55 protein-coding genes and 4 pseudogenes are annotated in these 45,704 nt (G+C 56.0%); 27 read left to right on the top strand and 32 right to left on the bottom strand.

The features are described 5' to 3' along the window. Nucleotides 1-168: 168 nt before the first annotated feature. The 6 genes and pseudogenes from ACVWSC_RS29390 to ACVWSC_RS29365 all read right to left on the bottom strand — a co-directional run bounded on the left by ACVWSC_RS29390 (nucleotide 169) and on the right by ACVWSC_RS29365 (nucleotide 2,285). Nucleotides 169-387, bottom strand: coding sequence for a ribbon-helix-helix domain-containing protein (locus ACVWSC_RS29390; RefSeq protein WP_182275393.1), 219 nt, complete (start codon nucleotides 385-387; stop codon nucleotides 169-171). A 135-nt stretch (nucleotides 388-522) separates the two neighbouring features. Beyond that, nucleotides 523-894 carry a hypothetical protein gene (locus ACVWSC_RS29385; RefSeq protein ID WP_023294894.1) on the bottom strand — a complete coding sequence of 124 codons (372 nt, stop codon included), beginning with the start codon at nucleotides 892-894 and terminating at the stop codon, nucleotides 523-525. Continuing rightward, the gene (locus ACVWSC_RS29380) at nucleotides 891-1,217 is read right to left on the bottom strand and encodes a hypothetical protein (RefSeq protein ID WP_000091614.1); all 327 of its coding nucleotides are present in this window, start codon (nucleotides 1,215-1,217) and stop codon (nucleotides 891-893) included. The genes ACVWSC_RS29385 and ACVWSC_RS29380 overlap by 4 nt, the downstream gene beginning before the upstream one ends. A 23-nt stretch (nucleotides 1,218-1,240) precedes the next feature. Further along, nucleotides 1,241-1,576, bottom strand: coding sequence for a transposase (locus ACVWSC_RS29375; RefSeq protein ID WP_104729580.1), 336 nt, complete (start codon nucleotides 1,574-1,576; stop codon nucleotides 1,241-1,243). Between the two features lie 14 nt (nucleotides 1,577-1,590). Beyond that, nucleotides 1,591-1,926 (bottom strand): helix-turn-helix domain-containing protein, encoded by a 336-nt coding sequence (locus ACVWSC_RS29370; protein WP_001172026.1) that lies wholly within the window; start codon nucleotides 1,924-1,926, stop codon nucleotides 1,591-1,593. Beyond that, a pseudogene (locus ACVWSC_RS29365) lies at nucleotides 1,907-2,285 on the bottom strand (type II toxin-antitoxin system RelE/ParE family toxin). The gene ACVWSC_RS29370 and the pseudogene ACVWSC_RS29365 overlap by 20 nt, the downstream one beginning before the upstream one ends. Before the next feature lie 104 nt (nucleotides 2,286-2,389). On the opposite strand from ACVWSC_RS29365, the pseudogene ACVWSC_RS29360 reads away from it, so the two are divergent. The 3 genes and pseudogenes from ACVWSC_RS29360 to ACVWSC_RS29350 form a co-directional block, all read left to right on the top strand. Continuing rightward, a pseudogene (locus ACVWSC_RS29360) lies at nucleotides 2,390-2,455 on the top strand (hypothetical protein); the annotation flags it as partial. A 74-nt stretch (nucleotides 2,456-2,529) separates the two neighbouring features. Continuing rightward, nucleotides 2,530-4,209, top strand: a complete 1,680-nt coding sequence (locus tag ACVWSC_RS29355; protein ID WP_000179844.1) for a Mu transposase C-terminal domain-containing protein — start codon at nucleotides 2,530-2,532, stop codon at nucleotides 4,207-4,209. A 2-nt stretch (nucleotides 4,210-4,211) separates the two neighbouring features. Next, nucleotides 4,212-5,204, top strand: coding sequence for a TniB family NTP-binding protein (locus ACVWSC_RS29350; RefSeq protein WP_001381192.1), 993 nt, complete (start codon nucleotides 4,212-4,214; stop codon nucleotides 5,202-5,204). On the opposite strand, the gene ACVWSC_RS29345 is transcribed toward ACVWSC_RS29350, so the two are convergent. From ACVWSC_RS29345 to mle, 9 genes are all read right to left on the bottom strand, one after another. Further along, complete coding sequence (locus ACVWSC_RS29345) at nucleotides 5,173-5,673, bottom strand: GNAT family N-acetyltransferase (protein WP_000376623.1); 501 nt, start codon at nucleotides 5,671-5,673, stop codon at nucleotides 5,173-5,175. The two genes, ACVWSC_RS29350 and ACVWSC_RS29345, sit on opposite strands and share 32 nt — an antisense overlap. Nucleotides 5,674-5,800: 127 nt before the next feature. After that, the gene (gene sul1, locus ACVWSC_RS29340; RefSeq protein ID WP_000259031.1) at nucleotides 5,801-6,640 is read right to left on the bottom strand and encodes a sulfonamide-resistant dihydropteroate synthase Sul1; all 840 of its coding nucleotides are present in this window, start codon (nucleotides 6,638-6,640) and stop codon (nucleotides 5,801-5,803) included. Next, nucleotides 6,634-6,981 carry a quaternary ammonium compound efflux SMR transporter QacE delta 1 gene (locus ACVWSC_RS29335; protein ID WP_000679427.1) on the bottom strand — a complete coding sequence of 116 codons (348 nt, stop codon included), beginning with the start codon at nucleotides 6,979-6,981 and terminating at the stop codon, nucleotides 6,634-6,636. The genes sul1 and ACVWSC_RS29335 overlap by 7 nt, the downstream gene beginning before the upstream one ends. Nucleotides 6,982-7,116: 135 nt before the next feature. Then, nucleotides 7,117-7,944: an oxacillin-hydrolyzing class D beta-lactamase OXA-2 gene (locus tag ACVWSC_RS29330; RefSeq protein ID WP_001007673.1), complete on the bottom strand. Its 828-nt coding sequence runs from the start codon at nucleotides 7,942-7,944 to the stop codon at nucleotides 7,117-7,119. Nucleotides 7,945-8,013: 69 nt separating this feature from the next. Further along, entirely contained in the window at nucleotides 8,014-8,547 is a 534-nt protein-coding gene (aadB, locus tag ACVWSC_RS29325; RefSeq protein ID WP_000381802.1) for an aminoglycoside nucleotidyltransferase ANT(2'')-Ia, read from the bottom strand. A 121-nt stretch (nucleotides 8,548-8,668) separates the two neighbouring features. Continuing rightward, the gene (locus tag ACVWSC_RS29320) at nucleotides 8,669-8,800 is read right to left on the bottom strand and encodes a hypothetical protein (protein ID WP_442114401.1); all 132 of its coding nucleotides are present in this window, start codon (nucleotides 8,798-8,800) and stop codon (nucleotides 8,669-8,671) included. Between the two features lie 4 nt (nucleotides 8,801-8,804). Beyond that, nucleotides 8,805-9,362: an aminoglycoside 6'-N-acetyltransferase AAC(6')-Ia gene (locus ACVWSC_RS29315; RefSeq protein WP_013136949.1), complete on the bottom strand. Its 558-nt coding sequence runs from the start codon at nucleotides 9,360-9,362 to the stop codon at nucleotides 8,805-8,807. 173 nt (nucleotides 9,363-9,535) lie between these two features. Next, nucleotides 9,536-10,276 (bottom strand): subclass B1 metallo-beta-lactamase IMP-13, encoded by a 741-nt coding sequence (locus ACVWSC_RS29310; RefSeq protein WP_042862936.1) that lies wholly within the window; start codon nucleotides 10,274-10,276, stop codon nucleotides 9,536-9,538. A 90-nt stretch (nucleotides 10,277-10,366) separates the two neighbouring features. After that, nucleotides 10,367-11,422 (bottom strand): alpha/beta fold macrolide esterase, encoded by a 1,056-nt coding sequence (gene mle, locus ACVWSC_RS29305; protein ID WP_442114400.1) that lies wholly within the window; start codon nucleotides 11,420-11,422, stop codon nucleotides 10,367-10,369. Between mle and intI1 the strand changes: the two genes are divergently transcribed. The 6 genes and pseudogenes from intI1 to ACVWSC_RS29275 all read left to right on the top strand — a co-directional run. Continuing rightward, complete coding sequence (intI1, locus tag ACVWSC_RS29300) at nucleotides 11,379-12,392, top strand: class 1 integron integrase IntI1 (RefSeq protein ID WP_000845048.1); 1,014 nt, start codon at nucleotides 11,379-11,381, stop codon at nucleotides 12,390-12,392. The two genes, mle and intI1, sit on opposite strands and share 44 nt — an antisense overlap. A gap of 176 nt (nucleotides 12,393-12,568) precedes the next feature. Next, entirely contained in the window at nucleotides 12,569-13,999 is a 1,431-nt protein-coding gene (locus ACVWSC_RS29295; RefSeq protein ID WP_023098450.1) for an IS1182-like element ISPa7 family transposase, read from the top strand. A 361-nt stretch (nucleotides 14,000-14,360) separates the two neighbouring features. Next, a complete protein-coding gene (locus ACVWSC_RS29290; protein WP_010465829.1) occupies nucleotides 14,361-14,963 on the top strand; it encodes a recombinase family protein in 603 nt (200 codons plus the stop codon). Further along, nucleotides 14,947-15,684 (top strand): annotated as a pseudogene (locus tag ACVWSC_RS29285) (DUF4158 domain-containing protein); the annotation flags it as partial. The gene ACVWSC_RS29290 and the pseudogene ACVWSC_RS29285, both read left to right, overlap by 17 nt. A 47-nt stretch (nucleotides 15,685-15,731) precedes the next feature. Then, nucleotides 15,732-16,781, top strand: coding sequence for an IS3 family transposase (locus ACVWSC_RS29280; RefSeq protein ID WP_033979079.1), 1,050 nt, complete (start codon nucleotides 15,732-15,734; stop codon nucleotides 16,779-16,781). Nucleotides 16,782-16,897: 116 nt separating this feature from the next. Continuing rightward, nucleotides 16,898-17,074 (top strand): annotated as a pseudogene (locus ACVWSC_RS29275) (recombinase family protein); the annotation flags it as partial. Nucleotides 17,075-17,300: 226 nt separating this feature from the next. Here ACVWSC_RS29275 and ACVWSC_RS29270 read toward each other — a convergent pair. After that, nucleotides 17,301-17,873 (bottom strand): LPD29 domain-containing protein, encoded by a 573-nt coding sequence (locus ACVWSC_RS29270; RefSeq protein ID WP_212628920.1) that lies wholly within the window; start codon nucleotides 17,871-17,873, stop codon nucleotides 17,301-17,303. Nucleotides 17,874-18,101: 228 nt separating this feature from the next. Here ACVWSC_RS29270 and ACVWSC_RS29265 point away from each other — a divergent pair, with 228 nt between their 5' ends. The 16 genes from ACVWSC_RS29265 to ACVWSC_RS29190 all read left to right on the top strand — a co-directional run bounded on the left by ACVWSC_RS29265 (nucleotide 18,102) and on the right by ACVWSC_RS29190 (nucleotide 34,094). Then, nucleotides 18,102-19,031, top strand: a complete 930-nt coding sequence (locus ACVWSC_RS29265; protein WP_212628919.1) for a DUF3991 and TOPRIM domain-containing protein — start codon at nucleotides 18,102-18,104, stop codon at nucleotides 19,029-19,031. Nucleotides 19,032-19,148: 117 nt separating this feature from the next. Then, complete coding sequence (locus ACVWSC_RS29260; RefSeq protein ID WP_182275396.1) at nucleotides 19,149-19,679, top strand: hypothetical protein; 531 nt, start codon at nucleotides 19,149-19,151, stop codon at nucleotides 19,677-19,679. A 118-nt stretch (nucleotides 19,680-19,797) separates the two neighbouring features. Further along, nucleotides 19,798-20,067, top strand: coding sequence for a hypothetical protein (locus tag ACVWSC_RS29255; protein ID WP_162465317.1), 270 nt, complete (start codon nucleotides 19,798-19,800; stop codon nucleotides 20,065-20,067). Next, the gene (locus tag ACVWSC_RS29250) at nucleotides 20,045-20,368 is read left to right on the top strand and encodes a TrbC/VirB2 family protein (RefSeq protein ID WP_220460315.1); all 324 of its coding nucleotides are present in this window, start codon (nucleotides 20,045-20,047) and stop codon (nucleotides 20,366-20,368) included. Before ACVWSC_RS29255 ends, ACVWSC_RS29250 begins: the two co-directional genes overlap by 23 nt. Nucleotides 20,369-20,395: 27 nt before the next feature. After that, complete coding sequence (locus tag ACVWSC_RS29245) at nucleotides 20,396-20,764, top strand: VirB3 family type IV secretion system protein (RefSeq protein ID WP_182275397.1); 369 nt, start codon at nucleotides 20,396-20,398, stop codon at nucleotides 20,762-20,764. Next, the gene (locus ACVWSC_RS29240) at nucleotides 20,761-23,196 is read left to right on the top strand and encodes a VirB4 family type IV secretion/conjugal transfer ATPase (RefSeq protein ID WP_182275398.1); all 2,436 of its coding nucleotides are present in this window, start codon (nucleotides 20,761-20,763) and stop codon (nucleotides 23,194-23,196) included. The genes ACVWSC_RS29245 and ACVWSC_RS29240 overlap by 4 nt, the downstream gene beginning before the upstream one ends. Beyond that, entirely contained in the window at nucleotides 23,193-23,924 is a 732-nt protein-coding gene (locus tag ACVWSC_RS29235) for a TrbJ/VirB5 family protein (protein ID WP_212628917.1), read from the top strand. The genes ACVWSC_RS29240 and ACVWSC_RS29235 overlap by 4 nt, the downstream gene beginning before the upstream one ends. Nucleotides 23,925-24,134: 210 nt before the next feature. Further along, nucleotides 24,135-25,085 carry a TrbL/VirB6 family protein gene (locus ACVWSC_RS29230; RefSeq protein ID WP_182275400.1) on the top strand — a complete coding sequence of 317 codons (951 nt, stop codon included), beginning with the start codon at nucleotides 24,135-24,137 and terminating at the stop codon, nucleotides 25,083-25,085. 133 nt (nucleotides 25,086-25,218) lie between these two features. Next, nucleotides 25,219-25,404 carry a hypothetical protein gene (locus ACVWSC_RS29225; protein WP_182408785.1) on the top strand — a complete coding sequence of 62 codons (186 nt, stop codon included), beginning with the start codon at nucleotides 25,219-25,221 and terminating at the stop codon, nucleotides 25,402-25,404. Then, a complete protein-coding gene (locus ACVWSC_RS29220) occupies nucleotides 25,404-26,297 on the top strand; it encodes a VirB8 family type IV secretion system protein (RefSeq protein ID WP_212628916.1) in 894 nt (297 codons plus the stop codon). The genes ACVWSC_RS29225 and ACVWSC_RS29220 overlap by 1 nt, the downstream gene beginning before the upstream one ends. Nucleotides 26,298-26,299: 2 nt before the next feature. Beyond that, nucleotides 26,300-27,109, top strand: a complete 810-nt coding sequence (locus ACVWSC_RS29215; RefSeq protein WP_182275402.1) for a TrbG/VirB9 family P-type conjugative transfer protein — start codon at nucleotides 26,300-26,302, stop codon at nucleotides 27,107-27,109. Then, on the top strand, nucleotides 27,106-28,317 hold the full coding sequence (locus ACVWSC_RS29210) for a TrbI/VirB10 family protein (protein WP_212628915.1): 1,212 nt from the start codon (nucleotides 27,106-27,108) through the stop codon (nucleotides 28,315-28,317). The genes ACVWSC_RS29215 and ACVWSC_RS29210 overlap by 4 nt, the downstream gene beginning before the upstream one ends. After that, nucleotides 28,314-29,360, top strand: a complete 1,047-nt coding sequence (virB11, locus tag ACVWSC_RS29205) for a P-type DNA transfer ATPase VirB11 (protein WP_212628914.1) — start codon at nucleotides 28,314-28,316, stop codon at nucleotides 29,358-29,360. Before ACVWSC_RS29210 ends, virB11 begins: the two co-directional genes overlap by 4 nt. Before the next feature lie 9 nt (nucleotides 29,361-29,369). Next, the gene (locus ACVWSC_RS29200; RefSeq protein WP_250036193.1) at nucleotides 29,370-31,280 is read left to right on the top strand and encodes a type IV secretory system conjugative DNA transfer family protein; all 1,911 of its coding nucleotides are present in this window, start codon (nucleotides 29,370-29,372) and stop codon (nucleotides 31,278-31,280) included. A gap of 19 nt (nucleotides 31,281-31,299) precedes the next feature. Next, nucleotides 31,300-33,465: an LPD7 domain-containing protein gene (locus ACVWSC_RS29195; protein WP_212628912.1), complete on the top strand. Its 2,166-nt coding sequence runs from the start codon at nucleotides 31,300-31,302 to the stop codon at nucleotides 33,463-33,465. Further along, nucleotides 33,462-34,094: a transglycosylase SLT domain-containing protein gene (locus tag ACVWSC_RS29190; protein WP_212628911.1), complete on the top strand. Its 633-nt coding sequence runs from the start codon at nucleotides 33,462-33,464 to the stop codon at nucleotides 34,092-34,094. The genes ACVWSC_RS29195 and ACVWSC_RS29190 overlap by 4 nt, the downstream gene beginning before the upstream one ends. A 45-nt stretch (nucleotides 34,095-34,139) precedes the next feature. Here the strand turns inward: ACVWSC_RS29190 and ACVWSC_RS29185 are convergent, their stop codons facing one another. The 10 genes from ACVWSC_RS29185 to ACVWSC_RS29140 form a co-directional block, all read right to left on the bottom strand. Continuing rightward, nucleotides 34,140-34,688, bottom strand: coding sequence for a hypothetical protein (locus tag ACVWSC_RS29185; protein ID WP_212628910.1), 549 nt, complete (start codon nucleotides 34,686-34,688; stop codon nucleotides 34,140-34,142). A gap of 125 nt (nucleotides 34,689-34,813) precedes the next feature. Further along, nucleotides 34,814-35,035: a DUF3717 domain-containing protein gene (locus tag ACVWSC_RS29180; RefSeq protein ID WP_212628909.1), complete on the bottom strand. Its 222-nt coding sequence runs from the start codon at nucleotides 35,033-35,035 to the stop codon at nucleotides 34,814-34,816. 29 nt (nucleotides 35,036-35,064) lie between these two features. Then, on the bottom strand, nucleotides 35,065-35,244 hold the full coding sequence (locus tag ACVWSC_RS29175; RefSeq protein WP_212628908.1) for a hypothetical protein: 180 nt from the start codon (nucleotides 35,242-35,244) through the stop codon (nucleotides 35,065-35,067). Then, nucleotides 35,234-35,416 carry a hypothetical protein gene (locus ACVWSC_RS29170; RefSeq protein ID WP_212628907.1) on the bottom strand — a complete coding sequence of 61 codons (183 nt, stop codon included), beginning with the start codon at nucleotides 35,414-35,416 and terminating at the stop codon, nucleotides 35,234-35,236. The genes ACVWSC_RS29175 and ACVWSC_RS29170 overlap by 11 nt, the downstream gene beginning before the upstream one ends. An 80-nt stretch (nucleotides 35,417-35,496) precedes the next feature. Continuing rightward, complete coding sequence (locus ACVWSC_RS29165; RefSeq protein WP_212628906.1) at nucleotides 35,497-36,132, bottom strand: recombinase family protein; 636 nt, start codon at nucleotides 36,130-36,132, stop codon at nucleotides 35,497-35,499. Between the two features lie 404 nt (nucleotides 36,133-36,536). Further along, a complete protein-coding gene (locus ACVWSC_RS29160; RefSeq protein WP_212628905.1) occupies nucleotides 36,537-37,067 on the bottom strand; it encodes a PBECR2 nuclease fold domain-containing protein in 531 nt (176 codons plus the stop codon). A gap of 90 nt (nucleotides 37,068-37,157) precedes the next feature. Then, nucleotides 37,158-37,496 carry a hypothetical protein gene (locus ACVWSC_RS29155; protein ID WP_212628904.1) on the bottom strand — a complete coding sequence of 113 codons (339 nt, stop codon included), beginning with the start codon at nucleotides 37,494-37,496 and terminating at the stop codon, nucleotides 37,158-37,160. Next, complete coding sequence (locus ACVWSC_RS29150; protein WP_212628903.1) at nucleotides 37,483-37,734, bottom strand: hypothetical protein; 252 nt, start codon at nucleotides 37,732-37,734, stop codon at nucleotides 37,483-37,485. The genes ACVWSC_RS29155 and ACVWSC_RS29150 overlap by 14 nt, the downstream gene beginning before the upstream one ends. 78 nt (nucleotides 37,735-37,812) lie before the next feature. Beyond that, nucleotides 37,813-38,844: a relaxase/mobilization nuclease domain-containing protein gene (locus ACVWSC_RS29145; RefSeq protein ID WP_212628902.1), complete on the bottom strand. Its 1,032-nt coding sequence runs from the start codon at nucleotides 38,842-38,844 to the stop codon at nucleotides 37,813-37,815. Further along, nucleotides 38,831-39,388 carry a plasmid mobilization relaxosome protein MobC gene (locus tag ACVWSC_RS29140; RefSeq protein WP_212628901.1) on the bottom strand — a complete coding sequence of 186 codons (558 nt, stop codon included), beginning with the start codon at nucleotides 39,386-39,388 and terminating at the stop codon, nucleotides 38,831-38,833. Before ACVWSC_RS29140 ends, ACVWSC_RS29145 begins: the two co-directional genes overlap by 14 nt. A 593-nt stretch (nucleotides 39,389-39,981) precedes the next feature. Between ACVWSC_RS29140 and ACVWSC_RS29135 the strand changes: the two genes are divergently transcribed. Together ACVWSC_RS29135 and ACVWSC_RS29130 are read left to right on the top strand one after the other, a co-directional pair. Then, nucleotides 39,982-40,695, top strand: a complete 714-nt coding sequence (locus tag ACVWSC_RS29135) for a SprT-like domain-containing protein (protein WP_212628900.1) — start codon at nucleotides 39,982-39,984, stop codon at nucleotides 40,693-40,695. Nucleotides 40,696-40,782: 87 nt separating this feature from the next. Continuing rightward, entirely contained in the window at nucleotides 40,783-41,268 is a 486-nt protein-coding gene (locus ACVWSC_RS29130) for a hypothetical protein (RefSeq protein ID WP_212628899.1), read from the top strand. A 14-nt stretch (nucleotides 41,269-41,282) separates the two neighbouring features. Here ACVWSC_RS29130 and ACVWSC_RS29125 read toward each other — a convergent pair whose 3' ends face one another. The 6 genes from ACVWSC_RS29125 to ACVWSC_RS29100 form a co-directional block, all read right to left on the bottom strand. Beyond that, the gene (locus ACVWSC_RS29125; protein WP_212628898.1) at nucleotides 41,283-41,561 is read right to left on the bottom strand and encodes a hypothetical protein; all 279 of its coding nucleotides are present in this window, start codon (nucleotides 41,559-41,561) and stop codon (nucleotides 41,283-41,285) included. A gap of 183 nt (nucleotides 41,562-41,744) precedes the next feature. Then, a complete protein-coding gene (locus ACVWSC_RS29120; protein ID WP_182275388.1) occupies nucleotides 41,745-42,008 on the bottom strand; it encodes a hypothetical protein in 264 nt (87 codons plus the stop codon). Then, nucleotides 41,995-43,059, bottom strand: coding sequence for a ParB/RepB/Spo0J family partition protein (locus ACVWSC_RS29115; RefSeq protein WP_212628897.1), 1,065 nt, complete (start codon nucleotides 43,057-43,059; stop codon nucleotides 41,995-41,997). The genes ACVWSC_RS29120 and ACVWSC_RS29115 overlap by 14 nt, the downstream gene beginning before the upstream one ends. After that, the gene (locus tag ACVWSC_RS29110) at nucleotides 43,052-43,858 is read right to left on the bottom strand and encodes a ParA family protein (protein WP_212628896.1); all 807 of its coding nucleotides are present in this window, start codon (nucleotides 43,856-43,858) and stop codon (nucleotides 43,052-43,054) included. The genes ACVWSC_RS29115 and ACVWSC_RS29110 overlap by 8 nt, the downstream gene beginning before the upstream one ends. Continuing rightward, on the bottom strand, nucleotides 43,855-44,178 hold the full coding sequence (locus ACVWSC_RS29105; protein WP_182275391.1) for a TrfB-related DNA-binding protein: 324 nt from the start codon (nucleotides 44,176-44,178) through the stop codon (nucleotides 43,855-43,857). The genes ACVWSC_RS29110 and ACVWSC_RS29105 overlap by 4 nt, the downstream gene beginning before the upstream one ends. Before the next feature lie 278 nt (nucleotides 44,179-44,456). Continuing rightward, complete coding sequence (locus ACVWSC_RS29100) at nucleotides 44,457-45,704, bottom strand: replication initiation protein (protein WP_212628895.1); 1,248 nt, start codon at nucleotides 45,702-45,704, stop codon at nucleotides 44,457-44,459.

Below are 45,704 nucleotides of genomic sequence, written 5' to 3'. Positions count from 1 at the left end.
AACCCACCGCCAGAACGGCGGTGAGGAGATAGACGGACGTGAAATAAATCACGGCCCATCTTGCACATAGCTGCGCAGGAATCCATACTCTCTTCACCTATACGGTGAGCACCACGACGAATCCGCCAAGATATCTAGTCGTTGGTGCTCTTTTTTTTTGCCCCGCCGTCAGTGGCTAGGGGTCTTCTCTTCGGCCTCGGGGCCGTCCAACTCCAGCTTGAACTGTGGATGCTCTATACCGGCGTCCAACTCGCTCAGATACTGCATAACCGCCTTGCGTAACACCGCTGAGGTGTTAGTGCCGCGTGCGCGCATGGCCGCGTCGAAACGGCGCTTTATGCGGTCGTCAACCTTGGTAGCCATGATGGTTTGCGCGTGAGCGGTCATAGTCGTTTTCGTTTCCGGGGTTATACCGTTTAACTCAACGGCTAAATCTAGTGGTTAAACCGTTTAACGTCAAGACGCCCGCCACCTTCACAGCTGGGGTTGTAAGCCGGAAACCCAGAAATTTCCGTCAGCCGATCAACATGGCTTGTCTCGCGCTTGGTCGATGAGTTCCTGCATCGCCCGCATGACTTCTTCGTGGGTGTACGACTTGGCGTTGGGGTCGTCGGCCTCTCGGAGAGCTTCCTCGACCTCGCGGGTCATCCGCGCATATTCTTCCGGCCACAGCGCTTGCTCCATGCGCAGCGACGCCTGCCCAAGCAGGTGCAGCAGGCCGAACAGCCGCATGTCATTGGTGGCGACGACGTGCTCTCGAATCCGCTCCTGGATCACCTCGCAGGCCCGATGCGCCTCTGGCGTCGCCGTGCCCTCGTAGCCGGCTGGGAGTTCTGCTTCTTCAGCGATTCGCGCCCAAGCGATAGCCAGCGCCTCGATGGTGGACAGGTTCATTTGCTCATCCACTTGCGCAGCAGACGCTTTTTCAGGGAGGCGCGCTCTTGCGGATTGCGTCCCTTGTGGTTGGCAATGCGATCCGCCGTGGCGGCCTGGCGCTTGATGGGCCAGTAGGAGCGGCCATCCTTACCCATCGACCAGACGTTGCTGACCTGGTTTTCCAGTAGAGGCAGATGGGCGCATAGAGCTTCCGGCGACGCGCTGGCCAGCGCGGTGCGCTCGTGAGTTCGCCAGCGCTGATGCCAGAGTTTCTTGTCCTCGCGCTCGCTACGGCAGGTCGTGTGCCCAACGATGGGCGTTTTGCGGCGGCTGCGGCTCATGATGTGGTTGTCTCCAAGAACATTCAGGACAGGCTTTCTGGGTAGAGCGCCGTCAACCGGGACAGGGTTTCTTGCACTTGTTCCAGCGAGGTCATCAGATGATCAACCTGATCCTGAAGATCCACGGCGAGATCAAATAGCTCAGCCACTCGGCTGCGTAATCCCTCGTTGAACGCGGCCATTGCCAGTTGATGCAGCTTCAACAGGTCGGTGCGCAGTTGTGGAGGTGCGCCGTCTGCGCTGTCATTCAAATCGCCGCGCAGCACGTCCACGGCATCGACTGCACGCAGCAGTGCCGTGGTATCGAAATTCTCGGGAGTCAGTTCGTCCCATTCGTCGTCGGTGATGCGGGCTGCCATCAGGAGGGCTCCGATTAAGCGGTTGCGAGCGTTAGATGCCCGATCGGCTCGGCTGCTGGCCGTACCTTGATTTCGATGTCGTAGCCGAGGCGATTCAGACAATCCATCAGCTTGCGTTCGGATAGATTGGTGAAGTCGCCGCGCATCATGCCCGACACCTTCGGTTGCGGGATGCCCATGCGTTTGGCCGCCGCTTGTTGAGTCAGCCCAAGGGCGCGCATGGCCCTCCTGATCTCGACCACCAGGCCGGTCTTGATCTTGAGCTTTTCAGCGTCAGGCAGTCCAAGGTCGGCAAAGACGTTGCCCGAGCTGCGCTGAACCTCGACGCCTTCAATGATTCGTTTTTGCATTTCGTAGCTCCTGTGCCAATACCTCGGCCACCTTCAGCCGAGCGCGGATGATGTCCATGTCGGCCTTTGGCGTGGCGATCCCGCTCTTGCTCTTCTTCTGGAAGCAGTGCAGGACGAACACCGCTTCCGCAAACTTGACCGTGTATACCGCTCGATAGGTGCCGCCGGCATCGTCTTCGACGACCTCCAGCACGCCGGCACCACCGAACCCCTTGAGCACCTTTGCTGCGTCATCCTGATCGCCTATCTGCGCCAACGAGAGCGCGTAACCGAAACGGCGACGCACGTCGGACGTGCAACGCCATCAAATCCTTGTGGCTGCTCGCGATCCATTCGAGCGGTTTTTCTTTGTTTGTCATGACGGAATTTTATACCTGTTCAGGTAATGATGTAAACGCGGCAACCTCAAGGAGGTGTCGTAAAACATTTGTTTTGCGACAGGCTGTCAGCCGCCGCTGTGCTTGTCATTTTCAGAAGACGACTGCACCAGTTGATTGGGCGTAATGGCTGTTGTGCAGCCAGCTCCTGACAGTTCAATATCAGAAGTGATCTGCACCAATCTCGACTATGCTCAATACTCGTGTGCACCAAAGCGAGGTGAGCATGGCGACGGACACCCCACGGATTCCAGAACAAGGCGTGGCCACTCTGCCTGATGAGGCTTGGGAGCGTGCGCGCCGTCGTGCGGAGATCATCAGTCCGTTGGCGCAGTCGGAGACGGTCGGGCACGAAGCGGCCGATATGGCGGCTCAGGCGCTGGGCTTGTCTCGGCGCCAGGTATACGTTCTGATCCGGCGTGCCCGGCAAGGCAGCGGCCTCGTGACGGATCTGGTGCCCGGCCAGTCCGGTGGAGGTAAAGGTAAGGGGCGCTTGCCGGAACCGGTCGAGCGCGTCATCCACGAGCTACTGCAAAAGCGGTTCCTGACCAAGCAGAAGCGCAGCCTAGCGGCCTTTCACCGCGAAGTCACTCAGGTGTGCAAGGCTCAAAAACTGCGAGTGCCGGCGCGCAATACCGTGGCCTTACGGATCGCTAGCCTTGACCCGCGCAAGGTCATCCGCCGGCGGGAAGGCCAGGATGCCGCTCGTGACCTACAAGGTGTGGGCGGCGAGCCTCCTGCCGTGACCGCGCCGCTGGAGCAGGTGCAGATAGACCATACGGTCATCGACCTGATCGTGGTCGATGACCGCGACCGGCAACCTATTGGCCGCCCGTACCTGACCCTCGCCATCGACGTGTTCACCCGCTGCGTGCTCGGCATGGTCGTCACGCTGGAAGCGCCGTCTGCCGTTTCGGTTGGCCTGTGCCTCGTGCATGTCGCCTGCGACAAGCGCCCTTGGCTGGAAGGACTGAACGTGGAAATGGATTGGCAGATGAGCGGCAAGCCCTTGCTGCTCTACCTAGACAACGCGGCCGAGTTCAAGAGCGAGGCCCTGCGCCGGGGTTGCGAGCAGCATGGCATCCGGCTGGACTATCGCCCGCTGGGACAGCCGCACTATGGCGGCATCGTGGAACGGATCATCGGCACGGCGATGCAGATGATTCACGACGAACTGCCGGGAACGACCTTCTCCAACCCTGACCAGCGCGGCGACTACGATTCCGAAAACAAGGCCGCCCTGACGCTGCGCGAGCTAGAGCGCTGGCTCACATTGGCGGTCGGCACCTACCACGGTTCGGTGCACAACGGCCTGCTCCAACCGCCGGCCGCGCGCTGGGCCGAGGCCGTGGCGCGTGTCGGCGTACCGGCCGTCGTCACACGCGCTACTTCGTTCCTGGTCGATTTTCTGCCGATCCTCCGGCGCACGCTGACCCGCACCGGCTTTGTCATCGACCACATCCACTACTACGCCGATGCGCTCAAGCCGTGGATTGCGCGGCGTGAACGCTGGCCGTCCTTTCTGATCCGGCGCGATCCGCGCGACATCAGCCGTATCTGGGTCCTGGAACCGGAGGGACAGCATTACCTGGAAATTCCCTACCGTACCTTGTCGCATCCGGCTGTCACCCTCTGGGAACAACGGCAGGCGCTGGCGAAACTGCGGCAGCAAGGGCGCGAACAGGTGGATGAGTCGGCGCTGTTCCGCATGATCGGCCAGATGCGTGAGATTGTGACCAGCGCGCAGAAGGCCACACGCAAGGCGCGGCGTGACGCGGATCGCCGCCAGCACCTCAAGACATCAGCTCGGCCGGACAAGCCCGTTCCGCCGGATACGGATATTGCCGACCCGCAGGCAGACAACTTGCCACCCGCCAAACCGTTCGACCAGATTGAGGAGTGGTAGCCGTGGACGAATATCCCATCATCGACCTGTCCCACCTGCTGCCGGCGGCCCAGGGCTTGGCCCGTCTTCCGGCGGACGAGCGCATCCAGCGCCTTCGCGCCGACCGCTGGATCGGCTATCCGCGCGCAGTCGAGGCGCTGAACCGGCTGGAAGCCCTTTATGCGTGGCCAAACAAGCAACGCATGCCCAACCTGCTGCTGGTTGGCCCGACCAACAATGGCAAGTCGATGATCGTCGAGAAGTTCCGCCGCACCCACCCGGCCAGCTCCGACGCCGACCAGGAGCACATCCCGGTGTTGGTCGTGCAGATGCCGTCCGAGCCGTCCGTGATCCGCTTCTACGTCGCGCTGCTCGCCGCGATGGGCGCGCCGCTGCGCCCACGCCCACGGTTGCCGGAAATGGAGCAACTGGCTCTGGCACTGCTGCGCAAGGTCGGCGTGCGCATGCTGGTGATCGACGAGCTGCACAACGTGCTGGCCGGCAACAGCGTCAACCGCCGGGAATTCCTCAACCTGCTGCGCTTCCTCGGCAACGAACTGCGCATCCCGTTGGTTGGGGTAGGCACGCGCGACGCCTACCTAGCCATCCGCTCCGATGACCAGTTGGAAAATCGCTTCGAGCCGATGATGCTGCCGGTATGGGAGGCCAACGACGATTGCTGCTCACTGCTGGCCAGCTTCGCCGCTTCGCTCCCGCTGCGCCGGCCTTCCCCAATTGCCACGCTGGACATGGCTCGCTACCTGCTCACACGCAGCGAGGGCACCATAGGGGAACTGGCGCACTTGCTGATGGCGGCGGCCATCGTCGCCGTGGAGAGCGGCGAGGAAGCGATCAACCATCGCACACTCAGCATGGCCTGTCGACAACCTCTCGCGCAACCAAGACATCGCGGTCGGACTGCAAGTGATCTTGAAGCCACGGGCCCGTCCCACCCCGACATGGACCTCGATGCCCGAACGGACGTTAGATTTCGAGTTCTAGGCGTTCTGCGATGAAGGTTGGATCCCAGCCGGGATTGAAAGTGTCGACGTGGGTGAATCCGAGCCGCTCGTATAGGCCACGCAGGTTCGGGTGGCAGTCGAGCCGCAGCTTGGCGCACCCCTGCGTTCGCGCGGCATGGCGGCAAGCCTCGATCAGCGCGGAGCTGACACCCCGGCCCGCATGTGTCCGTCGCACCGCGAGCTTGTGCAGATATGCGGCCTCCCCCTTGAGGGCGTCGGGCCAGAACTCGGGATCCTCGGCCGACAAGGTGCAACAGCCGACGATGCCGTCGCTGCAACTCGCGACTAGGAGCTCGGATCTCAGGACGAAGGTCTCCGCGAATGTCCGGTCGATCCGCGCGACGTCCCAGGCGGGCGTTCCCTTGGCGGACATCCACGCCGCAGCGTCGTGCATCAGCCGCACAACCTCGTCGATATCACCCGAGCAGGCGACCCGAACGTTCGGAGGCTCCTCGCTGTCCATTCGCTCCCCTGGCGCGGTATGAACCGCCGCCTCATAGTGCAGTTTGATCCTGACGAGCCCAGCATGTCTGCGCCCACCTTCGCGGAACCTGACCAGGGTCCGCTAGCGGGCGGCCGGAAGGTGAATGCTAGGCATGATCTAACCCTCGGTCTCTGGCGTCGCGACTGCGAAATTTCGCGAGGGTTTCCGAGAAGGTGATTGCGCTTCGCAGATCTCCAGGCGCGTGGGTGCGGACGTAGTCAGCGCCATTGCCGATCGCGTGAAGTTCCGCCGCAAGGCTCGCTGGACCCAGATCCTTTACAGGAAGGCCAACGGTGGCGCCCAAGAAGGATTTCCGCGACACCGAGACCAATAGCGGAAGCCCCAACGCCGACTTCAGCTTTTGAAGGTTCGACAGCACGTGCAGCGATGTTTCCGGTGCGGGGCTCAAGAAAAATCCCATCCCCGGATCGAGGATGAGCCGGTCGGCAGCGACCCCGCTCCGTCGCAAGGCGGAAACCCGCGCCTCGAAGAACCGCACAATCTCGTCGAGCGCGTCTTCGGGTCGAAGGTGACCGGTGCGGGTGGCGATGCCATCCCGCTGCGCTGAGTGCATAACCACCAGCCTGCAGTCCGCCTCAGCAATATCGGGATAGAGCGCAGGGTCAGGAAATCCTTGGATATCGTTCAGGTAGCCCACGCCGCGCTTGAGCGCATAGCGCTGGGTTTCCGGTTGGAAGCTGTCGATTGAAACACGGTGCATCTGATCGGACAGGGCGTCTAAGAGCGGCGCAATACGTCTGATCTCATCGGCCGGCGATACAGGCCTCGCGTCCGGATGGCTGGCGGCCGGTCCGACATCCACGACGTCTGATCCGACTCGCAGCATTTCGATCGCCGCGGTGACAGCGCCGGCGGGGTCTAGCCGCCGGCTCTCATCGAAGAAGGAGTCCTCGGTGAGATTCAGAATGCCGAACACCGTCACCATGGCGTCGGCCTCCGCAGCGACTTCCACGATGGGGATCGGGCGAGCAAAAAGGCAGCAATTATGAGCCCCATACCTACAAAGCCCCACGCATCAAGCTTTTGCCCATGAAGCAACCAGGCAATGGCTGTAATTATGACGACGCCGAGTCCCGACCAGACTGCATAAGCAACACCGACAGGGATGGATTTCAGAACCAGAGAAAGAAAATAAAATGCGATGCCATAACCGATTATGACAACGGCGGAAGGGGCAAGCTTAGTAAAGCCCTCGCTAGATTTTAATGCGGATGTTGCGATTACTTCGCCAACTATTGCGATAACAAGAAAAAGCCAGCCTTTCATGATATATCTCCCAATTTGTGTAGGGCTTATTATGCACGCTTAAAAATAATAAAAGCAGACTTGACCTGATAGTTTGGCTGTGAGCAATTATGTGCTTAGTGCATCTAACGTTGAAGTAACCGGCGCTGCGCGGTTTTATCGCGCAGCGTCCGAGTTGACTGCCGGGTTGGGCGGTAACGCTTCAATAGAGCGAAGGATTGCCCGCACGATTGCCTCCCTCTTGAAAAGATCATCCATTCTGTTTGGCGTATCAATATTCAGTGCGAAGAATACGGAGCCAGTCGGCCACTCAACCCATCCTACCCACCAACCCATACGGCCTTCCCAGCCCGTCTTTGCACGCAGTATCCAGTTGCGACCGGCTTCCACAATCATGAGATCCTTGACCAAGCGCTGATGTTCTACCCGAAAGGGCAGCTCGTTACGATAGAGCTTCCTGAGAAATGCAATTTGCTCCTGCGCCGAGATTGCAAGGCTGCCTTCTATCCAGTAATCGCCATTACTTGTCGAAGGATCGGCGTTGCCATAGTCGATTTTCTTCAAATAGCGCCGAGCTTTGTCATCACCAATTTCCTTTGCAAATAGCTCATACACCCAAACAGTAGAATTCCGCATTGCTGATCGCAAATCTTGGTCTTGATTGTGGCCTGCAAAGCCCCTGTTAACGCCGTCCCATCGAAAAATCTGGAACTCATCACGAACAGCGCCTGCATCAAGTGCAAAAAGTGTATGAGGTATCTTGAATGTCGATGCAGGCGAGTAGCGTTTCTTCGATCGCACAGGATCAAAAACCAACATGGCACGATCCGCTTGGCGTTCGTCTGCCACAACTATCGTGCCTTTGGCTTGAAATTCGCTGAAAAACTTCCTCCAGTCAGAACGTTCTAGCGTGCCTTCTTGCGCATGCGCGAAAGTGGCAAGAGAAAAAATGGAGAAAAGTATCGCGAAGATTCGGATTGCCATTAACTTTTCCTTAATGCCCAACACCTGAGTTAAGCCGCGCCGCGAAGCGGCGTCGGCTTGGACGAATTGTTAGGCCGCATATCGCGACCTGAAAGCGGCACGCAAGACCTCAACCTTTTCCGCCCCGAGTGAGGTGCATGCGAGCCTGTAGGACTCTATGTGCTTTGTAGGCCAGTCCACTGGTGGTACTTCATCGGCATAGTAAAAGTAATCCCAGATGATCGCCTCCCAGCTGTTACAACGGACTGGCCGCCCGGCGATGACGCCCTCAGCCGCCTCTGGGCACGAGCCCTGCGGAGCCTCCGCGATTTCATACGCTTCGTCTGCCCACCAAGCAGGTTCGCAGTCAAGTAACTCATCCCCGATCTCCGCTAAGAATCCATAGTCCAACTCCTCCATGACGCGCCCGCCGAGCATTTCAACTATTGCCTCGAGCTCGCCGCGCCTCTCGCCGGGAAACGTCAGATCAATATCATCGTGCTTGCGTGTTACACGCCCTAGCCGTGCATCGATCGCCCAGCCCCCACCGATCCAGAGCGGCAGATTTCGCTCATCTGCCGCAGCTAGAATTTTGTGTATCAATGTGACCTGCGTTGTGTCCATGCGGCCTAACTAAAAACTTAACAGGCAATGCCCCACAACAAAATAGAAATGTGCAAGGTTGCCAAAATTATCAAAAATTGCCCCATAATTGGCTGGGGCATTGTCCTTGTTGAAGTACAAGTTAGGGAGTTTTGCCTACTGCACTGACTGTAAACTGCATTTGATATTCAAAAAGCAAAATATTAGGAACGACGGATGCCGCATAGCGCAATTTTTCCGAAAGCTCCGCAGCCATGTTATTAATCTGTTCCATTGTTTTACTCTTTGATTAAACTTTTCCACATCCAAATATCTGGTTTGTTTTTACCATTGGCATTTGGAATTATTCCAACAATATAATAACCATTCTTCTGATAAAACTCATATGGATGTTTATTAATATTTTTAATATTTTTTATTGAATCAAATATATTATCTTCTGTTATAGTTATTAAAGAGAGACTTGTTCTATAGTATTCATCATCTGTTCCTAAAGCGATTCCAATAATACCTTGCTCTCTAGCTCTGTTTTCTAATTCCTTAAGCAGGATCTTGCCAATACCTTTATTTTGATAATCTGGTCTGACAACCAATGGATGCAATTCCCAGGTTTCCTTGTACATTGGCCTTAAGCCTATCCAGCCAACTAAGGAGTTATTTATTAGCAGACCGAAACAAAGGTTTGGACTCTCAATACATTCTTTTACTTCTTTTGTTGCACTCGTCATATCTGGCCATGAATTGTTACCAAGATCATTGAACGCTTCTGTTAGTATATTTGCTGCTTCTAACTGATAATTGCTGCATTCCGCAATATTCACAATTTGATAATTCATCTCTTCCTCTTTGTATTCGCGCCGCAATAGCGGCGTCGCCCTAACGCCGAGTTCAGCGGCAGTTTTTAAGTTGTGGTTTTATGGAATACTTTTGCGCAGCAAAACCATAAAGCCGCGACTTAAAAACTGTCCAGCGCACGAAGTGCGCGGTGCTGCAACGACTTGTTAGAAATTTAGTTACTTGGTGATGATGTTTTTTTACTTTCTTTAAGCCCTTTAAGGGCTTGTTCCCATGTACGTTTCATTAGTGATGCGTCCCCTTTTTCACTATGACTTGAAACAACAAGCTTTGCTTTGCCATATTTAGACATTAATATTTTGGCGGACTTTGGCCAAGCTTCTAAATTTGCGTCACCTAAATTGCCAAGACCGTGAGGTTTAATAAAGCAACCACCGAATAAAATTTTACTTTCAGGCAACCAAACCACTAGGTTATCTTGAGTGTGACCTGGGCCAGGGTAGAAAACTTCAATTTTATTTTTAACTAGCCAATAGCTAACTTCGCTAAATGAATATTTAGCTTGTACCTTACCGGATTTTTTCAAAAGTTCATTTGTTAATTCAGATGCATACGTGGGAATAGATTGAGAATTAAGCCACTCTATTCCTCCTGTGCTGTCGCTATGGAAATGTGATGAAATAGTGCCTTTGATTTCATAGCCGCGCTCCACAAACCAATTGACTAATTTTTCAGTGTCTGTAGCAGTAAATGGAGTGTCAATTAGATAGGCGTCTGTGTTTACAAGCACCACTAAACCGTGTTTAGTAACAACCCCCCAACCGTTAACCTCTTCGAACGATGTATGAACAAAAACACCTTCTTCAAGCTTCTCGATTTTTAAATCAGGTAAAGCCGCTCCTGCGGCAGTAATGCTACAAAAGAAGCATACACATAAAACAAATAATTTCTTCATACCTTTCCTTTTCTAACGCTTTGCTCACCGGAAAATGGCGAGCGCCAGCGAGTTGTTTTTCCGGTGCAGCAGCTTGTTGTACTACGCAACTCATAGCTTTGACGTTTGATTCTTCAACGCTTGTATAATTACCGGCCAGTCCTCGTGATGTAATTCATGCCCCGTGCCATTCAGTGTAACTAGTTTCGAATCGCGAATCGCATCCTTCAGTGCCAACCCATGTGCATAAGGAAGCACAGGATCTTCTGTACCATGAATGATTAGTGTTGATGCAGTGATCTCATTTAATCGCCCGAGCCACTCTTCGCCACCACCTAAGGTAGTGTGATTGAACGTCGTTAGTATATTTGGCGTACGATCAAAGTTTAATTGAGCGATCTGGCGAATCTTTTCAGCATCAAATACATGGGCTGTACCTGAGTTGATTCGCCACGCACCGACCTGATACTCCACTACCGAATCTTTATCAGACCAGTCAAGTGATCCCGCCTGTTGGTGATACTCCATTATTGCAGGATCAAAAGGGGGCATATCTGGGTCTGCCTCCGCAAGACGCTCTGAAGCGATCAGGGTTAAACTCTTTACCCGATCCGGATACTTGAGAGCTACAAGCTGGGATAGAAACCCTCCCAGAGACATGCCAACCAGATGCGCAGCATCCAGACCATAACCACCAATAATGCGAACCACATCATCTGCTAATTCTTCAACCGAATATGAAGCCTGGCCTGGCTCATAACTAGTTGACTTTCCCGTGTCACGATGATCGTATCGGATCACATAGCGATCCATCGAGGCCAACTGGGCACAAAAATCATCAGGCCACCATACAGCTGACGACATTGCCCCCATCACCAAAATAATGGGTTCATGGGCTGAGTTACCGAATGATTCGGTATAGAGTGAAATATCGTTATCATTAACTACTTTTGCTTCCATAGTATTGCCTTCAGGTTTCTCGTACAACTTTGTTTTAGGGCGACTGCCCTGCTGCGTAACATCGTTGCTGCTCCATAACATCAAACATCGACCCACGGCGTAACGCGCTTGCTGCTTGGATGCCCGAGGCATAGACTGTACAAAAAAACAGTCATAACAAGCCATGAAAACCGCCACTGCGCCGTTACCACCGCTGCGTTCGGTCAAGGTTCTGGACCAGTTGCGTGAGCGCATACGCTACTTGCATTACAGCTTACGAACCGAACAGGCTTATGTCCACTGGGTTCGTGCCTTCATCCGTTTCCACGGTGTGCGTCACCCGGCAACCTTGGGCAGCAGCGAAGTCGAGGCATTTCTGTCCTGGCTGGCGAACGAGCGCAAGGTTTCGGTCTCCACGCATCGTCAGGCATTGGCGGCCTTGCTGTTCTTCTACGGCAAGGTGCTGTGCACGGATCTGCCCTGGCTTCAGGAGATCGGAAGACCTCGGCCGTCGCGGCGCTTGCCGGTGGTGCTGACCCCGGATGAAGTGGTTCGCATCCTCGGTTTTCTGGAAGGCGAGCATCGTTTGTTCGCCCAGCTTCTGTATGGAACGGGCATGCGGATCAGTGAGGGTTTGCAACTGCGGGTCAAGGATCTGGATTTCGATCACGGCACGATCATCGTGCGGGAGGGCAAGGGCTCCAAGGATCGGGCCTTGATGTTACCCGAGAGCTTGGCACCCAGCCTGCGCGAGCAGCTGTCGCGTGCACGGGCATGGTGGCTGAAGGACCAGGCCGAGGGCCGCAGCGGCGTTGCGCTTCCCGACGCCCTTGAGCGGAAGTATCCGCGCGCCGGGCATTCCTGGCCGTGGTTCTGGGTTTTTGCGCAGCACACGCATTCGACCGATCCACGGAGCGGTGTCGTGCGTCGCCATCACATGTATGACCAGACCTTTCAGCGCGCCTTCAAACGTGCCGTAGAACAAGCAGGCATCACGAAGCCCGCCACACCGCACACCCTCCGCCACTCGTTCGCGACGGCCTTGCTCCGCAGCGGTTACGACATTCGAACCGTGCAGGATCTGCTCGGCCATTCCGACGTCTCTACGACGATGATTTACACGCATGTGCTGAAAGTTGGCGGTGCCGGAGTGCGCTCACCGCTTGATGCGCTGCCGCCCCTCACTAGTGAGAGGTAGGGCAGCGCAAGTCAATCCTGGCGGATTCACTACCCCTGCGCGAAGGCCATCGGTGCCGCATCGAACGGCCGGTTGCGGAAAGTCCTCCCTGCGTCCGCTGATGGCCCAGACCGTGTAAAAACGTTGGCATCGTCCTTGCTGTGATTTGATGGATTCAAAATCAGCGGGGGACGCCAATGAAGCGCTTTATCCAGGGAGAGCACCGAGGGCAAAGCACACTGCTTCCCGAGAGCTTGGATGACTACGTGGCGGACACCAACCCGGTGCGGGTGGTCGATGTTTTCGTCGATGAACTCGACCTTGGCCTACTGGGTTTCGAGGGTGTCGTCCCGGCGGAAACCGGCAGACCCGCCTACCATCCTGCTGACCTGCTGAAGATCTACATCTACGGTTACCTCAACCGTATCCAGTCCAGTCGACGTCTCGAACGCGAGAGTCAGCGCAACGTTGAGTTGATGTGGCTGACCGGACGTTTGATGCCGGACTTCAAGACCATCGCCAACTTCCGCAAGGATAACGGCAAGGCAATCCGCGGCGTCTGTCGGCAGTTCGTGGTGCTGTGCCAGCAACTTGGCCTGTTCTCTGAAGCGCTGGTAGCCATTGATGGCAGCAAGTTCAAGGCGGTCAACAACCGTGACCGCAATTTCACCAGCGCCAAGCTTCAGCGGCGAATGGAGGAGATCGAGTCCAGCATCAACCGTTACCTGACCGCACTGGATACCGCTGATCGCCAGGAACCGGCCGTGGCGCAGGTCAAAGCCGAACGCCTCCACGACAAGATTGCGACCTTGAAAACTAAGCTGCGGGAGCTCAAGGAAGTCGAGGTACAGCTCAACGAAACACCGGATAAACAGATCTCCCTGACCGATCCCGATGCCCGCTCAATGAAGACCCGGGGCAGCGGAATAGTCGGCTACAACGTGCAGGCGGCGGTCGACGCGAAGCACCACCTGATCGTGACCCACGAGGTCACGAACGACGGGGTCGATCGAGACCAACTGAGCTCCATGGCCAAGCAAGCGCGAGAGGCCATGGGTGTCGAGGAACTCTCGGCGGTCGCAGACAGAGGGTATTTCAAAGGCGAAGAAATCCTGGCGTGCCATGAGGCTGGAATCACCGTTTTCGTGCCCAAGACGCTGACCTCGGGAGCGACAGCGGCTGGTCGCTTCGGCAAAGGTGATTTCATCTATGACGCAGCCAAGAACGAGTATCGATGCCCGGCTGGGCAAAGCCTGATCTGGCGGTTCTCAAGCGTCGAAAAAGGGCTGAAACTGCACCGCTACTGGAGTTCGCATTGCCAGGGTTGTGCGTTGAAAGAGCACTGTACGCCTAGCTCAGAGCGCCGAGTGAGCCGATGGGAGCATGAGGCAGTGCTCGAAGCGATGCAGAGTCGCCTGGATCAAGCGCCTGAAATGATGCGAATCCGCCGTCAGACGGTCGAGCACCCGTTCGGCACGCTGAAGAGCTGGATGGGCGCCACCCACTTCCTCACCAAGACTCTCGACCGAGTGAGTACCGAGATGAGCCTGCATGTGCTCGCCTACAATCTCAAACGCGTGTTGAACGTGCTGGGCAGCGGTGCCCTGATGGCAGCGATGAAGGCCTGAGGCCTGTTCTACGACTCGTACCGCCCTCCAGCAGGCGTACTGAAGCCGAAAGTGCCATAGCAACCAGAATTATCGATTGCGCCTGATTGGGCCTCCGACGGCCTCCTAGACGCTGAGAAAATCCCCGGAAGTTGATGGTCATCGTTTGCTGCGTTTTTACACGGTCTGGGCCGGCAGCAGCCCGTCGTTGCCTGATGGATCCAACCCCTCCGCTGCTATAGTGCAGTCGGCTTCTGACGTTCAGTGCAGCCGTCTTCTGAAAACGACAGTGCTACCTGTGCAACACCCCCTCAAAAATGTACGGAAAACTCTATCGCTATTCACTATTATGCGGAAACCTGTTTTTGATGGTTATCCGCCTATGTTGGTTGGCTACATGCGCGTGTCGTCGGACTCCGACCGCCAGAGCACGGACTTGCAGCGCGACGCGCTGCTCGCCGCCGGCGTCGATCCGCGTCACCTGTTTGAGGATCGTGCCTCTGGCGCGAAGGATGACCGTGCCGGCTTGGCGCGGGCGCTTGAGTTCGTTCGAGCCGGCGATGTGCTGGTGGTGTGGAAACTCGACCGGCTCGGTCGCTCGCTGTCGCACCTGCTCGCCATTGTGACTTCGCTCAAGGACAAGCGGGTGGCGTTCCGCTCGCTGACAGAGAACCTGGACACTACGACGCCCTCGGGCGAATTCCTGTTCCAGGTGTTCGGTGCGCTCGCGCAGTACGAGCGCGCCTTGATTCAGGAGCGCGTCGTCGCGGGCTTGGCCGCCGCACGCAAACGCGGCCGGATCGGCGGCCGGCCGCAGGCGATCACTGGTGAGAAGCTGGACGCCATCGTCGCCGCGCTCGATGGCGGCATGTCTAAGGCGGCGGTGTGCCGCAACTTCAATGTCAAGCGCACTACGTTGATCGAAACATTGACGCGAGCAGGTTGGCGTGGTGCGGGAAGGACGGTCGATGAGCAACAAGAATAAGCTACTCACCGTCTTTTCTGACGCAGAGCAGGAAGCCTTGTACGGCCTACCGGACTTCGACGATGCTCAGCGGCTGGAATACCTGGCGTTGACCGAATCTGAACTGGCGTTCGCCAGCAGCCGGCCTAGCCTGCAGGCCCAAGTCTATTGCGTCTTGCAGATCGGCTACTTCAAGGCCAAGCATGCTTTCTTCCGCTTCGATTGGCATGAGGTCGAGGACGATTGCGCCTTCGTGCTGAGTCGCTATTTCCACGGCGAAGCGTTCGAACGCAAGGCGATCACCAAGCATGAGCACTACAGCCAGAGGGGTCAGATCGCCGAACTGTTCGGCTACCGGTCGTGGGCGGCTAGCTTCCTGCCGCAACTGGCACAGCAGGCTGAACAGATCGTGCGGCGCGACGTAATGCCAGGATTCGTGGCCGCCGAACTGATCGTTTGGCTCAGCGAGCACAAAATCATCCGGCCCGGCCACACCACCTTACAAGAGCTGGTCAGTGAAGCCCTGTCCACCGAACGCAGGCGCTTGGGCGGCTTGCTGGCAGAAGTGTTGGACGAATCGGCCAAAGCTGCGCTGGGCCAGCTCCTGGTGCGTGACGACACCCTGTCTCAACTGGCAGCGCTCAAGCAGGACGCTAAAGATTTCGGCTGGCGTCAGATGGCAGGGGAGCGCGAGAAGCGCGCCACGCTGAAGTCCTTGCACGGGATCGCCAAGGCGCTGCTGGTGTTGCGAAAAAAAGCCGAGGCGCTCTGGGGGAAGGACGAGGACGAATGATCAGCGCCCCGGATCGCCGTGAAACGCTGCAGTTGATCGAGGACGCCGTGGCGGCGGGAGCGCGGCGGGCGCAGGCCTGCGCCGAACTGGGCCTGTCGCTGCGCAGCCTGCAGCGCTGGCAGCACTGCCCGGAGGATCGGCGTCCTTCGGCACAGCGAGCTGAGCCGGCCAACAAGCTGACCCCGCAAGAGCGCCGCCGCGTGCTGGAGGTCGCCAACCAGCCCGAGTTTGCCAGCCTGCCGCCGCAGCAGATCGTGGCGCGGCTGGCCGATCAGGGCACCTGGCTGGCCTCGGAGTCGACCTTTTACCGGTTGCTGAAGGACGCCGAACAGCAGCATCCGCGCGGCCGTAGCCGCCCACCGGTGAAACGAGCGCTGACGACCCATGTGGCCGACGGCCCGAACCAGCTGTGGTGCTGGGACATCACCTGGCTGCCGACCACGGTCAAGGGCCGTTACTTCTACTGGTACATGATCAAGGACGTCTACAGCCGGAAGCTGGTGGCCAACGAGGTGCATGAAAGTGAAAGCGCCGAGCAGGCCGCCCAGCTGCTACGCCAGGCCTGCTTACGTGAACAGCGAGCAGGCCAGCCGCTGGTACTGCACTCGGACAATGGCAGCGCGATGAAGGGCTCGACCATGCTGGCGGCCATGCAGAACCTGGGTGTGATGCCCTCGTTCAGCCGCCCGCGGGTGAGCAATGACAACGCCTATGCCGAGGCCTTGTTCCGCACGGCGAAGTACTGCCCGCTGTGGCCGGAGCGGCCCTTCGACACGCTGGAGCAGGCCAGGAACTGGGTGAACAGCTTCGTGGCCTGGTACAACCATGAACATCGCCACAGCGCCCTGAAGTTCGTGACCCCGGCGCAGCGACATACTGGCCAGGCGGAAGAGTTGCTGCGCAAGCGTATCGAGCTGTACGAGGCGGCGCGTGCACGGCACCCGGAGCGCTGGAGCGGCAACATCAGGAACTGGGTGCTGGCACCAATCGTGTGCCTGAACCCGGAGCGGGAAGCGGTACTGCAGCAAACATCAAAGGCAGCGTGACACGCTCACGCGACAACTACCTTGAAAATCGCCGTATAGCCAAAGACAAGGAGGTCGCCAATGACCATTAAGTTAAGTCACTGTTCGGGGATAAACCTGCCATGCGAGCTGGGCCTATGAAAGTCGCCCGCATTTACATGCGGGTTAGCACCAAGGAACAAGATATTCGCCGTCAAGAAGCTATCACCGAGTCTGCACGGCAGGCCGGCTATTACATTGCCGGCGTCTACCGCGATACCGAATCTGGCGTTCGCTACGACCGGCCGGAGCTGCTACGAATGATCGCGGATCTTGGGGTTTGGGGAGCAATGGAACCGAAAACCAACATAAGCACGAATTAAAGTTCGCTTTACTCGTCATCTGTTGTGGATTAGCGAACTTTGATTGGCGAAACGAGTTTATCGCACCACTTTTCGGGTGGTCACGGCCTTTCCTAGTGCTCGCTGAAACGGTTTCATAAAACGGTCGTTTTTCGAAACTGTCCAGACGTTACAAGGGTTTGCGGGGCAGCGACTGAGCTTAAGTGCACTTTCTGTTCCGTTGCTCCCCCAACCCCAAAACGCTCTGTGCTGTAGGGCTTTCCTTGCCTCGCAGGCGGTCGCTGTGACGGTTGATAGCGGCGTTAATTTCGCCCTGCAGGCTGTCGCCGCAATGGCTGCTCAGGAAGGGTACGGCCGTGGCCCACAGGCGGCCGGAACGGAATTCCTCGATCGTTGGCTTAGCAATGCCAGCCTCGCGGAAATTCAGCGGGTACTTGCGGAAAACGCGGTCAATACCTTGCTCGATGGCCGCATCCGAGAACGAACGCCGGCAGTGGATGCTATCGGCGCCGAAGGAGACGGGGACGCCACCCACCAGGTGATAGATAGAACCCTTGTAGTCGATCTGGCCATCGAAGTACGAACCCTGGAAACGGCAGGTGACGGCCTCAACCTGTTTGATGTTAGGACCATCTGTCCAGGCAACGGTGAGGCTCGCGCCGCCCGAGTAGGTATGGCTGCGCACACTGAATTTCATGTCAGGGAACGCCTCTTTCAGCGCTTTGCGAACGAGCTTTGCGGTGTCAGCGGCGGTAAGATACTGAGTAGTCATGGCTTAACTCCCATCTAGTTAGCTGTGATTAGAAGCCCTGGTACGGTTGCCGCCGTCCGGGGCTTCGTCGCTTATGCAGCCTTTCGTCTGCATGGGTCCATTATACTGCCGCTATATCTGGTAAGTCTATGCTTTTCTTTACCTTCTGTCGGGTGTTAAGGTGCTTCTGTCAATGCGGAAATTTGTTTTCCGTAGTAGCATCTTTTGATCTTTTGTCGGAGGACTCCCATGGAAAAGTCAGACATAGACAAGGCGCGCGGCATCGAGCTGGAAGCCGTTCTGGAAGGATTCGGAGCGATCCGCGACCCCGCAGACCCCAAACGCAATTGGAAAACCCACGCGGGGCGGGTAACTGTCACGGACGAAAAGTTCTACAACCACGACGCCGACAAGGGCGGCGGTGGAGCAATCGATCTGGCCATGCACCTCGGCGGTTTCGGTTTCAGGGATGCCGTGGCGTGGCTCGGCGGCACTCATGGCCGCGAAGCAGCGGTACAGACCTACCAGGCCGAAGCACGGCACCAGGCGACCCGCATCCTGGACACTACGCCAAAACCCAAATTGGAAATTCCCGAACCGGACCCGAAAAAGCTGGCCAGGGTCTTGAACTACTTAACAAATACCCGAGGCATCCCGGAACAAATCGTCAATACCGCAATCGACAAGGGACGGCTTTGGGCAGATAAGTTTGGCAACGCTGTTTTCGCCCTTCGCACCTTGGACGGGAAAATGTCCGGCGCGGAACTCCGGGGGACTTACAGCAAGCCCTTCCACGGAATCCGTGGGGACCGCGGCCTGTACTTCACTGGAAAAGCTGCATCGAAACTGGCGGTGTTTGTAGAGTCGTCGATTGAAGCCATGAGTTACCAGGCAATGAACCCCGAAGCGCTGGTGATCGGCACCGCAGGCAGTACCAGGGACATTCTCCAGGGTGCGGCTAAACACCTGGAAGGGCAGGGCTACAAGATCGTCGACGGCTTCAACGCCGATAAAGCAGGTGATCGACTTGGAGACCGGCTGAAAGAGGCTGTGAGCCAAGAGGTTGAGCGTCAACGCCCGACCGCTGGGAAAGACTGGAACATTGAGCTTAAAGCCAAGCAGCGCGCAGCTGCGAAGGAGAACACGCCGGGAAAGCTGGAAGCTGAACCGGAGCGATAAACAACAATACGATAATCACATTCACACTTATCGTAAAAGTGTTGCAGCAGAACTGGCATTACTGTAGGGTCAAACCACAGTAAAGCAATGTCCGGCCTGCCGGACCAGGGAGAGGTTATGAAGCTGGCACCATTCGCACTCTTAGCGGCTATGTGCGCATCCGCCGCGCTTTCAAGCACCGCGTATGCTGAAAGCTATCCAGTCGTCGGCAACGACGTGCAGCAGGATCGTGATGCGCAACGTCGCACGATCTTGGCCAACGAGCTGGCTACGGAACAAAAATCCCTCGATCAAGCTAACGCCGATCTGGCCGCCGCCATCAAGGCTCAAAAGTCACCAGAAGAAGTGCAGCAAATCGCCGCATCGGTGCAGAGCCACAAAACCAACATCGAATCGCTCCAGCGCGAGCTAGACGGCCAGGCCGGGAAGGTAGCCCGGCCCCGTCGCCCCGCGTTTGTCCCGCAGTCGGCCCCGCAAGGCCAAGCGGCCAGCCCCCAAGCACCGGCAGATGTCCCGTATTGGGACGTGTACAAGCGCAAACAGAACGTGCGCGCAACATCCCCCGAGGACGATCAAGACAGCGGGGCAGCCCTAGAAGAATCACCCGAAGCCGGTGACAAGGAGGCCAGTTCTGGAGCCACGAACTAGACACAACCGAAGCGGCAGTATGCCAAAGGGTGTGGCCACGATGTGTGGCGAGGTGAAGCCGAAACAATCCGAAAAGGATACGATAACGGCCCAACACTCAACACACGAGGCCACTGAAATGACGTCCATCTATGAAGACCAGCTAGAGGACAACGCCAAAAATAAGGCCATTAAACAGTTCATCTTGCGGGAGGTAAAAGAGGAACAGAAATTCAGCCTGATAGTGGTTTTAACCTGGAAGGATGGCGAAAACACTCTGTTCAACGCGAGGAAGCAACCACGACTCTGGCCGAACTTGAACACCCTGGCCAGCTACATACGGGGGCTTGATTGCCCCAACGCACCGATAATCCTGGAGCTTGACTATGACAGTACAGACGACTCATGAAACCCTGACACGCCCTGTAGTAAATCGCCGTCTCCTGGCGTTCGTGGCCGCTGTTTTCGGCTCGATCTTCCCGGCGCTGGCCATGGCAGCAAACCCGTTTACAACCGGTGCGACTGGACTGTCCGCCGACACCCTGGCAATGCTGACCCCCGTAGCAGGTATCGCGGTGATGGTCGTAGGTGCCCTAGCCTTGTTCGGCAAGATTCACTGGATGTGGCTCATTGGCGTAATCGTCGGCATCGTCCTGCTGTTCGGTAGCGACCAGATTGTTACCTGGATTCGCGGCCTGTTCGGCGTGTAACCGAGCCACACCCAAGCGAGGCCCCACATGGATAAGAACGACGGAATCCTAGTTGATACCTTGTTCGTGGGGCCTACGCGTCCCACGATGCGCTGGGGAGTCACCTGGCAAGCCTTCATCATCAACATGATGTTCACCATCGAATGTTTCGTATTCACGAAAAATTTGTTGTGGCTGCTGGCCTTCATCCCCATTCACCTGGTGCTGTATTGCATCTGTCTCTACGACCCTCGGGCGTTTGAACTGATCTACCTATGGGGTAGAACTAAGGCGTTTGCGTTCCTCGGCAACTTCTATTACTGGCGCGCCGCTACCTATAGCCCCCTGGAGTTCAACGTCGGAAAGAAACTGAGTAAGCGTAAATTGCGCAAACTCCAGAAAAGGGGATTGATATGAGCTTTGCCGAGAGTTTGAGGAAAAAGGTTATCAAACATGAACCGCCAGTTGCTGAGCGGCTTCCGTTTGAGGTTCACGTAGACCGCCACACGGTGATGACGAAGAACCGGGATTACATGCAAGTAATCCGCCTGACCGGCGCAAGTTTTGAAAGTGCAGATGACGAGCAAGTAAACATTTGGCATAAGCGCCTTAATGCCTTGCTCAAAAACATATCAAGTCACAACGTCGGAGTGTGGCAACATATTATTCGCCGTAGGGAACATAGATTTCCTCCAGGTGAGTTTCCACAAGGGTTTGCCAAAGACCTTAACGATAAATACTCGTCTCGACTGTCAGGCGAAAAACTGCGCGTCAATGAGCTTTATTTGACAGTGGTTTACCGACCGTTCCCGTCCGCTATTGGCAGCGCCATGTTTAACCTGGTGTCGAAGGCCGATAAGTCCAGCCGCCAGGCCGAACGCGAACAGGCGGTAGAGAAGCTGGATAAGGTCGTTCGCCAAGTCATGCGAACGCTGCGCCGCTACGATGCCGAAAAGCTGGGTATCTACAAGCATCAAGGCATCTACTGCTCTGAACCCATGGAATTCATGGGCTTCTTGCTGAATGGGCGCTGGCAGCGCGTTGCAATTGGCCAGGCGCCGCTGCGTAAGCTCCTGCCCGCTTCTCGTCCGTTCTGGGGTAATGAAACGGTCGAGGTTCGCGGCGCTACCAGTACCTATTTTGGGGCCATGCTCGGGATAGGCACTTACCCGGCTGAAACCGGCCCGGTGTTCCTTAATGAATTGCTCAATGCACCTTATGATTTTGTGTTGACGCAATCCTTTAGCTTTATCAAGCAAGAATCCGCACGCCGAACCATGCGCATAGCTCAAAGCCGCATGGAAGCTGCCGAAGATGATGCAACTTCGCAGATTGATGAAATTGACGATGCGCTCGACGACTTGGCTTCGCGCCGCATAGTTATGGGCGAACATCATTTCAATTTGTTCGTTAAGTCCGATACGGTTGAAGGGCTTAATGACAATGTGGCGGACGCCATTGATATCTTGGGTGATACTGGCATGACACCCGTTCGGGAAGACTTGGCCATTGTATCGGCTTTTTGGGCGCAATTCCCCGGCCAGTTCAAGGACCGTCCGCGAGTGTCGGGCATTAACAGCAAAAACTTTAGCGGGTTTGCTCCGCTGCATAATTTCCCGTCCGGTCGGTTGACAAACAACCACTGGGGGGATGCGTTAACTATGTATATGACTACAGCGGGAACGCCCTATTATTTCTCGTTCCATTCCTCTGATCCGCAGGACAAGAACGACGTTAAAATTAAGGACGTGGGTCATACCATGGTGCTCGGCCCCACTGGGTCGGGGAAAACCGCATGGGTGGCATTCAACCTGGCCATGCTTACCAAGTTCGGCGCTACCTGCGTGCTGTTCACAAAAGACCGGGATACGGAAATCATCATTCGTGCCCTCGGCGGGCGGTATTACCCCGTTCAAAGCGGCGTTCCGACCAACTGGAACCCGTTCCAGCTGGACAAAGACAACCCTATCACCATGCCTTTCCTCAAGCGTCTGACGCTCTACCTTGCGGCGCCGCAAGGGAACGTAGACGCATTGGACGTAACCGACGTGGAGCGGATCGAGGCGGCGGTTAACTCGGTACTGCGCAAGGATCTGGAACACCGGCGCTTGGGCCGGGTGCTGGATTTCCTGGACGTGGATTCGATCATTTACAAGCGCCTCCAGCGTTGGTGCTATGCGCGTCGTGCTGGCCAACCTGATGGCGAAAACGCCTGGGTGTTCGACAACAAGACCGACACGCTGGCCGGGTCGCTGGGCGATGCGCTCATTACAGGCTTCGACGTGACCGCGTTTCTGAACAGTGACGAGCTGCGCGCCCCGATCAATATGTACCTGTTCCACTTGGTGCAGTCGTTGGTAGATGGTCGGCGATTCGCCCTGTTCATCGCTGAATTCTGGAAGGCCCTGGGCGACGCGCCGTTCCAGGACTTCGTAGAAGATCAGTTGAAAACGATCCGTAAGAACAACGGGTTCGTTGTGCTGGACTCCCAGTCGCCAAAGGACGCGCTCAAAAGCCCAATCGCTCACACCTTGATCGAGCAGACGCCAAACAAAATCCTGTTCCCCAACGACAAGGCGGATTACGAGCAATACAAGACGCTCGGCGTGTCTGACCGGGTGTTCCAGCTTGTGAAAGAGACGGACCCGGAGTCCAGCCGGATCTTCGTGTTGCAACAAGGTCACAGTTCTGTGGTCTGCAAGTTCGATATGGAAGGTATGAAGTTTGAACTTGACGTGCTGTCGAGTAAGAAACACACGGTCGCCCTGGTCGACGCCTTGCGTGCTGAATACGGCGACGAGCCAGAAAACTGGCTACCACACTTCAAAGCTGCGGAGAGAAAATCATGATGAACTTCAAACGCATTACTGTTGCCATTGGACTGGCCACCGTGATTAGCTCGGGGGCCGCCCTTGCTGATGTTGTGCCTGTTATCGACGGCCTGGCCATTGAGAAAGCCATCGCGAATGGCGTGATTCTGAGCAACCAACTGAGCGAGATACAGAACAACCTTGAAGTGTCCAAGCAACAATACGGTTCGTTGACCGGTAATCGCGGCATGGGTGGGCTTATGTCCGACTCGCCGCGCAATGGTCTGCCGGATAACTGGGATGAAAGCATGGCTCTGTTGAACAGCAACAGTGGCCCGACTTACGGCGACTTGGCCGCTTCGGCTAACCAGATACGTGAGTCGCAATCTGTCCTTTCTTCTTCCGAAGCAGCGTCTTTGTCACCACAGATGCAAAGTTATCTATCGAACATGCGCAATATGAGTGCAAACCAACAAGCGCTTGGCCAGGCGGCTTATAACAACTCCGCAACACGTGTGCAGACCCTGCAACGCCTTTCCTCCAGTATCAATTCATCAACTGACCCGAAGGCGATTATGGACCTGCAAGCTGTGGCACAGTCCGAACAGGCCAAATTGCAGAATGACCAGGCGCAATTACAAAGCGTTCTGCAACTGACGCAAGCGAATGATGCCGCAGCGCGTCAAATGCAAAACGAAATGCGTATGCAGGTGAGCGGAAGTAACGATAGTTTTCCCGCCCTGGATACCTCGATACCTAACAACTGACTACGGAAAGAAAATATGAAACGGTTTTTTGCTCTCGCTGCTGTCCTGGTCTGCCTCTCGGGTTGCTGGGACGAAAAAGACAAGGTGGTTTGTGACGCTGAATGCCGGGCCGAAAGGTCCGGCGAGACTTCTTTCCCAAGTCTGGATACCAGCGCCCCGGACTCGTTTAAAAAAGCCCCTGCAAAGGGGCAATAACTCGGAGTCTAGGCTATGGCTACGCAAACCTATACGCAGGTGCTGACGTTCGTAGACGGAATGACTAACACGTTCATCACGCAGAACGTCGTCGCCGTCGCAAACGCTATTGCACCTGCGGTAAACACCTTACTGGCCGTGTACGTAATGTTTTGGGGCTATGCGTTGCTGAGAGGTGGCACCAAAGAACCTATGATGGATGGGTTACAGCGCATCCTAAAGATGGTGATTATCCTCTATGTCGGCTTTCAGTTTGCCGCATACAACCAGTATGTCGTTAACACGTTTAGCGTAGCCCCGTTGGAACTTGGACAGTCGTTCTTCGGCGCTTCTGATACCAGCACCATTTTTGGTTCGCTGGATAGCATCCTGGGTAAAGGCTTTGAAGCCGGTAAAAAGTTTTGGGACCAGGCCGGTATTTTGGTCGGTGACCCTGGTATGTATATGGTCGCCATCCTGGTTTGGGGCCAAACAATATTGGTGACGGCCTATGCGTGCTTTTTGATCGTCGGTGCCAAAATCGCATTGGCAATCATCATGGCAATCGGACCATTGTTCATCTTCTCGCTGATGTTCCAATCTACGTCCGATTTCTTTAGCCGCTGGGTGCAGCAACTCGCTAACTATGCCCTGGTTATCATTATGACCATTGCCGCTAACGCCTTAGTGATGACCCTGTATGAACGAGCATCAACCGGTGCAGCTGCTATCACCAATACCGCGCAGGTTAGCCAGTTGTTCCCGTTCCTGGTAACCGGCGCGATTTCCCTTCTGTGCCTGGTACAGATTCCATCAAAAGCGGGCGGCCTGGCCGGTGGCGTGTCGTTCAATTCCTACGGCGCTGGGCGCTTGGCTGCCCGCTTCCTGACTCGGTCGCTGCGCTCGCTCATGCCTCGCCGTCGTCCTCGCGATCCGAACCGCAACCGCGATAAGAAGCGGCCACGGGGCGGCCATATCAAGGTCTAACCGCTGGTCGCGTTTACGGGGAAACCAAGGCATGGACGCCTGCCTAACTACAGAAATGCCTTTTCTGCATAGACGGAACATAGTAAAGTGTTGCTATGTATCCGTCTTTTTTGTGCGTGTGAGGAATGCAAAAATGAAGATCGTTTTACGTGTACTCGCCCTGACCGTCGCCGTAGCCGCAGCTGGTTGCGCCCATCAGCCCCCTAGCTGCGATGGCAAGGATCGCCGCCCAATCAACGCAGACCGCCAAGCCGGAATTACCTTCCCCAGCTGCGGCCAGGCCCTCGCCCTTAATGCTTTCGACCTGGGAGACGGCTAATGGAAGTCCGCAAAAAACGTAAACAGTCCGATGCCCCAAGAACCGCAGGCGACGAAGCGTCGTTACAGCGGTTCCTGGCGACCATTCAAGAGTTCGTGGAATCTCACGAAGACATACAGCAAATCCTCCAGGCGTCCCAGTCCTGGGCGGATACCGAAATCGAACGCAAAGACAAAATGGTCAAATGGTCGTTTCGCGTCGCGGGCCTGGCTGTCGTCTTCGCGTTCGGTAGTTTGTGGGTAGCCCATCGAGCAGTTGAAACGGCAATGGTGCCTCCACCGCCTCCGCAAGTTCTCGTCATGAACGAGACAACCGGCGCTATCAACCCGCTGCGCTCCTTGGAGGAAGTCAAGGACAAGTACGAAGATGCGCTGTTGCGGCGCGCACTTAATACATTCGCGGTTTGCCGTGAACGCTATATCAAGGACATGGCGGAAAGTGACTACTTCTGTGCCGCTGCTTTTATGTCACCACAGTTGCAGTCGCAGTGGGGTAAATACTGGGATACTGAAAACCCGGATGGCCCGTTGAATGTCTACGGCAACAAGGCGACCGTTAAGGTTCAGATTGAAACTATCTCGCCACGGGAAAACACACAAGGAATTGTGGATACCGCTCAAATTCACTTTAAACGTACTGTTACGGCAAATGGCATTCCAGCGGTGACGCATTGGATTGCAGACGTAGCATTTAAAATGGTGAATTTGCCAAAGTCTGAGGAACAGCGCCGGGTTAATGATATTGGCCTGCAAATCACCCAGTACAACACTAACCAGGTGTTGAGTGCGCCGAGTTCAGAATCTCGCCGCCAAGTTCAAGCGGCACCGTATCAACCCGCGCAGCGCTCGGGTTTGTCCGCACCAGCCTACTCGCCAACTGACGGGAGGGAGTAGCCATGAAAATCACCCCTATCGCGCTTGCAGTTCTTATCGGCTGCACCTGGAACTATCAAGCTATCGCGGCATCGACCCCGGTAGCGTCAACCAAGGACAAGCGTATTCGATTCGTTGACTACGACCCTTACGACTATGTGACCGTGAAAGCCCGAATAGGCCGTGACACTCTGGTTATGTTCGCACCTGGCGAACGCATCTTGGACATGGGCGGTGGATATACTGACGCCTGGAATGTCGGAGCGATCACAGCCGGAAACGGCTTCTTTATGAAGCCATCCAGGGGTAGCCCCAACACCAACATTCACATTCTCACTAACAAACGTGTTTACAACTTGGACATGGTGCTAGCCGGTCCTAAAGAAGTGAACTATGAGTTCATCCAGTACCGCTACCCGGAAGATGACCTGCAAAACCGTCGCGCTAAGGGCCAAGCTGACCTGGTTAAGAAGATGCTGGCCCAAGGCGATGGCCGCCACCAAAGCGATAACTGGACTGTCGAAGGCGCTACAACTATCGAGCCTACGCGTGTGGTCGATAACGGTTTGGCTACATACGTGACCTTCCCACCTCGGGCCAAGATTCCGCAAATTTACTACGAAAACGAGGAAGGCAAGGAAGTCATGGCTAATTACAACGTCAACGACGACGTTGTAGTGATTCATGATGTGAAAGCGAAATTTATTTTCCGTAGTGGCGAGCTTGTGACCTGTATTTACAACGAGTCATATGACCCACGCGGCGGTGATCGCCCTAAAACCAAAACACAATCACCGCATGTTGAGCGTGTGTTGAAGGAGGCCGAACAATGAGAATGCCATGGAACCGTAGGGATGAAGTCGAAGAAGAAGAGGACGAAGTAGTTGAAGAACAGTCCATTCAAGGCGACCGCAAGATTGCATCGGTTAATAAAGGTATGCGGGTTCAAGCCCGTGTCACCAATATCATTGCCGGTGTCTGTATCTTGGGCTTTGCTGGATGGCTGTTATTCACCTACTACGCCGGTCTTATCAAAGAGCGCCAGGAGCGTAAAGACCGCGACGTCGACACTACCCAAACGGCCAACGCACAGTTGCCGCCTCTCAAGGTCGGCGCGCTGGATGCGCCCGCCAGTTCGCAACAGGGCGGTCAGACTGCACCTCCGCCGCCTAACGTCAACGCACGGGGCAGCAATGGCCAGCCGGTGAAATCGCCGGCGCAGATCGAGCGGGAAGAACGTCTGTCGTCGTCGGTGAAATTCAAGCTCGATGGCTCCGGTTCGGCATCGAGCGCTGCCGCTACTTCTGCCCGTGCTGGGGGACAGCCGGGTGGCCAGTACCAGGCCGTTGCTGGACAACCCGGGCAAGGTGGCCAGGCCAACCCTGGTGATCGTCTCTCGCAGTCGCTGCAATCCGCACAGATGGACCCTGTGGAAGCGTACCGACTGGGCGACCCTGGACTGATGGTTTACCAGGGCGAGGCTATCCCTTGCACTGTGCGCCCGGCCCTGGACTCGTCACTGGTTGGCATGGTGCAGTGCATCCAAACCGATGACCTGTGGTCTGCCGATCACAGCGCCATTGTGGCCGAGCGCGGCACCATCTACACCGGCCAGCAACTCATGGGCCTGGCTCGCGGAAATCGGCGTCTGCCGATTGTGTGGACCCGTGGCCGCACTCCGATGCCAAACAATGTTGCGTTCAACCTGAGTTCCGCGGCCACCGATGAACTTGGCCGTACCGGCGTCACAGGCGACATTGACTACCACTTGGCCGAACGCTGGGGGCCTATCGTCGCGCTGAGCCTCATTGACGACGTAGGCGCATACCTGGAAGCGACCCAGCAAAGCAACGATAGCCAGAACACCACTATCAACCTGGGCAACACCCGCAGCGGTGGGCAGGACTTGGCCACCGAGATTTTCAAGGAAGCCGCCAATATTCCGAACACCCTGACTCGTAACCAGGGCGCGAACATTTTTATCTATGTGGCGCGGGATATTGATTTCGGGAAGGTTTATAGCCTGGAGTACAAAGAATGACCGATAACAACGATGGACTGCATACGGTCGAGATCCATCTTGAGTTACTAAACGAATATCTCAACGGGGATTACAACGAACTCTGCATCAACAAACCGTTCGAGCTTTGCACCTATACCCATGGGCATTGGGAGTACGTCAGGATGCTGGAGCTTGACTACCAGTGGTGTGAAGAACTTAGCCGACTGGTAGCGAACTTTTCGGGCCAGCCTCGCGAGCCAATCATCAGCGCTGAACTTCCAGCAGGGCAGCGAATAGAAATCACCTTGCCGCCAGTCACAGAAACCCCAAGTATCACAATACGCCTTCCCCCCAAAGGGAAGGCTTTCACGCTTGAGGATATTATCGGCTTTGGTAGTTTTAAGCGTACCCAATGGGTTCAAACACGCGGTATCAGTGCAGAGGTACGGGCCGAGCTGAACCGCGAACTGACGCCAAAAGAGCGCACGCTGCTTGAACTGTTTCAAGCTAAGGATGTGGTGGGGTTCCTTTGCACCGCCGTGGTAGAAAAGCAAAATATTTTCTTTGTCGGTGAAACAGGCTCGGGCAAAACTGCACTGATGAACGCATTAGGGCATAAGATCCCGGAAACCGAACGCCTTATTACCGTAGAAGATACCCGCGAATCTCGTCTGCCACACCGTAACCAAGTGAACTTGAAGTTCACTAGGAGTACAGACGCATCGGAAAAATTGCGGGTGAAGGGCGTGCTGGCTTCTACGCTGCGTCAGTTTCCAAGCCGAGTGCTGTTAGCTGAGATTCGCGGCGACGAGGCGTATTTCTTTTTTCAGAATGTTGTGAACAGCGGCCACCCTGGCACCATGGCCAGCTTTCACGCCAACAGCCCGAAAATGGCATTCCGCCGCATGGCCAATATGATTCAGGCCAGCCCTGAAGGTAGCCAACTCTCTCAAGACCTAATCATCAAAGACCTTTACATGCTGATTAACATCGTTATTCAGTGCGAACGCGATGAACACGGCAAACCGTATGTAAGCCAGATTTACTACGATCCTGAATACGCGATCCAGGTAGCGGGATAAGGGGGTTATATGTTGTTGAACGAACTGGACAGCTTCAATGCCAAGGTAAAGGCCTTTACCGTTCTTGGTGTTATGGGCGTAGTTCTCGGGCTGTATCTCGCTGGTTATTGGTTCCTCTGGAAAATTGGCGAACCGCCATTCAATGCAACACCCAAGACTATCATTGACTATTGGGTTTATTACGGTGCTCAACCACAGGTTAAGAAGTGGCTGAGTATCTGCACGGTGGCGGGATTCATTCCGCCGCTTATCGTAATTGGAATCTGTGTTGCTCCGATCAACCGTAAGTTGCACGGTGATGCGCGGTTCGCCAATACCGCCGAAATCAAGCGGAACAAGTTGCTTGGCGAGCATGGTTTTATTATCGGCAAATGGCGGGGCCGCTTTCTGATGCTGTCGGGCCAGCTGGGTGCGCTCCTGTCGGCCCCGCCGCGCTCTGGTAAAGGCGTTGGTGTGGTGCAGCCCAACATGCTGAGCTGGCCTGATAGCGTCGTGCTGCTGGACGTGCGGAAGGAGTCTTACCGGCTGACCTCGGGGTTCCGGCAGACATTCAGCGATGTCTACCTGTTTAGTCCTGTAGACCCCGAAATGCGCACCATGCAATGGAACCCGCTCGACTACGTGTCAGACGATCCGATGCTGCGCGTTAACGATCTGCAAAAAATCGGCAATATGCTGTCACCAGATCCGGCAGACGGTGACCCATTTTGGCCAGCCTCTTGCCGCACTCTGTTCCTAGGTCTGGCTTTGTACGTATTTGAAACTCCAAGCCTGCCCCGAACATTCGGGGAGATTGTCCGGCAAATCATGTTCGGTGAAGGTGAAACCGTTGGTGAACACTGGAAAGAAATTATCGAGCAACGCGACGAATCCGCTATGCCGCTTAGTTCGGCCTGCAAGGCTGCGCTATATGATTTCATTTTCACTAGCGGTAATACGCAATCGTCTATTCGTAAGACCTTCACCGCTAAGTTAGAGTTGTGGCTTAACCCTCTGGTAGACGCTGCAACTTGCCGTAGCTCCGTTGACCTGCGCTTGCTACGGAAACAAAAGATTACTATCTACCTGGGCATTCTACCGAAAGACTTGGATTATCTGTCGTTGCTCTTGAACCTGTTTGCGCAGCAGATTCTTGAATTGAACATGGATGAAATGCCCGAAGATAACCCCGAACTTAAATACCAATTGGCTTGGATCATGGACGAATTCACGGCCCCCGGACGAATGCCAGTGATAGCCAAAGCTATCGGATACATGGGCGGCTATAACATTCGCCCGTTCATCATTGTTCAATCTATTTCCCAGTTGATCGCAACCTACGGAATCGAGGTTGCCAAAACGATCATTGAATGCTTGGGTGCTGAAATCGTATTCGCCCCTAAGAACAAAGAGCATGCCCGCACTGTGTCTGAAATGCTTGGTGACACTACGGTTAAAGCTAAATCCCATTCACGCCCAAAATTCGACATGAAAGGCGGATCTACTAATACGTCTGAAACGAAACGTGCCTTGCTGCTACCTCAAGAGGTACGCCAGATTGGTAAGAAGCGCCAAATCATCTTTGTGGAAAACATGAACGCCATTCTGTGCGAGAAAGTTTTCTATTATAAGGAAAAGGTGTTCAAGAAACGATTGCTTCCGCCGCATGTTCAACCGGTAGCAGAATACACTCCTCCTGCCGCCAGAGTGGCAAAACCAAAGCCTAAACCGGCCAAAGAAGAAATAACTGAAGTTGATGGCCAGCTGCTTAAGTACGTTGATCGGGAAATCGTTGCTGATGACATTGAAACTATAGATAAACTGTCCCTCACTGATTACAATATTGACTTTGAAAAAATCGAACTACCCGAAAACGAACCCGCCACTGACGAGGAAATGCAAGAACTGTTTGGCTCCTTTATTAATTCAATCGCTGACTGACGCAGAAGGAACGTAACTTATGGCTACTAAAGCTGATAAAGAAGGTCTTGTAACGGCGCTGCGTGAAAACAACGTCGATACCGCACTGGCAATCATCGACTCGAATAAATCTCTGAGCGCGAACATGAAAGAGCCGCTGGATAATGGCGTGCCTCTTCTTCTTTCCGCCGTTCGTGGCCAGCTTTCGACCGGTGAGAAAATCAATGGTCAAATGCTCCTGGAAGGTCTGGTATTGCGTGGGGCAGACGTGAACATGCGTTTGCCCAGCGGCAAGACGGTTATGCACGATCCGGCCCTGACCCCGCAGGCGGCTAAGGTGCTGATCGAGGCCGGGGCCAACATCGAGGCGAAGGTTTCGAAATCGGACTTGGAGGCTGGCCAGGTCAAGGGCGAAACCCCGCTCCTGTCTGCTGTGAAGGCCGGTAATGCCGAGGTGGCAAAGACGTTGATCGAGGCCGGGGCCAACGTCAATGCACGCGACCAGGACCGCGTTACGCCCCTGCACGCGGCAGCATCCGCCAAGGATGGCCGCACGGCCAACCGCTTGATCGAAGCCGGGGCCGATATCAATGCCAAGACCGCCGACAAGGATAATCCTCTTTCGGCGGTCGACGCGCTCAAGCAGAACGGTATTCCACTGATGGCCAAGGTTCCTGCTCCTGCTCCCGCACGCGAAAACAGCGTAGAAAGCGGCGTTTCCCGCGACGCTGATATCGACCCGGAACTGTCCGCGCTGGTTGGCCAGCAGCGCGACAACTTGCGCACGGCTGCGCAGAATCCGCGGCTGGACACTACTGTCGTTCAACAGCCTCCAACTACGCCTGAACTGGACAGCCAGGCCAAAGACTTTGCAAGCCGACGCCGTGCGGATCTGGAAGCCCAGCGCGCCGCTCCCGCCCTGGAGTCGGCAGATGCTGAGGCACGTTTGTTTGCAGCCCGCCAACGTGAGCGTGTACGCCTAGAACGGGAAACGCTGGGCCTGGCAGAGCGCACCCGCGAGCCGATGCCCCTGGTAGGCCCTGACAGTCGCGATTCAGCCGACGCTGGCCAACCCCTTCGTTTCAACAAAGAAGCCGTTACAGCGCGTGAGAAGGCCATTCCCGAGCATGTCAAACAACGGTTTGTCCAGGTGGACAACAAGTTCTATTTCCCCGATAAGACAGCAGCCTTCGATGACAAGGGCCAGAAACTCGCCACGAAGAGTGAAAACCAGGAAGTGATAGCTTCCATGGTGGACATTGCCAAGGCGCGTGGCTGGGAGAAAATCACCGTTAAAGGCACCGAGGAATTCCGCCGTGCTGCGTGGCTGGAAGCCTCCATGAACGGCCTGGAAGTGAGCGGCTACCGTCCTACTGCCATCGAGAAAGCGCACCTGGCTAAGCTGGTCAAGGACACTGCCAAAGAAAACAGCCTAGAGGCTGGTACCGAGCGCGATAAGGACGCTGGCCAGCGTCCGCCTAAATCACCTGCAGGTGATCGTCAGTTGCCAGGCCAGGCCGCCCCTGTCGCCGCCGTCAGCACCGAACAGAGCAAGGGCGAGCGTGGCCCGGATGTTTCCCGGCTCAAGGATTTCAGCATTCGTGCCGGTGTGACTACTGGGCAACTCCTCGAGCACGGCAAAGCCCCCTATCAGTTCAACGACAAGAAAGACCAGAGCTATTACGTCAAGGTTTCGACCGAGGCGGGCGAGCAGGTGGTGTGGGGTAAAGACCTGGAACGAGCCATGCGCGATAGCCAGGCCAAGCCTGGGGAAACCATCGCGTTGGAAAAGGTGGCCAGCAAGGACGTTACCGCCAAGGAAAAAGTGTTCGATGACCAGGGCCAGCAGATTGGTACCCGTGAAGTCGATGCGATCCGCAATACCTGGAAAGTGGGTTCGGTCGATAAGGCGCAAGCCTTCGTATATGGCGACCGCAGCGAAGTGGTTGGCAAGCACCCGGAATTGGCCCCGGCCTACGGCACTGTAGCGGCGGCGCACAAGTTTGCCGAACGGCAATGGCCGAACAACAAGGAAGAACAAGAACGGTTCGTAGCGGTCGCGCAGCTGGCCATGGCTGAACGCATCGCGCACGGCGATCCAGTACCGGCGCCTAAGATCCGCGAAGCCCAGCTGGTCAAGCAGCAGGGGAAGGAACAGGTACAAGCGGAGCCACGTAATGCCAAGCAGAGGGAGGCCGCCCGTTGAGGCGCCTTCCCCTGGCGTTCCTCCTGCTCTCGGTACTGGCTGCCCCTGGGGTGGCCAGCGCCGGGGCGCAGGCCGAGGAACAGATTTCCGCATCGGTTCGTGCGGGGTTAAGTCTGGCCGTCAGTGACCAGGCCACCCCGGACGGATCTTTTCTTTCCGTAGCAGCGAAGGAAGCCTGGCTAACTGCTCAGCTTCCCCGCCTGGTTGATTGGGTGCCTAACCCTGGTGAGCGTGAAAAGCTCTTGCTGGCCGTCCACTATGAGGCGACAAGGGCGGGCCTTGACCCTGAAATGGTTTTGGGCCTTCTGTACGTGGAAAGTCGGTTCCGCAAGTATGCGGTGTCCAGCGCCGGTGCTAGGGGCTACATGCAGGTCATGCCGTTCTGGTTGAAAGTGGTTGATCGGCCTACCGACAACCTGTTCCACCTGCGCACAAACCTGCGGTACGGTTGTGCAATCCTTCGTCACTACCTGGATACCGAAGGCGGTGACCTGTTCCTCGCTTTAGGGCGCTACAATGGCAGCCGGGGCAAGCGTGATTACCCCGACCTGGTGTTGGCTGGATGGAAGCGGTTCCAGCTTCCCCCGCCAGGCACGCCCGCTACGCAAATGGCGATAGCAGCACAATGAAAAAGCCCCGGTTACCGGGGCTTTTCATTGCTCGCGTGAGATGGGTTAGAGCTGCATCCTGCGGCGGTTTTCTTCGCTGACAGCATGGTTCACCAGGGCCAACACCTTGTCGACTACGTGCTTGACTGCAAGCCCTTTAAACAAAGTCGGCGTGACGTGGTACCGCTTCTCATTAGCCAGGATCTGCACGGCACGCTGCCAATGGCGGCTGTCGTTGCCTATAGCGATGATCGGTTGCGGGTGGACCTCTTCGATAGTCGCCAGGCGAATCCAACGGCGATCCCCCTCGGATGAACTGGGGTGCATACCTTCCTGACTTGGCGTGACCTGAATCCACATAGCGGGCTGGCCATGGGTAACAATGTTGTCCACCTGGAGCCTTTCAATGACTACTCCCATAACCCCGGCATAGTCCTGGTCTTCCAGGTCGCGAAGCGCTGGGACCACTTCCGCCAGTAGGTCCGGGTCCATCTGGAGCAAGTGAAAATACAGTTGGTCGCGGTCTAGTTCACCCTTGTAAATTCCTTTCACATCCTCCTTTGCCGCGTCGATCACCTGGGTTGCCAGGTGGTGCAGATTGGGGGTATCGGTCATATGCCTCTCTCCTTGGTGATAACCCAACATCTTGTGTCGCCGGCAGCTGCGATCGACACAAGATGTTGGGTTTCTGGCTTTAGCCTGGGGGTGGTAAGACTCTTAAAATCGGGAACAATTCCCGGTCACGCACCGCTCCAGCGTTCATAGGCGGCGATGATTGCGGGGTCAACCTCGGCAGCTGCGGTCGATGTGTTCCCATAGTGCAGCATGAGGCCGAACAGGTCGGCCATCAGCGACGCATCGGGATGCAAGCGGTGGTGGTTGTCTGCTGCTGGGTGCTGGTCACAGCACCGGCGCAAGGCTTCGGACAATGCTTGACGGGTAATGGTATCGGTGGCGTTCATGGCTGATTTCCTCTGTACTGACGCCGTGGTCATGGTGGCGTTTGCGCCTGGCCACTCCAGACCTGGTGCAACGTAACAAGAAAGCGGGACGGCTGAAACGCGCAGAATGCGCGCACTTCCTCGCCGCTGAGTGTGGCCAGGTCGATGACTCGGGTACACTTCACACGCTCGATGACGCGCTGTTGCTCGGGGCTTTTCTTAGTGGACATACCGCACCCCCTTGCGAATCGAGCGGCGCACGCGCTCTACGCAGACCTTGCCGCGCGCGTGCAAATCGACCCAGTGGGAACAGCCATTTATGGTGCCTTGAAAGACGACCTGGCCGGTACTGTCCAGGACGTTAAACAGTTGCGGTTTGCGGTGAGAGTCTGCGCGGTTCATTGGTGCGTCTCCTTAACAGAATACGCATTTATGATACGACACTTTTGCCAAAAGTGTTAGCGCAGATATTGCTAATATGGCTAGTCAGAAATTGATTTTTTGTTGACCTCAGCGCGGATTCGATAGACCGTGGCTATGCCCACGTCGCATAGCTTGGCGATATCGGCCATAGCCAGGTTCTCTTTCAGCCGTCGTTCAACGGCGGCCCACTTGGCCTGATTGCGGCCCCTGCCCCCTACCGGCTCCCCTCTCCTTCTCTTGTTGGCCAACCCCTCGCGTATTCGCTCCACACGCTTTTCCTGGTCGATCCTGGCTTGGGTGGCCATCAAGTCAAGCAATAGATCATTGATAACCGAAAGGAGTTGGCCGGTAACGTCATTGCCCCCGATAAGCAAATGTGTAGTGGGCAAGTCCGCGACAACCAAGCGCATGCCTTTGTCTTCGATCATCTGGCGCAACCGGCGCCAGTCGGCTCGGGATAGCCGGGAAAGCCGGTCAACGCTCTCGCATAGCAACACGTCGCCCGGCTCCGCTTCATCCAGCAGCTTGGCCAGCGCAGGCCGATCTATCTTGGTACCGGATATGGAGTCTGCGTAAACCCCGACGATGGACAACTGACGTTCAGCCGCGAATTGCTCCAGGGCGAACCTGGCTCGCTGCTCGTCCTGGTCTTTGGTACTGGCCCGCAAATAAAGGCGGCATTGGCTATTTATCATTTGACCCCAATAAACAAAGCTGAACGATAACCTATCGTTTGACTAATGATTTTCCGGCAAATGATAAATCAACCCGTACACTGTGGGCACTCTCGTTTGGGTAGACCTATCTGATAACTGCATCGGCAGCGTAGGAGCCATCTGCCGGCATCATCCTGGATCACCAAAGGTCCCGGGAAATCACGGCAATTCATCAAATTTGATTGACACAAGTGTCACCTTGTATATGATTGCAAGTGAGCGCGAAACCAGTGGCCTTCAGCGGCAATGACTGGCGTAGGAACCCCGGCGATGGCTGAACATCGGCGTAGGGTGAGACCTCCACACCCCTGCTTGAGGGTGTGAATATGAATATCAAGCATCTATTCAAGGGCTACTGTCGCTAGTAGCCCTTTTTCTTGCCTTCAAAAAAGTGTGTAGCGTTTGAACAACAACTCGCCATGACGATGTTTGTTGAGCGATTTAGCGTCCGTGTGCATAAAATTCCAGAGCATCAGCCCCTCGAAGAAAACGACGCTTACCAGCATTTGACGCTTTGACTCATATGCACCGATGAAAGCCAGGCGGTTAGTACCATCCGTAAAGGCCACCTTCCAAACCTCCAGCGGCCCTGTGAGCGTATCTAAAGCCATTCTCACATATCGTTCGCGAGCATCTAACCGCTTTTCGACAATGTGATAGATGCTGTTACGTTGTATCGTCACATCCCCCATAGGGGTCTCGACGGTTACGGACAGAATCGCAGGATCAATGAACCCCAAATGCTGAGCAGTTACCTCGATAGCGTCTTCATGGGTGGTCGCTGCGGTCACTTCGTCGAGGGCCTGCGTACGAAGCTCACGTGGCAGAGTTCGCAGGTCAGGCAGACCGCTATCAAGCCACGTAACTTGGCCTTTCACTTCGGAAATCTTGGGTAGGAAAATATCCGTGCTCAATCGTCAGTGCTCAATCTTGGCGTCGTGGAGTCATCATTGTGCCATGACTTACAAATCACGTTGCGACTAGTAGGGTTCGAGCCTGTTTTATCACTCGCCATTTTCTTTCCGTGGTAGCGATTTTGGGGCGTCGGCTTGACGCAGTAACTTGCCCTTGGCAGGACGGAAATCTACATGCTCCAGCTCTGAATCATCCCGTGGCATCCCGTAGTAAGCGATAAGGCCATCCCGCAAGGCAATGGCAGGGATGCCATAGCCACAATCGGAATGCTGCTCCACTAAGCCTGCTTCATCCACCAGGCGCCATTCATAGCTGCCGTTGGCCCCATCGCCAAACACTTCAACGCTAAAACCCGAATCGCACTCTACGGTCATCAGCGTTTTAACGTCGGTGGTGTAATTCAAAGCAAGGAATTCACGGCGTCTCATGATCGACCTCCGAGGCGGTTTGCGCTGGCTTGAGGTGCTGTCCGCGAATTTTACGTGCGCCGCTCCATACAAAGAAGGAACCGAATGCGATTGCGAACAGGTAGTAGCAGGACATTTTCAAGTCCCAATCGGTCAAGGTAGCCAGGAAGGCCCACAAGCCGAGTATTGCTGTGCCGGTTCCTACGATGATGTTGATCCAGGCCAAAACCACTTGGCCCATGCTGAGCTTCTGTTTCATGCTCCCTCCGGGGGTAGGTGGTACCAATCCACGCACAACAAATAACACAAAAGTGCGCATACAGAAAAGCCATTTCTGTTAACGCTCTTTCCCGTCTCGATCTGGTGCGGTTTGCTCCTGGCCGCGATCCTTCCCACGACCTTCCTTGATCTTCTGAACAATGGCCTTCTTGATTGCGTGCCGCTCGGTTTCCGGTCGAGGCATTGAAGCCGCATGTTCGCGAATAGCTTTGGCCAGGTCCGCGTCCCCTTCCGCTTCATACGTATTCGCGGCCTGGAGCATTTCACGCAGCGTCTTTTGCCGCCGGTTGATAATGGCCTTCTCCCACGGCTTCAACTCCGTGTCACCATCATTCAATTCCTTCGCGGCTTGCTTCACCTTCTCGGCTTGGACAAGTGAAGCCCCGCGCTGCTCCAGGTGATATATAGCTGCGGTCTTGCCCTTCCTGGTAACACCTCGGATCGACCTTGGCGTAGCGTTAGCTTCAATGCCCCTATCTCTAAGCTGCTCCGCGAAGGTTTCCCGCCAGGCCTGCAAGGTCGCTTTGCGGATGTGTAGGCGTCTCCCGTCATACCCCTCGGCCTTGATGATTAGGTGAACATGGGGGTGTGGTGGAGCATCCTTGTGCGGGTCCGTTTCAGGGGTATGCAGAACCATTGCATATTGGTGTTTTCCATACAGCGTTTCCCGCGCAAAGCCCTGAGCCGCTGCCAGTACCTTCTGCGGATCTGTTCCGGCAGGCATGGACAGCACGACATTGAACGCCTGTTTGAGCTTGCCCTGCCCCTTCGATAAGTCCATATCCCAAGAGTCGAATAGGTCGCCCACTTGATCCTTGCCCCGGATAAGTTCGCCCTGGTCATTAACCATGTCGAGCTTTCCATTTCGGGATATGTAATCGAAGTGAGCTTTTACGTGCTGGCTCGTCTTCCCGCCGCCCGATACCCGCACCATGACCTCGGGCACCTTGCGTACCGTGCGCCAGGCCTGAGCTTTTGCCGCGCCCTTCCCTAGCGTCAGTCTCTGCCCTTTTGGCTTGCGATGCCCAAAGGCGAATTCAATGTTGTGTTCTTGGTCGCGGGAGAACCCGCCCGCGTCATTGCTCGCCATCGTTCATCCCCCAATAGTCCAGGTTGCTTTTCACCAGACGTTTGACGAACTGCCGGTGCAAGTCGATGACCTTGTGCATGGTTTCCCACTGCACAGCATGAGCCTGGTTTGCATGATCCAGGCTCACATTGAGAGCACGGGCAATCTGGTTGACGTTACGACCAAGCGCCGAAAGCTGCATGGTCACTTGTCTTAGCTCCAGCAATTCTTTCTCGCTGAATCTCGGTTCACTAGAGAGATGTACGCGGAAAAGCTGGGCCAGATATTTGGACCTTGACCATCCCATTTCCCCCGCCAACTGTTCCAGCGCCTTACCTTCTGATGGTGCCAGTGGAACATCCACCCGCGCTTTAGCCTTCCCTGCTTCGGCGGGTTCGGCCTTGGCCATCGCCGAAGGCTCGGGCGATGGCTTCTGTAGAAATGCCTCCACCAGCTTTTCCAGTAGCGCGGCTGTCGTCATGTTCAATGACGCCGCCCGCTTGTCAAAGAGGCTTTTCGTGTCTGGATCTACCCGCGCCGATAGGAGCGGTTTCTTTGATGGCATGGCTTCTGCCCCTCCCGCAGTTCGAAGAACGAGGACCGCAGGGCGCACAGCGCCCGAGGACGTGCGCACCGAAGGTGCTGCACCTTTCGACGATTAGTCTATCCTGCATTAGCTCCTACACCAAGCCACTTTTTTGCCATGGCAAAAAAGGGCATCCACCTCTACGGAAACGTAGAGGTGGCAATCGCGGGCCAGGCTCTTGGCCGCGCAGAGCGCGGCCCGCCCCCGCCTGGTCGCCTGTTCGATTTTTGGATTGTACAAACCAGAACCGGCAGCGCCGCCTGGTCGCCCCATTGCTACTACGGAAAACAAATTTCGACGGCGGGCGCGGATCTGGCTTTTGCTCTCCCCCACCGGCCCGGCCGATGACAAGCGAAGCGCAGCCCGAAGCACGAATGTGCGCAGGGTGAGGGGCGCGGCTTTACCGCCCCGAATCGAGGGCAGCGGGGCCGGTGGGGGGGCTTTTGAGGTGGCGTTGTATCGGGCCGAAAAATTTGTCATGACAAAATTTGGTTTGTACAAACCAATAAAATGGATTGTACAAACCAAAGTTATACTATAATTGGTTTGTACAATCCAAAGGAGATTGGCCGATGATGATCCCCACGAAAGACGCCTATGACGAGCTAGACCGAGCCTACGCGCATTTCAACGCGGAGCTTTTCAGCGGCCAATTGCCCCCCTGCCTAATCACGCTCCAGCGCGAGAAAAAAACCTACGGCTATTTTTCGGCTGAGCGTTTTTTTAACCAGGGCGACAAATCGAAAACCGATGAAATCGCGTTGAACCCGGCCTACTTCGGCATCATCCCTCTGAAAGAGGTCATGCAAACGATGGTGCATGAAATGGTGCATCTGTGGCAGCACCACTTCGGTAAGCCAGGCCGCCGCCGCTATCACAATCGGGAGTGGGGCGACAAAATGAAAGCCGTGGGCTTGATGCCCAGCGATACCGGCAAGCCAGGCGGGAAGCAAACCGGCGAGCGCATGGCCGATTACCCCATAGAAGGCGGTGCATTCGAACAGGCTTTAGAAAAGTTGCTGGCCACCTCATTCAAAATCACATGGGCTGACCAACGCCCTGGGCGCCATGTGCCCGCCGAACTCCTGCAAGCTGCATTGGAAGGGGCGGTGGACGGGGTAGACCCTGAGAACATCCAGGCCCCCGAACTGACGGAACCGTCACCATCAAAGCAGACCCGCGCCAAATATAGTTGCGCCTGTGAAAACAAAATCAACGTGTGGGCCAAGCCTGGCTTGCACCTGATCTGCGGGGAATGCTCTCAGCGATTCCAAGAGGTTGAATAGCCCGGCGCTATCGCCGGATGGCGCTTTAGCTATACCCTAACGCATATATGTGTTAGGGTATAGCTATATGCCACCGGAGAAGCCGCCATGCAGATACCAGAGCGTGAAACCCTGTTGCACGTCTATGAAACGGAAGTCAAAGCCGCTTATGGCGAACTGCTGGAACGGTTCCTGTTCAACCGTACCGGTGGCGTTGAGACGTTGCGCCATATAGCGGGGCGGTGTGGGGCGCAGGTAGCAGCCGCGCACAAGCGGTGCAAACGAGAGCTGATGTTTGCGGCACTTAGAGCCGCCCGCGACGATGGGTTAGACATAACCCCAACGGTCGCGGAGCACCTATGCACCCGGCTGATAGGCCGAGGGGTTGCGCTGCGTGCCGCTCTAGTGACTTTCGGCACACCTGGCCGGACAGCGGCGACGAAATCCACCGTAGGCCAAGCAGACTTGGCCGACTTCGAAGCCGCGCTAGCCCCGCAGGTGCAGTCGCTCATAGATGAAATGACGGTGATCCGAGAGCGGTACAAGGAAGAGTACGACGACCGCGCAAGAGAGGCAGTGAAAGGATCTGTATAGGGAGTCTGCGCCACTTACCGTGGCGGTTTGGTAGATGGCTCGTAGCCTAGTCGCCGCGTTAGCTGGACCAGACCGACAATCTGCTGTCGCATGTACTGCCCGTGGGTCTCCAGTTCCTCTACCTGGTGTTCAAGCTCCCATGCCCGGCGATAGAGGCGCTGGTTAATAGCGATCACTCGTTGTAGCGCTGAACGCTCGCGGTCGCTTATGTCTCCCGCGTCAACGCCTCGACCTTCCAACTGGTCGAGAATGTCGGCGGGCACCTCCGGCAACTGCTCGTAATCCCAAAACATATTGGCTCCTTGTACTGTATATGCAACCAGTATGCGGCAGGTCGTTTCCGCCGCCAATACCCTGGCCAACCGGATTAGCGTGGCAGGCATGAGCTAACCTAGAGCATATATGCGTTAGGGTATTCAAATAAAACGGCCAGGCAATGGCCTGGCCTGGTTGATCCTGGAATACATGGCATTCAGTCACTCTGATAGGAAGCCGTAGCCGAAGGGGACCAGGCGGCTTAGCAGGGCGTCATAGCTCCAGGCCAAAGCCGTAGATACCACGCCCGCCACCAGGAATACGGTGAATATGAACCATTCCCCGAACAAGGCACAGGCCAGGAAGCCCAGCAGCGAAAGCGCTGCAACGACCTCCAGGGCTAGCACCACTGCCGGACGAATAAGCGACAGCAGCGAGAACGCTGCCAGTCGCAGTGATCCAGTAGCTACCTTATGAGCTTTCATTCCTGCGATCCTCCACGCTCAAGATTTGGACGGTCGACAAATCGACCTCGCCAATCTCGCCCGTGTCAGCATAAACCACCTGGACAATGCCGGTAGGGGTGAGGCTGGCGGCCCGGCCCTCGACCAGGATTTTAACCACTGGCCAAGCTTGGCCACCGTCCTGGGCTTTGGGTTCCGGGGTTGCTGGTGTTGGCTGCACCGCTGGCGGCAGGTCCAACGGACGTTCTAAATGTCCGTCACCATCAGGTTTCGGCCCTGTGGTTTCCTCCTTATTAGCAGGACCGTTGTTCTGGCCCCCGCTTGGCGCATTGTCGCTCTGCTGGGCCTTCGCCTCGGCTTGCGCCTTGGCTTGTGCATCCGCGTCGGCTTGCAGCGCTTCGCGTGTGCGCAACTGCTCCACCAGGCGCCCCAGCGATGCCCGTGTGATTTCCTCGGCTGGCTGCTGAGCGAACCGCTCGACCTCGGCGGGATACTCTTTGTGTGCCTGGATCAATTCGTACAGGGTTCGGCCACCGATCTGCGTATCGTCGCCCAGCTGCTGAATGAAATCCGGTGCCGTCGCCAGTGCCAGGTGTTGCGATACCGCATCGGCGCGCATCCCGAGACGTTCGGCGATATAGGATCGTTTGTCGCCTTCCTCGACCTTCTCCGCAATAAAGCGCGCAAGCTCCATCGTGGTTAGAGGCTCCTGCTCGGTGTTCTCTGTCACCTGGTCATAACCATCGGCCTTGTCCCCGAAGATAACCGGCATGGTTTCCAATCCGGCAAGGGTACAAGCACGCCACCGGCGTTCACCCATGACAATCACGTATTTGCCATCGGCGTTTTTTGGCCGAACCGTGACCGGCTGGTTAAGGCGACTGGCTTTAATGGTCTTGGCCAGTTTTTCAAGCTTGGCTTGGTCGAACTTCTTACGCGGCTGTTTCGGGTCCGGGATAACGTCGCCCGTTGGCACCTGGACAGGGCCAGCGCTCGCGCCCGAGGTGGCCGGTGCTGCTACCGGCGTCGGGTCAAAATTCGCCAGGTCGGTGAGGTCCAGTTTCTTAGCCATTGGCCTGCTCCATCGTTTTCATCATCATTTCAAATACGGCGCGCACCTCTTTACCGGACGTACGCGCAGCGGTTTTGATCTGGCCTTTCTCATCGCGCAAGCGCCACACCGGCACGCCTTCAGCCGCGGCTTCCTTCAATGCCGCGCTTTTCTTGACCAAACCGCCGAACAGGTACTTGCGGAAATGGGTCATCAACTGCTTGAGCCATTCGGTTTGTGCTGGCTGGGTCGCGTCAAACTCATTGGGCAAAATGCCCAGGCTTACCAGGTGCGGGTTCCACTGCTGCTGAATGAACGCAATCCGCTTCAAGACCTCTTTAGCCACATCAATGCTGTAATCGTCGATCCGACACGGGATGGCTACGTAATCAGAGCTGACCAGGAACGCGTTAGCCACACGGCTGTTAGAACCAGCGGTATCGACAATCACATAATCGAAATGCTCCGCGATACGACCGATTTGAGCACGCACCAGGGCTACCATTTCTTCATCGTCCATCGTGGTGCGCTCGGCCTTGATCAGACCTTTGTCACCCATCAGGACGCTAAGGGTTTGCCCCTCAACTGGCTGGATGGCTTCGAGAGGGGTGTCTTTGAAAAGATCAGACGCCACCATGCCAGGCACAGCGTATTGCGCCAGACGCTTGCTGCCGTTGCCTTGTTCGTCGCCGTCCAGGTACAGCACGCGCTTGCCCAGTTCAGCCAGGTAAAACGCATCGTTATAGGACAGGATCGACTTACCACTGCCGCCCTTTTGGTTAACCCATGATTTCTGCTTGAATTTGCGCGGTACGTTCATTGTTTGCCTCTGCTCAAGTTTGCCCGTGCGGTTTGTTCCATCTGCCTGACGTGTTCCGCCAGGTCAGGGGGTAGGGTGGCAAAGACTGTTACCCAGCCTTCCGGCGCTGTGCCATGTTCCTGGTGCAAGTCGTATGCTTTCTTCACCATCTGCGAGACGGCTTTCTCCGTAACGCCAAGATCGGCGGCTATGTCCTTCTGCTTACGCCCCTCGACCATGACTTGGCGCACCGCCTCGATGTTCGCAGGCTTCCACCGCGAGCCCATATGGGCCTTGAGCGTGTCGAAGTCCTGCGGTGTCAGTCGCTCTTTTCGTCGCATGGCTTTGCCTCGATCTAGCCATAAGTCACTAACTCCCATCTTGTTAGCCGTCCAGGTTGCCGCCTGGAATACTGACAGAATAGGTTAAGTTTTGCCTTGAGTAAACAGATAAACCCTTACGCCAGATAACCGGTTATCAAGCTGCGGGGACGGGATTTTCTTTCCGTAGTCGCGTTGTTCTGGATCACCTGGCCAGCGCACGCACCTTGCAGGTTTAGGTGTGGGGAAACGTGTCTACGGTGTGTCGAATCACTCCCCATCAGCCACCGCACTATGCTTTATGGGGGATCATCAAAGGCTAAAAGCAGCTGCCTTGGGCGTCGCTTACCGCGCCGCCTAGGGGCAGGTATCTGATTGGCACCATACTTAACATCGCTAATTTTCCCGGCCTGGCCTGTCTCTGGCTGGTCAGTCGGGGCGGATCTGGCCGCCTGGCTTAAAACGCCGGCGTTGAAAGGCACCACGTTGTTAACGCGGGCTTCGGTGAGGATGTGTCGATAGGTGGCCACCGTCTGCCTGGTGACGCCTGCAAGGCTCGCAATGGCCGCTTGAGCAAGCGGCTTGCCCTGTTGCAATAGGATGCGACACGCGGCACGGATCTTGGATTCTGTGGCCTTGTGTCGCTCCTGGTGCGTGCGTTTGGCCGCTAGGCGTTGCCGCTCGACCAGGGGAAGGCTTTTGTCTAGCTCCATCACGCCACGGTGGCACCGGCTGTTGCCCGTGTACTTGCTCCAGGTCCACCGGGCGACGGATTTGACCGTTGACCGGATCGAGGACAGCGGTAGGTCAGTGACAAACGAGCCGCGCCCGCCAAAGCGGTTAGCGTTGTGTGCATGGGCGGTTAAGCGCCGGACAAAGTGGTCATAGGAGCCTTTATCGCGCTCCAAGTTGACGATGCTGTAGGCGTAGAACCGCAGGTTCTCGAACAACATACAATGCCGCGAGTGGGAAGCCGCTTCGTAGTCTGGTCCTTTGCCCCATGGGGTGATCGGCTCCAGGTCTACGCACTCGGCCAGGTCGGCCAGCTCGTAGACGTGGTTATGCAGTTCCTGGGTCTGCCACCATGGATGGCCAGGCGTCTTAGCGACTGGGCCGCCATGGTAATTGGGATCGGCATCGAGCGCTGCCACGAAAGCCTTGTAGATGGCTTTCAGGTAGTTAATGGGCCGACTGCGGGCGTTGTCGGTAGTGCATACCGGGATAATGGCGTAATAGAGGTGTGTTCCGCCTGTACGCCTATTGCGCACTATCAGATTCGGTGGCGGTAGCCCGGCGTCATCCCAAATCAGCGCGTTGTAGTGGTCCAGGTCGAAGATTAGCCACGACACCATGCCTTCCCGGTTGATCTGCATATACGGATAGCAGACGGCGTATTCACGCGGCAGGATGCGCGCAGCGGTTTTGTCATCGCTGCAACGGGGCAGATAGGGGCATTCCTGGAGGACGCGATTAAGGGCGGTGCCTTCCTGGAAAAAGCGCTGATTGGGCCGAGCAGAGACGGCTGTGTCTTTGACTCTTAGGGCCAT

Source organism: Pseudomonas sp. NUPR-002 (assembly GCF_056322725.1).
The sequence above is the reverse complement of the archived record's forward strand: the minus strand, read 5'-3'. Positions and strand labels throughout refer to the sequence as shown.

Bases quoted from the DNA above. Each gene is read 5' to 3' on its own strand.
- ACVWSC_RS29215 (WP_182275402.1), top strand. From the start codon at position 26,300: ATGAAAATCACCCCTATCGCGCTTGCAGTTCTTATCGGCTGCACCTGG.
- ACVWSC_RS29230 (WP_182275400.1), top strand. From the start codon at position 24,135: ATGGCTACGCAAACCTATACGCAGGTGCTGACGTTCGTAGACGGAATG.
- ACVWSC_RS29225 (WP_182408785.1), top strand. From the start codon at position 25,219: ATGAAGATCGTTTTACGTGTACTCGCCCTGACCGTCGCCGTAGCCGCA.
- ACVWSC_RS29380 (WP_000091614.1), bottom strand. From the start codon at position 1,217: ATGAGCCGCAGCCGCCGCAAAACGCCCATCGTTGGGCACACGACCTGC.
- ACVWSC_RS29270 (WP_212628920.1), bottom strand. From the start codon at position 17,873: ATGACTACTCAGTATCTTACCGCCGCTGACACCGCAAAGCTCGTTCGC.
- ACVWSC_RS29375 (WP_104729580.1), bottom strand. From the start codon at position 1,576: ATGGCAGCCCGCATCACCGACGACGAATGGGACGAACTGACTCCCGAG.
- ACVWSC_RS29290 (WP_010465829.1), top strand. From the start codon at position 14,361: ATGTTGGTTGGCTACATGCGCGTGTCGTCGGACTCCGACCGCCAGAGC.
- virB11 (WP_212628914.1), top strand. From the start codon at position 28,314: ATGACCGATAACAACGATGGACTGCATACGGTCGAGATCCATCTTGAG.
- ACVWSC_RS29370 (WP_001172026.1), bottom strand. From the start codon at position 1,926: ATGCAAAAACGAATCATTGAAGGCGTCGAGGTTCAGCGCAGCTCGGGC.
- ACVWSC_RS29125 (WP_212628898.1), bottom strand. From the start codon at position 41,561: ATGTTTTGGGATTACGAGCAGTTGCCGGAGGTGCCCGCCGACATTCTC.
- ACVWSC_RS29165 (WP_212628906.1), bottom strand. From the start codon at position 36,132: ATGATAAATAGCCAATGCCGCCTTTATTTGCGGGCCAGTACCAAAGAC.
- ACVWSC_RS29355 (WP_000179844.1), top strand. From the start codon at position 2,530: ATGGCGACGGACACCCCACGGATTCCAGAACAAGGCGTGGCCACTCTG.
- ACVWSC_RS29140 (WP_212628901.1), bottom strand. From the start codon at position 39,388: ATGCCATCAAAGAAACCGCTCCTATCGGCGCGGGTAGATCCAGACACG.
- ACVWSC_RS29155 (WP_212628904.1), bottom strand. From the start codon at position 37,496: ATGAGACGCCGTGAATTCCTTGCTTTGAATTACACCACCGACGTTAAA.
- ACVWSC_RS29210 (WP_212628915.1), top strand. From the start codon at position 27,106: ATGAGAATGCCATGGAACCGTAGGGATGAAGTCGAAGAAGAAGAGGAC.
- ACVWSC_RS29110 (WP_212628896.1), bottom strand. From the start codon at position 43,858: ATGAACGTACCGCGCAAATTCAAGCAGAAATCATGGGTTAACCAAAAG.
- ACVWSC_RS29135 (WP_212628900.1), top strand. From the start codon at position 39,982: ATGATGATCCCCACGAAAGACGCCTATGACGAGCTAGACCGAGCCTAC.
- ACVWSC_RS29320 (WP_442114401.1), bottom strand. From the start codon at position 8,800: ATGGAACAGATTAATAACATGGCTGCGGAGCTTTCGGAAAAATTGCGC.
- ACVWSC_RS29175 (WP_212628908.1), bottom strand. From the start codon at position 35,244: ATGTCCACTAAGAAAAGCCCCGAGCAACAGCGCGTCATCGAGCGTGTG.
- ACVWSC_RS29200 (WP_250036193.1), top strand. From the start codon at position 29,370: ATGTTGTTGAACGAACTGGACAGCTTCAATGCCAAGGTAAAGGCCTTT.
- ACVWSC_RS29235 (WP_212628917.1), top strand. From the start codon at position 23,193: ATGATGAACTTCAAACGCATTACTGTTGCCATTGGACTGGCCACCGTG.
- ACVWSC_RS29180 (WP_212628909.1), bottom strand. From the start codon at position 35,035: ATGAACGCCACCGATACCATTACCCGTCAAGCATTGTCCGAAGCCTTG.
- ACVWSC_RS29245 (WP_182275397.1), top strand. From the start codon at position 20,396: ATGGATAAGAACGACGGAATCCTAGTTGATACCTTGTTCGTGGGGCCT.
- ACVWSC_RS29220 (WP_212628916.1), top strand. From the start codon at position 25,404: ATGGAAGTCCGCAAAAAACGTAAACAGTCCGATGCCCCAAGAACCGCA.
- ACVWSC_RS29145 (WP_212628902.1), bottom strand. From the start codon at position 38,844: ATGGCGAGCAATGACGCGGGCGGGTTCTCCCGCGACCAAGAACACAAC.
- ACVWSC_RS29265 (WP_212628919.1), top strand. From the start codon at position 18,102: ATGGAAAAGTCAGACATAGACAAGGCGCGCGGCATCGAGCTGGAAGCC.
- ACVWSC_RS29250 (WP_220460315.1), top strand. From the start codon at position 20,045: ATGACAGTACAGACGACTCATGAAACCCTGACACGCCCTGTAGTAAAT.
- ACVWSC_RS29335 (WP_000679427.1), bottom strand. From the start codon at position 6,981: ATGAAAGGCTGGCTTTTTCTTGTTATCGCAATAGTTGGCGAAGTAATC.
- ACVWSC_RS29185 (WP_212628910.1), bottom strand. From the start codon at position 34,688: ATGACCGATACCCCCAATCTGCACCACCTGGCAACCCAGGTGATCGAC.
- ACVWSC_RS29385 (WP_023294894.1), bottom strand. From the start codon at position 894: ATGAACCTGTCCACCATCGAGGCGCTGGCTATCGCTTGGGCGCGAATC.
- ACVWSC_RS29345 (WP_000376623.1), bottom strand. From the start codon at position 5,673: ATGGACAGCGAGGAGCCTCCGAACGTTCGGGTCGCCTGCTCGGGTGAT.
- ACVWSC_RS29195 (WP_212628912.1), top strand. From the start codon at position 31,300: ATGGCTACTAAAGCTGATAAAGAAGGTCTTGTAACGGCGCTGCGTGAA.
- ACVWSC_RS29310 (WP_042862936.1), bottom strand. From the start codon at position 10,276: ATGAAGAAATTATTTGTTTTATGTGTATGCTTCTTTTGTAGCATTACT.
- ACVWSC_RS29100 (WP_212628895.1), bottom strand. From the start codon at position 45,704: ATGGCCCTAAGAGTCAAAGACACAGCCGTCTCTGCTCGGCCCAATCAG.
- ACVWSC_RS29105 (WP_182275391.1), bottom strand. From the start codon at position 44,178: ATGCGACGAAAAGAGCGACTGACACCGCAGGACTTCGACACGCTCAAG.
- ACVWSC_RS29170 (WP_212628907.1), bottom strand. From the start codon at position 35,416: ATGAACCGCGCAGACTCTCACCGCAAACCGCAACTGTTTAACGTCCTG.
- ACVWSC_RS29120 (WP_182275388.1), bottom strand. From the start codon at position 42,008: ATGAAAGCTCATAAGGTAGCTACTGGATCACTGCGACTGGCAGCGTTC.
- aadB (WP_000381802.1), bottom strand. From the start codon at position 8,547: ATGGACACAACGCAGGTCACATTGATACACAAAATTCTAGCTGCGGCA.
- intI1 (WP_000845048.1), top strand. From the start codon at position 11,379: ATGAAAACCGCCACTGCGCCGTTACCACCGCTGCGTTCGGTCAAGGTT.
- ACVWSC_RS29130 (WP_212628899.1), top strand. From the start codon at position 40,783: ATGCAGATACCAGAGCGTGAAACCCTGTTGCACGTCTATGAAACGGAA.
- ACVWSC_RS29295 (WP_023098450.1), top strand. From the start codon at position 12,569: ATGAAGCGCTTTATCCAGGGAGAGCACCGAGGGCAAAGCACACTGCTT.
- ACVWSC_RS29150 (WP_212628903.1), bottom strand. From the start codon at position 37,734: ATGAAACAGAAGCTCAGCATGGGCCAAGTGGTTTTGGCCTGGATCAAC.
- sul1 (WP_000259031.1), bottom strand. From the start codon at position 6,640: ATGGTGACGGTGTTCGGCATTCTGAATCTCACCGAGGACTCCTTCTTC.
- ACVWSC_RS29115 (WP_212628897.1), bottom strand. From the start codon at position 43,059: ATGGCTAAGAAACTGGACCTCACCGACCTGGCGAATTTTGACCCGACG.
- ACVWSC_RS29255 (WP_162465317.1), top strand. From the start codon at position 19,798: ATGACGTCCATCTATGAAGACCAGCTAGAGGACAACGCCAAAAATAAG.
- ACVWSC_RS29260 (WP_182275396.1), top strand. From the start codon at position 19,149: ATGAAGCTGGCACCATTCGCACTCTTAGCGGCTATGTGCGCATCCGCC.
- ACVWSC_RS29330 (WP_001007673.1), bottom strand. From the start codon at position 7,944: ATGGCAATCCGAATCTTCGCGATACTTTTCTCCATTTTTTCTCTTGCC.
- ACVWSC_RS29240 (WP_182275398.1), top strand. From the start codon at position 20,761: ATGAGCTTTGCCGAGAGTTTGAGGAAAAAGGTTATCAAACATGAACCG.
- ACVWSC_RS29390 (WP_182275393.1), bottom strand. From the start codon at position 387: ATGACCGCTCACGCGCAAACCATCATGGCTACCAAGGTTGACGACCGC.
- ACVWSC_RS29280 (WP_033979079.1), top strand. From the start codon at position 15,732: ATGATCAGCGCCCCGGATCGCCGTGAAACGCTGCAGTTGATCGAGGAC.
- ACVWSC_RS29315 (WP_013136949.1), bottom strand. From the start codon at position 9,362: ATGAATTATCAAATTGTGAATATTGCGGAATGCAGCAATTATCAGTTA.